Origin of the sequence: uncultured Negativibacillus sp., assembly GCF_944388365.1 — a bacterium.
Classification (GTDB): Bacteria; Bacillota; Clostridia; order Oscillospirales; family Ruminococcaceae; genus Negativibacillus.
The window spans coordinates 1-49641 of sequence record NZ_CALXIN010000008.1 but is presented as its reverse complement, the minus strand read 5'-3'; the positions used below and the strand labels follow the sequence as shown (position 1 = coordinate 49641).

Genomic DNA, 49641 nt, shown 5'->3' with positions numbered 1-49641 from the left:
AGACCGATGCTCGGCTCATCGAGGATATACAGCACGCCCATCAGCGAGGAACCGATCTGGGTCGCCAGACGGATGCGCTGGCTCTCACCGCCCGACAGCGTTGCCGATGCACGGGAGAGGGTGAGGTATTCTAATCCTACGTTGCGCAGAAATTCCAGACGGGAGCGGATCTCCTTGATGACCTGATGGGCGATCTGCTCCTCCTTCTCGGTCAGCTGGAGGTTGTCAAAAAATTCGAGCATCGCTGTCACCGACAGTCGGCAGAGCTGGCTGATGTTCATGCCGCCCACCAGCACCGACAAACTCTCCTTTTTCAGACGGTCGCCGTGGCACTGCGGACAATCGACCGAGCTCATCCAGGTGGCAATCTCCTCGCGCATCCAGTTGGAGGAGGTTTCGCGGAAGCGCCGCTCCAGATTGTTGACGACTCCTTCAAAATCGGTGTTGTAGGTGGACTTGACGTCCTCGGTGTCGTACTTGAGCTGAATCTTCTCCCCTTTGGTGCCGTACAGCAGGATATCGACGACCTCCTTGGGCAGGTCCTTGACCGGTGTGTCCAGCGAGAAGTGGTAGTGTTCTGCAAGGCCCTGATAATAGCGCTGGGACATGCTGCCATCGGCATAGTACCAGCCGCTGGCGCGGATGGCGCCCTCCCGAATCGACTTCGACTTGTCCGGTATCACCAGATCAGGGTCGATGCTCATGAAGGTGCCCAGACCGGTACATTTTTCACAGGCGCCGAACGGATTGTTAAACGAGAACATGCGTGGATTTAACTCCTCGATGCTGATGTTGTGCTCCGGACAGGCATAGTTTTGCGAGAACATCATCTCCTCGCCGTCGATGACATCGACGATGACCAGCCCACCGGTCAGACCGATGGCAGTTTCCAGCGAGTCGGTCAGACGCGACTGCATATCCGGACGAACCACCAGACGGTCGACCACAATCTCGATGTTGTGCTTTTTGTTTTTGTCCAGCTTGATTTCCTCGCTCAGCTCATACAGGCTGCCATCCACCCGAACACGCACATAGCCCGATTTTTTGGCGCGTTCAAACTCCTTCTGGTGCATTCCCTTTTTGCCGCGGACAATCGGCGCCAGAATCTGAATTTTGGTGCGCTCCGGCAGCTCCAGCACCTTATCGACCATCTGGTCAACCGTCTGCTGACGGATCTCCCGTCCGCAGATCGGACAGTGCGGAATACCGATGCGGGCGTACAGCAGACGCAGATAGTCATAGATTTCGGTGACGGTGCCGACGGTGGAACGCGGGTTTTTGGAGGTGGTTTTCTGGTCGATCGAGATGGCCGGCGACAGGCCGGTGATCTCGTCGACATCCGGTTTTTCCATCATTCCCAAAAACTGGCGCGCATAGGAGGAAAGGCTTTCCATATAGCGGCGCTGACCGTCGGCATAGATGGTATCGAAGGCAAGGGAGGATTTGCCCGAGCCGGACAGTCCGGTCAGGACAATCAGTTTGTCCCTCGGAATCTCCAGGTCGATGTTTTTCAGGTTGTGCTCCCTTGCACCGTGAATCACAATTTTATCGTTCATTCTGTCCTCCTCTGTTCTATTTGTCCTCTATCATTGAATATGAATCTTCTTCCCCAAACAGCTGCTGACACCAGTCAAACAGCGTCTGATAGATTTTTTCTGTATCCAGTTTTTTGCCCTGCCGCAGCTGCATCCCTGTCCAAAGCACCTCACGGTCGAGACCGGTCAGCTGATCCAGCAATTCCTGACGGTTTAAAATATAAGCTCCCGTCCGCAGCCAACAGTGGTTCTGCAAAAGATAAAACGACGCTTTATATAAAAATGGCAGGGCCTGTTCCAACTCCTCACGGGAGCCGTGCAGATAGCGATGACATAATTCATGGTAGAGATTTCCCACGCCCATTCGAATATAATCCTGCACATCCTGTTTCGTGTAATCCGGTACAAAGTCTGTCAGCCTGCCGACATAATCTGTGGTTTCCTGTACCAACTGACAAATCTCAAATCGGTTCCAGTGCTGCATCTCTCTGCGTCCGCAGATAAAGCCGCAGCTTCTTTCCCAATTTCCCACTCTATGCAAAATCTGACGGTATTGTTCCATCGCATCCAGTGTCAGCTCTTCCAAGATCACCACGATATCAATGTCGCTCTGGTCGGTCGCCTCACCTCGTCCAAAGCTGCCCTGTAAACCGATGTACAGCAGCTTTTGACCAAAGGTACGGCGAAGTTCTTCGCTAATTTTCTGCAAGTAAGTTTCGATATCAAAGGGAGCCATCTCTCCACCTCTTTTCCTCTTCCAAAAGCCTACATTTTCTTTTTGCGGCTCTTGTTCTTTTCGTCAGCGTCCTTCATGATCTTCAGGTTTGGATTTGCACTGTACTGCTCCTTGAGCTTTTTGATCTTATCGCGCAGGTAAGCCGCGTGCTCAAATTCCAGAATCTGGGCGGCGTTCTTCATCTCAGCGGTCAGCTTCTCGATGGTCACCCGCAGCTCGGTCTGGGTCATGCGCTTTTTGCCCTTGCCCAGTTTGTCGGTATGTTCGCGGGTGGAAATCTCCAGAATCTCGCGCACATCCTTCTTGATGGTCTTTGGTACGATGCCGTGTTCTTCGTTGTATTTGATCTGCACCTCGCGGCGGCGCAGTGTTTCGCTGATGGCGCGCTCCATTGAGTCGGTAACCTCGTCGGCATACATGATGACCTTGCCGTTTGCATTTCGTGCAGCACGTCCGATGGTCTGAATCAGCGAAGTTTCACTTCGCAGGAAACCTTCCTTGTCCGCGTCGAGGATCGCCACCAGCGACACCTCTGGGATGTCCAGACCTTCACGCAAAAGGTTAATGCCGACCAGCACGTCAAACTCACCCAGACGCAGGTCACGGATGATTTCCATACGCTCGATGGTGTCGATGTCGTGGTGCATGTACCGCACCTTCACGCCCATATTTTCAAAGTAACCGGTCAAATCCTCCGCCATCTTTTTGGTCAGGGTGGTAACCAGCACACGCTCGCCCTTTTCGGTGCGGGCGTTGATCTCGGAGAGCAGATCGTCGATCTGTCCGTTGACCGGACGCACCTCGATCTCAGGGTCGAGCAGTCCGGTCGGACGGATGACCTGCTCGACGATGCGCTTGCTCTTCTCCCGTTCAAAGGCGCCTGGTGTCGCACTGACAAAGATGACCTGATTGAGTTTGCCGTAAAACTCATCGAAGGTCAGCGGACGGTTGTCAAAGGCGGACGGCAGACGGAAACCAAAGTCAACCAGGCTCTTTTTGCGCGCCTGGTCGCCGGCGTGCATTCCGCGCACCTGCGGCAGAGTGACGTGCGACTCATCGACAAACAGCAGAAAATCCTCCGGGAAATAGTCGAGCAGCGTATAAGGACAGCTGCCTGGCGCACGACCGGACAGCACGCGGGAATAGTTTTCGATGCCCTTGCAGAAGCCAATCTCGGTGAGCATCTCCATGTCGTAGTTAGTGCGCTCCATGATGCGCTGTGCTTCGATCAGTTTGTCGTGCGCTTTAAAGTAGGCCACCCGTTCCTCCATCTCGTCGCGGATTTCCTCCAATGCCTTCTGCATCTTATCCCTTGGCACGATGTAGTGGGATGCCGGATAGATCGCCACATGGGATACCACATTTTTGACCTCGCCGGTGACCACGTTGATTTCGGAGATGCGGTCGATCTCGTCGCCGAAGAATTCGACACGGATTGCCGTTTCACTTCCATAGGAAGGGAAGATTTCCACCACATCGCCGCGGACACGGAACTTGTTGCGGATAAAGTTGATGTCGTTGCGCTCGTACTGCAATTCCACCAGCTTTTTGGTCAGCTCGTCGCGCTCCTTCTGCATACCGGTGCGCAGCGAGATAACCATGTTGCGGTAGTCGATTGGGTCGCCCAGCGAATAGATACAGGATACACTGGCCACGATGATGACATCGCGCCGCTCGGACAGTGCCGAGGTCGCCGAGTGCCGCAGCTTTTCGATCTCATCGTTGATGGCGCTGTCCTTCTCAATATAGGTATCGGTGTTGGCGATGTATGCCTCCGGCTGATAGTAGTCGTAGTAGCTGACAAAGTATTCCACCGCATTGTTCGGGAAAAACGCCTTGAACTCCGAACACAGCTGCGCTGCCAACGTCTTGTTGTGCGCCAGCACCAGCGTCGGACGGTTGACCTCCTTGATGATGTTTGCCATGGTGAAGGTCTTGCCCGAACCGGTAACGCCCAGCAGCGTCTGTTCCCGATCGCCGTCGAGCACTCCCTGTGCAAGTTTTGCGATGGCCTGCGGCTGGTCTCCGGTCGGCTGATAGTCCGACACCAGCTCAAACTTTCTTTCCTCCTGCATCCTGTCTCCCCCTTCTTTCGTCCACATGGACCGGTAATGATGTTAATGATCGAATATTCGATTATGATTTTAGCACTACGCAATTTAAATGTCAATTTGCTTTGAATCGCTTGTGAAAATTCGGCAGAAATTCTGCAATCTTTCCCGATTTTTCTCCATTTTTTGCATTTTTTGCAGAAACACCGCATTTCTTCTTCCAAAGTCTGGACAGCACAGATCACTTTATGCTTCCTGTTTCAAGCAAAAACGGCGCCCTGTCAGGACAGGGCGCCGTTTTAAATTGATCTGTCACATATTGCCGAACCGCTCCACCGCTTTGATAAAACGCTCGATGGTTTTGTCGGCGTCACCGTCTGGAACTGCATCGCGCACACAGCGCGCAAGGTGCTCCTCCAGCAGGAGCTGTCCTACCTTGTGCAGAGCGGCTTTGGCGGCGTTGATCTGCAGCAGCACATCCTCACACGGAACATCCTCCTCCACCATGCGGTCGATGGCCTGCACCTGACCGGCGATCTTCCTGAGTCTGTGATGCAGATGTTCGGTATCCGCGTTTTGTTTCATCGAAGATCCTCCCTGTCGTTTGGATGGGCGCCTTTTTGTCCTGTCAGACCGACTGGCTTAATAGACTCTGCGATAACGGACTCCATCCACATAGTAGTAGTAACCATCATAGTAAAAATGATCCAGATAGATATTCTCGCTCCAGTAGCCATCCTTTTCGATGGTCAGTTTGTCGTCCCAGAAGCGGTAGGAATCCACGTCAAAGGTGTTGGTTCCACGCACTGTGGTACCGATCTTTTTGCCGTTGAGACGGACGGTTGCACCGGAAACGCTGCAGTAGAAGCTGACGCGGTCTCCGCGGTCAACGATGTTGGAGATGCCCAGGTCATATTTTGCGTTGCTGGAATTGTCAGTGCTGGTAGTCGCTACCGACTCCACCGCCATATTGTCCACATACTGTGCGATATGGTGAGGCAGCAGTCCGCGGACACTGTTTTTATTGTTGGCATAGACCATGTCCACCTCGCCATCGTCATTTACAGTAAAGTGGACTGCCTTGGAAACCAGATATGCCTTGGTGATCTCACCGTCCACCTCAATGGAAGCATCGGACGACGAGAACAGCTGCTTGATCTTTGCATCTTTTGCAATGGTGATCTCGCAGTCTTTGTCCAGCGATTTGTTGATGTTCAGCTCATCGAGCTTTCCTGCAACACTCAGCTTCTGCTGTTTGCCCAGAGAAACCTCGGTTCTTCCCTTGTCGGTTGTCCAGAACAGCAGGGTGATGCCGTCATCCTCGTTTGGAAGCAGCGACATCTTGGAAGCGTCCAGATCATAGACGGTCACTTCCTTCCCTTTGGTCAGGTGCAGCTGGTCATCATCAATACGGACACTGTACTGCGCAGGCGCTGCAAACGCTGCCACGCTCAGGGACAGGACCATCACTACGGTCATCAGCATTGTCATCATTTTTTTCATCTGCGTTCTCCTCCTTTTGTGCGGCGATCGGCCGCCTGATTGCAGATATCTGCATATTTCCGAAAGCTCAAAAGAGCTTATGGTCGCGCATCGAATAAAATTCATTTTCGGTCACGATAAAGTGATCGTGGAGCTTGACATTGATCTCCTTCAGCAGATCCTTCATCTTTCGGGTGACAACGATATCCTCCTTGGAAGGATAGACCAAACCGCTGGGATGGTTGTGCGCCAGAATCATGTTGTTGATATTCAGCCGCATGCACAGCTGAGCAATCTCCCGAAAACTGGCTGTTGTGCTGTCGCTGATTCCGCTGCCCAGTTCCTCCAGGCACACCAGCCTCATTTGATTGTCCAGACACAAAACCACCATCGTTTCCCGCTGACGTCCGTGCAGGTGTTCCCGCACAAACTCTCCTGTCTTGGAGGAGCTATCCAGCACAACCTTCTCCTTTGTTTTGGAGCGGGCACAAACCTCCCAGATACCTTCCACCAGACGCAGCAGCGTCGCTGTGTTTTCTCCCACGCCGGAAACCTGCATCAGTTCTTCCTTGGAGGCGTTGAGCACACCTTCCAGACTTCCAAAGCGCTGGATCAGATCATGAGCGAGCGGATTCGTGTCCTTTTGCGGGATGGCATAAAACAGCAGCAATTCCAGAATGGTATGTTCTTCAAATCCGCTGCTTCCCGCCGTATCAAACCGTTCACGCAGTCGCTGCCGGTGTCCGGCATGCACATTTTTCTCTTGTGAGGCTCCTATCGCTGATCTTCCCTTCTCGTCCTTCCCCTGCACACAATCGCGCCTGGGGAATGATTGCAAATTCTGTTTTCTATGTTATAATAAATCGTAAATCTATCGACCCCATCCAGAGAGGTGTTTTTTCCCATGAAATCCTTTATCATCAACGCCAATGATGCCGGACAGCGCATCAGCAAATTTGTCGAAAAAACGGTGCCTGCCCTTCCCTCGGGACTGCTGTATAAATCCTTCCGGCTCAAGCGCATCAAGCTCAATAAAAAGCGCTGCCAGCCGCAGGACCGGCTGCAGGAGGGCGATCTGGTCGAGCTGTACATCAACGACGAATTCTTCGGCGAGGGACGTCAGGAACTGACCTTTTTGAAGGTGCCCGACCGCATCAGCGTGGTCTATGAGGATGAAAACATCCTGCTGGTGGACAAAAAGCCAGGACTGGTGGTCCACGAGGACGATGACAACACCCCTGACACCCTGATTAACCGCATCCTGCACTACCTCTATAACAAAGGAGAATACGACCCTGAAAACGAGCACAGCTTTGTGCCTGCCCTGTGCAACCGCATCGACCGCAACACCGGCGGCATCGTCATCGCCGCCAAAAATGCAGCCTCACTGCGCATCCTCAACCAGAAGGTCAAGGACAGGGAACTTGTCAAACTCTACCTCTGTCTGGTGCACGGCGTCCCGCAGCCTAAAAGTGCCACTCTGCGCGACTATCTGCGCAAGGACAGCCAGAACAATCAGGTCAGGGTCTTTTCCAAGCCGGTGGAAGGCGGAAAAACCATCATCACCCGCTACCGCACCCTCAAGACCAACGGCAAGCTCAGCCTGCTGGAGGTCGACCTCAAGACCGGACGCACCCATCAAATCCGCGCACATCTGGCCTACTACGGTCATCCTCTTGTCGGCGATACCAAGTACGGCACCAACGCCCAAAACAAAGGCAGCGGTCACAGCTATCAGGCGCTGTACGCCTACAAGCTGCGCTTTGCCTTCCAGACCGACGCCGGCATCCTGTCCTATCTGGACGGACGGGAATTTTGTGTGGAACATGTTCCCTTTACCGACGAGATTTAAGCCCTGATTTTATTTGCTTTTACTCTTATAAAGTAACGGGAATCCAAAGGAAATGCAATAGTTTTTTTACAACTTAGGTGTGAACAACAGTTTTTTCCAAAATTTTTTGTTCATTTAACCAATATTACAGGATTAAAACAAAGGTTCCTGCGGTAATCAGGATGCCGCCGACCACCGTCTGCCAGGTCACCTGTTCTTTGAGCACCACAAACGCCAGAATCATACTGATGACGACACTGGACTTGTCGATCGGAACGACGCGGCTGGCATCTCCCATCTGCAAAGCGCGGTAGTAAAACAGCCACGAAAGTCCGGTTGCCAGGCCGGACAGCACCAGAAAGACCCAGGAGCGGGTTCCGATGTTGGTAATCTGCTTCTGCACGCCGGTCATAAAGACGATGCCCCATGCCATGACCAGCACCACAGCGGTACGGATGGCGGTAGCAAGGTTGGAGTCGATGCCGGTGATGCCGATCTTGGCAAGGATGGAGGTCAGTGCTGCAAACACAGCCGACAGCAGCGCATAGATTGCCCACAGTGAATTGGATGTTTCATTCATTACAAATTCCTTCTTCCAAAATGGATTTATCAAAAAACTGTCTGCTCTGTTTGGAGCCGGCAGTTTTTTCTATGCTAGCAGATTGGATAACAGATACAGCGCCCAGATGTGCAGCGGATAGAACAGGTAGAACACCCGTCCGTTCTGTCTGCCGCGCTGGCCGTTGTAGCACAGCATCAGCGGCAGCGAGCCAATCATCATCCACTGATAAAAATAGAGAACGACATAACTCATCCTGCCATACTCCACCGCCATGATCACCGAGGACAAAAACTGTGCTGCGCAGTAAATTCCATAACCCAGGCACAGTTTTCTGCGGCTCTTTCCAAGGTAGAAAAAGATAAGTCCCAGGATGATGACCTCGATGCTTCCCTCGCAGTAAACAAGGTTTGGCACCAGTCCATTGATGAGCCGCACCCATGATTTTCCCCATTGCTCTGCAAAGGCACAGGCAAGACCAGAAAGTGTCTGCACCGCTGCAAAAATCCCCAGCGCCATATCCGGTTTGGGAAGATTGTCTTTGCGCGCTGAGGACTGCCCATAGCTTTCAAAAATCCACACCATCGCGGCGATAACTGCCATGGTGGAAAAAATGTTGTTGCTGACCGGCACCGGTGCCATCGGGAAAAGCAGCGACAACACAAAGCTGCTGCATCCCATGACCGCCGACCCGATCCAGAGCCGCCGCAGATAGCGCGGACGGCTCCTTGTTTTTTCCAGTCCCTTTGCCAGACAGAACAGAAACAACGGCGCTGACAGTCTGCCGAGCCACCGAAACCATACCGGTGTTATCCCTCCAAAAAACTCCCCGATATGATCCACCAACATCAGCACCAGCGCAATCCATTTGAGTGCCGCTGCGCTCATTCTCTTTCCCCCTCTTTTTTCCAATAAAAAGCAGCCTTTTCACATTGTCTGTGAAAAAGCTGCTTCTCTTTTCATTTTGGCAGATTAGTCCTCTTTTGGAATCTGAATCTGTTTGGATTTGCCGGTCGCATTGCGCAGAGCCTGACGGGTATCGCGCACATTCTTCAGCGAAGCAGCCAGATTTTCCTCGGTCTGACGAAGAATCGAATCGGAAAATTCGTGCGATGCACGGCGAATTTCCTTGGCAGCCACCTGCGCCTGTGCAATGATGTCGGCAGCCTTTTCCTGCGCCTGTTTGACGATCTCCTCCTGTGCGATGAGCATTCTTGCGCGCTCCTCCGCCTTTCTCAGGGTCGCCTCCGCCTGATGTTCTGCCTGTTTGATGATATCATTGCGGTCCGCCACAATCATCTTTGCCTGTTTGATCTCGCCTGGAAGGTTCAGACGAATGTCCTCAATACACTCTCTTACCTTCTGCGCATCGACCACACAGCGTCCGCTGGAAAACGGCAGGCTCCATGCTTCTTCCAGCATATCATCAATCATGTTTAAGATCTCATCAATATTCATCTTTCCATTCCTCCTGCGCAGTTGTTTGTCTCGATGTTCAGCGTATTTTGCTCAACCGTTCCACAATCCTGTCGTGTACCTGTTCCGGTACAAACAGATGGATATCTCCCCCAAAGGAAGCAATCTGTTTGACGACGCTGGAGCTGAGATACTGGTTCTCGGCACTGGTGGTCAGAAATACCGTTTCCACCTGATGATAAAGCTCCTTGTTGATCAGCGCCATCTGAAATTCATATTCAAAGTCGGATACCGCGCGCAGTCCCTTGACAATCGCACCGGCGCCAACCTGTTTGACGTAGTCCACCAGCAATCCATCATAGCTGTCCACCTCGACGCCTGGGATTCCCTGCACCGACGCTTTAATCAGCTCGACGCGCTCCTCCAGCGAGAAGCATGGATTTTTCTGTGCGTTGACCACCACCAGCACGATGACGCGGTCAAACAGTGTCTGGGCACGTCGAATGATGTCCATGTGTCCTTTGGTGATCGGGTCAAAGCTGCCCGGGACCACTGCAATTCGTTCCTTGAGTTCCATCGGCTTATTCGTCCTCCTGCTCATTGGATTGACGGTATACTGTCACCTTTGCTTTGCCGTAAAGATAGGTCTTGATCTCGGTATAGCTTCCGGTTCCCTCCGGCAGTTCCTCATTGCGCTCGGTCTCGCAGACGATGATACCGCCTGGAGCCATACATGCGACCACCTGCTCGAACAGCTGGTGGATAATCTGCTTCTGATACGGCGGATCCAGGAACACAATATCAAATTTCTGTCCGCTGCCCTGTAAAAAGGACTGTGCGTCCATCTGGGCAACCCTTGCCTGCTCCATCAGGCCGCAGTGTTTGAGGTTTGCTTTGATGACCTCGATGGCCTTGGGAGAATTGTCGATAAAAACAGCGGTTTTGGCGCCGCGGCTGAGCGCCTCGATGCCCATCTGTCCCGAACCTGCAAACAGGTCGAGAAAAACAGCGCCCTCTACATAATTCTGGATAATATTAAAAACTGCCTGCTTGGTCATATCGGACGAAGGTCTGGTGTCCAGCCCCTGAGGAGCCTCCAGATTTCTTCCGCGTGCAAGGCCGGTTGTAACTCTCATATCAAATTCCTTTCTCTTTTGACATCATCTTTCTTTTTACTTTGCTTTTTATCCTTCTTATTATGTTCATTTTTCCTCTGTTTGTCAATGCTGTGGACTGTTTTTGCAGTATTTTTACAAATTCTCCCCGTTTTTCTGTCCTTCCTCGTTTCCGTGCAGATAACGATACAGATTGAGTGCCGTCAGATGGGTCATGCCAGGTGTTTCCTCCAGCTGTTCGACGGTGGCTGCCTCCATCGCCTTGAGGGTGCGGAAGCGCAGAAACAGATTTTTTGCCCGCTTTTCGCCGATGCCTTCCACCGAGCGCAGCACCGAATCCATGGCGCGGCTCTGGTGTTTGGCGCGCGAATAGGTGATGGAAAAGCGGTGGACCTCGTCCTGAATACTGGTCAACAGATCAAAGGCGGACCGGAAGGAGGACACCGACAGCTCGCCGTCCTCGGTGGCGATGGTACGGGTGCGGTGACGGTCATCCTTTGCCATACCAAAGACAGGGATAGCAAAGCCCATCTGTTGTACAATCGGCTTGACTGCCGCCACATGACCGCGGCCGCCGTCGAGCAGAATCAGGTCGGGCAGCCGTCCAAAACCGACGCCCTCCGACTTGTGCTGCTCATACCGCTCCAACCGGCGAGTGATGACCTCCCTCATTGAAGCATAGTCGTCCGGTTTGCCCTGCACGGTGCGCACCGAGAATTTTCGGTAAGCACCCTTGAGCGGACGTCCTTCCTCGAACACCACCATGCCCGCTACAATGGTCTCGCTGCCAATGTTGGAAATATCGTACGCTTCGATATAGTTTGGCACCTGATGCAGTCCCAGCAGCCTTGCCAGCTCGTCGAGAGCGGAGATTTCGCGGCTGGTGCGGCGGGTCTGTTCGGCGATCTGCTGGCTGGCATTCTCCTTTGCCATGGTCAGCAGCTTCATCTGATCACCCTTCTGCGGAATCAGCAGCTGGACGCTGCGTCCCGCCTTTTCAGACAGATAGCTCTGAAGCTGGTCGCGGCAGCCGATTTCTCCATCCAATACCACCGACTTTGGCACGCTGTCCTTCATGCTGTAATAGCGCAGCACAAACTGAGCGCGCAGCTCCTGCAGCACCTTGTCCAGTGCAAGCTCCTGCGTATTTTGTTCACGGGCAGCCATGGCGGCCTCGGAAAACTCGCTCATCTCATCGAGCATGAAGTACTCCTTGTCCACCAGTTTATAATCCCTGAACTTGAGCACCACTGCACAGCATTTGACCGACGACTGCACCAGCGCGATGACGTCCTCCTCCTCATAGCGGATAGACACCACCTTCTGGTTCTCCTGCAAGCCCTGGATGGCACGGATGCGGTCGCGGTAGCGCGCCGCCTTTTCGTACTGCATCTGTTCGGCAGCCTGCATCATCTTTTCGGTCAGCACCTTCTGGATCTGCGACGAGGAGCCCTTCAAGAAGCTGACCGCCTCCTCCAGCGCCTCGGCATACTCCTCAGGGCTGATCTTTCCGCTGCACGGCGCCATGCACTGCTTGATGTGGTAATTTAAGCAAGGACGCTGTTTGCCGATCTCCTGCGGAAAATTGCGGTTGCAGGTGGGCAGCAAAAACGCCTTGTTGACCTCATCGACCGTCTGCTTGACCACATAGCCGGACAGATAGGGTCCCAGATAGCGCGCACCATCCTTGAGCGGCTGATGGCTGGCGGTGATCTTTCCATAGTCTCCGCCGCCGATGCGGATATAATGGTAACCTTTATCGTCCTTCAAAAGGATGTTGTATTTCGGGGTATACTGTTTGATAAAGCTGCATTCCAGCACCAGCGCCTCAAACTCGCTGCCGGTGACGATATATTCAAAGTCCCATACATTCTCCACCATGCGGTAGACCTTGGGGGTATGCTTGTCAACGCTGCGGAAGTAACTGCTGACGCGGTTTTTCAGGGCTTTTGCCTTGCCGATGTAGATGATCTTCCCCTTTTTGTCCTTCATGATGTAGATGCCAGGCTGCAGCGGCAGTTTTTTTACCTTGTCCCGCAGATATTCCAGTCTGGGATTATCCATCCGCGTCTCTCCTTTCGATGCTGAAAACTAAAAAAGGTGCATCAGCCAAAGCGGCCGATACACCTTTCGGGTTTCTATGCGACTGAACCGTAGCCGAAGCTTTTGGCAGCGATGCTGATTATTCAGCAAAACCGGACTCAACCAGCTCTACCAGACTCTCAACAGCTTCTTTTTCATCTGCACCGTCAGCGATGATGCGGATGGTTGTACCGCCAACAATACCCAGGGACAATACGCCCAGAAGGCTCTTTGCGTTTACTCTGCGGTCCTCTTTTTCAACCCAGATGGAAGCTTTGTATTCATTTGCTTTCTGGATGAAAAATGTTGCTGGACGAGCATGAAGACCAACCTGGTTCTGTACAACTACTTCTTTTACAAACATTTCAGTTACTCCCCTATTCTAAGATGTTTCATGTTTCACTCAACCAAAGACGACCCAAACTTTGCCGTAGTTTCCCGACCGGTCCCGTTTTAGGGTTCGTCCGCTTGACACAAATTTATTATATCACAAAGCAATGGTTCGTCAACGCATATTTTGCCATTCTTTTACATACAGCTTCGATTTTCTGCTTCTTTTCCAGATGGAAGGTTTTAAATGGCTTTTCCTTTGTGTGTATTCACTATAAAGTTTTCAACATGGCTGTCATTATATACATCTTTTTTCAGAAGCTGTCCTGCCAGCACCCGCCATTTTTTCTACATTTTAACTAAAAACATCCACCGAAAATTTTCATTCATTTACTTCTCTATCAACAGAATATGCTTTATGGAGCAAAATCGTGCGTTCCTTTGTCATTCTTCCCAAATATTGCCGTCGTTATCCATCTGTGCCAAAAGTTCTTCCGCTTTGCGCCGCTCCTTCAGGTCCAGCTTGCCTTCCTCAATCGCTTTGTACAAAAGGTCAGGACGTTTTTTAGCAGTTTCGGCAATCGACTGTTCCCGCTGCCACTTCAGGATGTTGGCATGATGGCCGCTGATGAGCACCGGCGGCACCTCACGGTCGTGCCAGATCGGCGGACGGGTATACTGCGGATACTCCAGCAGTCCGTCGTAGTGGCTCTCCTCGGTAAAGCAGATCTCCTCGGACAGCACTCCTGGACAGAGTCTGCCCACAGCATCGGTCACGACCAGCGCACCCAGCTCTCCACCGGTGAGCACATAATCGCCCAGCGAGATTTCCTCGTCGACAATCTCGTCAAGCACCCGCTGGTCCACTCCTTCATAGTGCCCGCACAGAATAAAAATATGCTCCAGCTCGCGAAGTTGTACCGCCCGCTGCTGGCAGAAAGGCGCACCTTTTGGGGACATATAGATGACATGCGGCTTTGTTCCGGTCATCTCACACACCGCCTGATAGCAGCGATAGATCGGTTCGGTCTGCATCAGCATCCCTTTTCCGCCGCCATAGGGAGTATCATCGACGCGGCGGTGCTTGTCCAGCGTATAGTCGCGGATGTTGTGGCAGTAGATTTCCAGCTTTCCTGCCCGTCTGGCGCGTCCGATGATGCTCTCGTTGAGCACCGATTCGCACATCTCAGGAAAGAGGGTCGCAATATCAATTCTCATCGTCAAACAATCCTTCCAACGGGCGAATTTTCATCACGCCGCCCTCGATGTCCACCTCGATGACCACCTGCGGGATGGCTGGAATCAGCCGTTCCTTTCCATCGGCAAAACGGACATGGTAGACATCGTTTGCACCGGTGGGACTGACCTGGGTCAGCTCTCCATAGACATGACCGTCGTCGGCATCCACCACCTGAATGCCCAGCAGGTCCTGGATGAGATACTCGCCTTCCTCCATCGGGATGTCGTCGCGATGGATATATACAATCTTGTCGCGCAGCTTGGCAGCATCGTCGATCGACTCGACGCCCTCCAGCTTGAGCAGTGGCATATCCTTTGAAAAGCGCACGCCCAGCAGTTTGACAGGCTTGGTGCCTTTGGCATCCAGATAGACCGTTTCAATATCATAAAACATTTCGGGATCGTCGCACCACGGATAGAGCTTGACCTCTCCGCGCACGCCATGGGTTGTAACGATTTTTCCAGCCTCGATGTACTCTTTTCGCATACGCTTCCCCTTTCATCTATAAAAAAATAGAATTATTTTCCGTTCTTAAATATTAACCTTTTTTCTGATAATACGCCTTTGCAAAATCCACACAATCCCGCATCCGAAAGCAATGTGCTTCTCCATTCGGCAGCGGACGGTGCTGCACCTGCGCAGCATATTCCTTGAAGAACTCCTTCTGGACATCCAGAAAGTCGTCATAAATATCAAGGTCGATATTCTTAAAAGAAACCCATTGTTTCTTTCCATCCACCATCATCGGAGCGGATTCCTCAATGTCCGGACGATTTGCAAAATATTCCGCCAGATGGAGCGAGGTGTTTGTTTCAAAGGTGGTGCCCAGCATCAAAATCTTTGCATCCGCGTCATACAGCTTTTGCAGCGGCGACGCCGTTCCAAGTCCATAATCCAGCGGATGATCTTCCAGAAGTTTCTGTGCATCCTTGCCGCACGCACAGAAGGAATACAGCGGATGCGCACTTCGGTACACATTCGGATAGCGGTAAAAGTAAGCTACAACCGCTCCCAGGGCATCATCCACCGGTGTTCGCTGCGGGTCATACGGCAGCATGGTTTCCCGTATATCGTCGTGCCATTCCTCCGGAGCCGGTGGATACTGCCAGAACTTCGGGTTCATATTGTACACCGACTGAGACGGCATCACCAGCGTTCCCTGCGGACCAATACAACCGAGCACTGTGTCGATCACCATTGCTGCTCCGCCGATGAGATAGCCAAAGAATTTGAGCGAGGCATGAAGAACCAGTGTATCTCCGGCGGCAACGCCCAGATCGTTCAGCAGATGTTCCAAATTCGGCCGATAATAGGGCTTTTGTCCGTTCTGTATGATTTTTTCCACAGCTGTTCCCTCCTTGCCATTGCAAAACACACCAACAAAAAAGGACGCACGGGACCAAAACTGCCCCTGCGCCCTTTTGATGATCCATTTCAGAATGAAAGCTGCCGATACAGAAATCGTTAGTCGATCTCCACTGCAACCTTCTGTTCAACCTTACCGGCAGCGGATCTTACGATTGTACGAATCGCTTTCGCAATTCTGCCCTGTTTGCCGATGACACGTCCCATGTCGTCAGCTGCAACATGGAGGTGATAAACAACAGTGCCGTCCTCCTTGGGTTCATCCACGGTGACCGAAACTGCGTCCTTGTCGTCCACAAGGCCTTTCACAATAGTAATAATCAGTTCCTGCATTTGCGATTACCTCCTACAGGATATTGTTCGCTTTAAGCAGGGATCGAACTGTGTCGGTTGGCTGAGCGCCGTTGGACATCCATTTTTTTGCTTTTTCAGCATCAACCTTAACGGTAGCTGGAGTCTGTGCCGGATCATAGTAACCGATCTCTTCAATAAATCTGCCGTTGCGCGGATAACGGGAATCAGCTACAACGATACGATAGAAAGGAGCTTTCTTAGCACCCATTCTGCGAAGTCTAATTTTAACAGCCATTTCTGTCACCTCCTGAACCTTTCAAATACTCTATATATCAATTCCGGAGGAATTGATATTGCAATCTTTCCGGAATTTGATAAACCTTAGTTTACATTGGCGGCATGTTTTTAAGCATCGCCGGATTAAACGGCATTCTTCTGCGGCGCTTGCCGTTCTTGCCCTTGCCGCCAAGCATTTTCATCATTTCCTTCATCTGCTTGTACTGCTTGAGCACACGGTTGACACGCGGTACGTCGGTGCCGCTGCCCGCTGCAATTCTGCGCTTTCTTGCCGGATTGATGATATCTGGATTTGCGCGTTCTTCCTTGGTCATCGAATTGATGATCGCTTCCAGATACATGATCTCCTTCTCGCCCGCCTGCGCGGTTTCATCGGAGATCTTGCCGGACATACCCGGGAACATCTCGAGGATCTTTCCGAGCGGTCCCATATTTCTGACCTGCTTGATCTGTTCGAGCAGATCCTCCATATCAAAGGAATTTTCCTTGAGCTTCTTGGCAACTTCCATTGCCTTCTGCTCATCGACCTCGTCCTGTGCCTTCTCGATCAGGGTGAGCACGTCGCCCATGCCCAGGATTCTCGAAGCCATACGGTCTGGGTGGAATACTTCCAGGTCATCGAGCTTTTCGCCCATACCTGCAAACTTGATCGGCTTGCCGGTAACTGCTCTGACCGACAGCGCTGCACCGCCGCGGGTGTCGCCGTCGAGTTTGGTGAGGATGACGCCGTCGATGCCCAGTGTTTCGTTGAAGCTCTGTGCCACATTGACTGCATCCTGACCGGTCATTGCGTCGATCACAAGCAGAATCTCGTTTGGATGAACCTCTGCCTTGATGTTCTGCAGCTCCTGCATCAGCTCTTCGTCGATATGCAGTCGGCCGGCGGTATCCAGGATGACGATGTCGTTGCCGTAATCCTTGGCGTGCTTGATCGCATTCTTTGCAATCTCCACCGGATTTGTGGTTCCCATCTCAAAGACAGGAGTGTTGACCTGCTCACCGACCACCTTCAACTGTTCGATCGCCGCCGGACGGTAGATGTCACAGGCGACCAGCAACGGGCGTTTGCCCTGCTTGCGGAACATCTTGGCAAGCTTTGCCGAGTGGGTGGTTTTACCGGAACCCTGCAGACCGCACATCATGATGACGGTTGGGATTCTGGGAGAAAAATTGATGCGGCTGTCGGTGGAACCCATCAGCTCGGTCAGCTCGTCGCGAACGATCTTGATGACCTGCTGTGCCGGTGTCAGGCTGGAGAGAACCTCCTCGCCGACCGCCTTTTCGGTGACGTTCTTGACAAAGTCCTTGGCGACCTTGTAGTTGACGTCCGCTTCCAACAGCGCCAGGCGCACTTCGCGCATTGCTTCCTTTACGTCATTCTCAGAGAGCTTTCCCTTCGATCTGAGCTTTTTAAAGGCTTGATTGAGTTTTTCGGCCAGTCCCTCGAATGCCATCGGCTTTCCCCCATTCGCTGTCAGAATTGTTTAATCGTTGATCTTCTGGGCAAGTTCCACAATCTTTTCGGCCTCGCGCCGAATCTTGCGTGCCGTGGGATATTTGTCCGCCTCAAAGGCGATATCCCTTGCACAGGCGGTGATCTCCTCGATCATCCCCTGATACTCCCGAAACTTTCGAACCAGTCCCAGCCGTTCCTCCAGCTCCAGCAGCGTCGTTTCTGCGCGCTTGATGCTGTCGCGGACTCCCTGACGGGTGATGTTTGCAAACTGGGCAATCTCCGCAAGTGAGAGATCCTCGTTGTAGTAAAGCTGTACGACCTCCCGCTGCTTGTCGGTCAGCATCTGACCGTAGTAGTCGAGCAAAACCGATATTTCCAGGTTTTTGGCCATCGTGCAGCTCCCCTTTTTGGTTTCGGGCGGATGTTGGTGTAAAGGCAGAAACCTTTACTGAACTTACCTTTGCTATTATACCGGAGCTTTCCCATTCTGTCAAGGTGTTTTGCTTTACACTTTCCCAAAAAGTTTTCGGTGGAAAAACCGGCCCTTTCGGTGTTTTTCACTAAATTTCCACCGACTGCCAAACCCAGCCGCCTCCTGATACCAAAAAAGCACGGGTTTCCCCGTGCTTTTTGTCGATTTGATTTACAGCGCTGCAATGGCGTCAACCAGTGTCTGTACATTTTCATCCTTGGTTGCCCAGCTGGTGCAGAAGCGGATGACGGTGTGGTCGGCATCATATTTCTCCCAGGTTTCAAAGGCAAAGTTTTCAGCCAGTTTCTCCATCTGATGATCCTCAATGATGACAAACTGCTGATTGGTGTAGGAATCGGTGTACATTTCCACACCCTTTGCTTCAAATGCCCGACGGATCTGCATTGCCTGCTCTACCGCATGCTTGCAGATGTCAAAATACAGATTGTCGGTAAACAGCGTTTCAAACTGCAGACCCAGCAGACGTCCCTTTGCCAGCAGACCGCCGTGCTGCTTAATGATATAACGGAAGCCATCCTTGAGCTTGTCGTTGAGGATGACCAGCGCTTCGCCCATCAAAGCACCACACTTGGTGCCGCCGATGTAGAACATATCGCACAGGCTGACAATGTCCTGAAGGGTGACGTCGTTCTTCGGGCTGGTCAGTCCGTAGCCCAGACGTGCGCCGTCGATGTACAGCGGAATACCGCACTCATGGCAGGCATTGCTCAGATCGGTCAGCTCTTCCTTGGTGTACAGAGTACCCATCTCGGTTGGGAAGGATACATATACCATTCCTGGCTGGACCGTGTGCTCGCGCATGCTGTCGGTAAAGTGGCTTTGGTAATAGTCACGAACCTGCTCACCGGTGATGATGCCCTCATGACATGGAATCGGCAGAACCTTGTGACCTGTTGCCTCGATCGCACCGGTCTCATGGCAGGCGATATGTCCGTCATACGCTGCAATGACGCCCTGATACGGACGCAAGATGGAAGAAATCGCAATCAGGTTGGTCTGTGTTCCGCCAACCAGAAAGTGTACATCCGCATCCTCACGACCGCATGCCTGACGAATCAGCTCGCGCGCACTGTCACAGTAGTGGTCGGTGCTGTATCCAGGCAACTGCTCCATGTTTGTTTCCAGCATTCTCTCCAAAATCTTTGGATGTCCGCCCTCTACATAGTCGCAGCTAAAGTAAATCATTTGTATTATCCCCTTTTATCCTCTATTTTTTATTTTATAAACAAAGTTTTATAAAATTCATGCCGCAATTCCAATCATTATCAGCGGTTCACTACCTGCACCTGAATGCCCTGCAGGACATCCAGCGCCTTTTCGGTCATACTGTCGTCGCCTCCGGCGGTTGCACGGGCATCCACCACAATCTGTGCCTCCGGCAGTGCCGCTTTCAGCAGAGCTGCATTGGAAAGCACACAGATGTTGGACACAAGACCACACAGCTCGATGTGGGTATAGCCCTGCTGCCTTGCATACTCGGCAAGCTCCCACGAACCAAAGCAGGGTTTGTAGAAGCACTTGTCTGTGTCGGCGCGCAGCTTTGCAACCTCGCCGTACAGCTGCCAGCCTTCGGAGCCCTTGATGCAGTGCGGAATGGGCAGATTTCTGCCCTCCTGTGTCTGCAAGTAATCCTCTCCGTGGGTGTCGAAGGTGAAGATGATCTCCTCACCCGCCTGACGATAACGATTGATTTTATGACAGATTTCCTCCTCCAGCTGCACCGCTTTTTCAAAGCCCAGTGCGCCGGATACAAAGTCGTTCTGGTAATCGACAACGATCAAAGCCTGTTTCATAACGTTTCCTCCTGATTGAGAGTTTCGCGTGATAAAATGGGCAGCGTTTCGCAGTAAGCCGGCTTAACAGTAAGCCAAACGTCCCATGCTTGCAATGCCATGGATGGCGTTGAACAGTTCGGTATAATCGCCAAGAGTCATCTCCAGACTGCGTCCGCCTACCCGCTGGATGCCAGGCATCTGCTGGATGACGTCGCACTTGGAGGAAGTTGCCAGGTCGATGTGGCAGCGGTATGGCGCCTCAAAGGTATACAGCGGCAGCTTGGTATAATCGCTGTCCAGCACCTTTTTAACCGCAGCAATGGTCTCCTCGCGGATCATCTTCTTTGGCTTGTACATCGCAGAAAATCTTGCCAGCGACTGCTTGGTGCAGACATATTCGACCCATGGCATCATGCCGTCGTCCAGCAGCTGTTTTTGCAGTGCCGAATCGCCGATGACCAGTCCAACTGGTGCTTTGTTGACGATGCCGGCATAGGCTGCATTGATGGTCGCTTCGTTCATCAGCTTGTCATTGATAAAGACATTCTGTACCGATGCGCCCGAATAGGTGTGGTCCATCGAGCTTGCCAGCTCGCCTGCGCCGCCGTGGTAGCCCACAAAGAACACCAGGTCAAAGCTGTCGTCCATCGCCGGCATCATATACTGCGGACGCGGACTGCCGCTGACCAGCCATACGCGGTCATCTTTTTCGCTGAGCAGATCATAGGAGAGATTTTCTCCGCCGCCGTGGGAATCAGCGATCACGATGTGGGTGATCTCCTTGTTGCGCTTGGATTTGGCCACGCCGTCCAACACCCATTCCACCTGCTGATTCATCGCTTTGCGGAAGCGTTCCCGTTCCTCGCTTTCATCTTTCCAATGGGTGATTCCTGCCAGACCTTCCATATCTACCGAGATATACAGTTTCATTCGTCATTCTCCTTCTTCATCCATCTGGAGCTGTTGCAAAATGCTCCGATCTTTTTCATTGTATCACTGCTTCCCTGGTTGTGAAAGCGTTTTTCCACACAATTCTCTTGGCTTTTTCAGACAAATATTTTAGATACTTTTCATAAATTTAACAGTGTTCACTTTTATTTTTCTCCTCTCTTTTCAAATTTTGCCAAAGGTTTAACCCTCCTCTTCTTGACAGCTTTGCAAAAATCCTTTATCGTTTGATAGGATTATCTTTATTTTGTCTTTTTGTTTGGAGGGTTTTTATGTCATCTTTATCAAAACCGGAAAAAAGCTGGATTTTGTACGACGTTGCAAACTCCGCTTTTACCATGCTGATTTCCACCACCATTCCCATCTTTTTCCGCTCGCTGGCAGAGCAGGATGTTTCTTCTTCCACCGCCTCAGGCATCTGGGCGCTGACCACCTCGGCAGCGGTGCTCATTCTGGCGGTACTTTCTCCTTTCCTTGGAGCGCTGGCCGATTACAAGGGCATGAAGAAAAAGATGTTCTCCCTGTTTTTGGTCATCGGTATCATCGGACTACTGCTGCTGTCCTTCTCGGGCAGCTGGGTTTCCTACATGCTGCTGTTTGTCGTGACCCGCATCGGTTACAGCGCCTGCAACATCTTCTATGATTCGATGCTGGTCGATGTCACCAGCGATGATCGCATGGACCGCATCTCTTCCTATGGATATGCGCTCGGCTACATCGGCAGCTGCATCCCCTTCACCATCGGTATCGTGCTGATTCTGGTGCGTCCGTTCGGACTGTCCACCCAGACTGCCACCCAGATCTCGTTTGTCATCACTGCACTGTGGTGGGCCGGACTGACTATGCCGCTGTTAAAGAATGTGCATCAGACCCACTATCTGGAAAACCGTCAGAACCAGGTCAGCCACGCTCTCTCCCGCATCGGTACCACCCTCAAAAAGATCCGCAAAACTCCGCAGGTGCTCTACTTCATCATCGCCTACTTCTGCTACATTGACGGCGTGTACACCATCATCTCGATGGCGACCACCTACGGCGGAGAGGTTGGTATCAGCGATTCCAGCATGATTCTTGCGCTGCTGCTGACTCAGTTCATCGCCTTCCCTTGCGCCATCTTTGCCGGCAATCTTGCCGAAAAGATCGGCACCCTCAAGGTCATCCGCATCTCCATCCTGATCTACTGCGGCATCTGCATCTTTGGCTACCAGCTGGACAAGAGCTGGGAGTTCTGGGTGCTGGCAGTGGTCGTCGGTATGGCACAGGGCGGCATCCAGTCGCTGTCCCGTTCCTACTTCGGACGCATCATCCCCAAGAATGAATCGAACGAGTACTTCGGCTTCTTTGATATCTTCGGCAAGTTTGCCGACTTCTTCGGTCCGCTGATTATGTCCTTCTGTGCACTGGTGCTGGGTTCCTCTACCTACGGCATCCTCGGTCTGCTGGTACTGTTTATTGTCGGTTATCTGCTGCTGAGAAAAATTCCTGAAACAAAATAGAAAAACCTTGACAGGAGCTTTTGCCATCTGGCAAAAGCTCCCGTTTTTTTTGCAAACCTACCTGTAAATTCTTTCATGTATTTTCTTGATCTTTTCCTTTGAGCTAGCATCCTTCCTGCGGTTAATCGAAATAGGCAGAATAAAATTCAAGGGAAAGCGCCCGACTTTTTTCTATTTATTTTGCACAATAAATTGACCTTTCGACCAAAAAAGATTATAATAAAGTTGTAATTTGATACGACATACTAAAGGAGGGTGCCTATGCCCAAACAAACTTTTTTCAATCTCCCTGATAAAAAGCGCAACCACATTATCGAAACATCTATTCAGGAATTTTCCAAAGCGCCCTATCAAAATATCAGTATCAATCATCTGATCAAGAGCATGGGCATCCCCACCGGCAGCTTCTATCAATATTTTGAAGATAAAAAGGATCTGTATTTCTATATTCTTTCCTTCTACATTGATGCCCTGCTGGAGGAATCGGTCAGCGAAAACAAAAAGATCGACCTGCTGGATAACAAGAAAAATCTTCATGTCAACGAGATGTTCTCCAAGGCACCGCAGTCCGTTCCATATTATCAGGAGATATTTGTGGACAACTTTATCAAGGCGCCGGCAGAAATCAAACGTGACTGGACCTTTGATCGACTCATCGGCGGCAATTATATGACACTGTACGATGACAGCTTTTTTGAGAATGAGCAGCTCGACCCCAAAATCAAAGAGCATAAAAATTTGTTGATTGGTGTTGCGCTGGCACTGCCCAATATCATCCACTGCTTCTGTGACCCGACTCAGAATGCCCAGGAGGAAGCAAACCTTTTTCAGTTCTGCATTGATGTTCTCAAGGAAGGGCTGGTCCACTATCATTCCAGTCCTGTCAAATAACCCCCTAAAGTTTCAGAAAGGCCCCACGCCAATAAGGCGTGGGGCCTTTCTGAAACTTATGAAAAAACAGAAACTAGATCTCTTGTTTGAGCGGAAAATGGCAGGCGCACATGCCGCCTGGACATGGCTGCAGTGTCGGTTCCTCCTTGCTGCAAATCTCCTTTGCATAAGGACAGCGTGGATGGAAGCGGCAGCCGGACGGTGGATTGATCGGGCTTGGGATCTCGCCCATCAACAGCTCCTTATCCTCTTTTCTCTTTTCTGGATCAGGCTGCGGCGTGGACTCCAGCAAAAATCTGGTGTACGGATGACACGGGCTGCTGTACAGCGATTCGGTGTCTCTGATCTCGCAAACCTTTCCCAAAAACATAACACAGACGCGGTTGGAAATATAGCGCACGACGCTTAGGTCGTGGCTGATAAACAGATAGGTCAGATTCAGTTCCTTCTGCAGATCGTGCAGCAGATTGAGAATCTGGGCCTGAATCGAAACGTCCAGCGCCGATACCGGCTCGTCACAGACAATCAGCTTTGGATTGAGCGCCAATGCCCGCGCAATGCCGACACGCTGACGCTGACCGCCCGAGAACTGATGCGGATACCGCCGGTAAAACTCCGAGCGGATGCCGACCTTGTCCATCAGCGCACGCACCCGTTCTTCTTCGTCCTTTTCGTTTTTATAGATCTTATAGGCGCGCAGCGGTTCTGCGATAATCTGCCCCACATTCATTCTGGGGTCGAGCGAAGCATACGGGTCCTGGAAGATCAGCTGCATCTTCTGACGCGCCTGGCGCAGCTGCTTGTTGTTCATCGCTGTCAGGTCCTCTCCATCAAACTGGATGCTTCCTGCAGTCGGTGGGATCAGTCGCAGCAGGACCTTGCCCAAGGTGGATTTTCCACAGCCCGACTCACCTACCAGCGCCAGCGTTTCACCGGCATAGATGTCCAGATCCACGCCGCTGACAGCGTGGACAATGCCGCCGGTCGCCTTAAATTCCTTGGTAATCCCTCTGGCCTGCATCAAAATCTCTTTTTCCATCAGTTCTCCTCCTTTGCACCGGCCAGAAAACACCGAACCTGATGTTCTGCGCCTACCGATACCAGCGGTGGCTGCTGTTTGCTGCACTGTTCGGTCGCATGCGGACAGCGAGGCGCAAAGCGGCAGCCTGCCGGCATATCCTTCAGGGTCGGAACCATGCCCTCGATGCTGTCCAGACGCTGGTTGGAATCCATCTTTGGAAGTGCACCCAGCAGTCCGATGGTGTATGGATGCTGTGGATTTTTAAACAGCTCATACACATCGGCAGTTTCCACTACCTTGCCGGCATACATGACGTATACCTTGTCGCACAGCTCTGCCACAACTCCCAGATTGTGGGTAATCATCATGATGGAGGTGCCCTTCTGTTTCTGCAGCTGGCGCATCAGGTGCAGAATCTGCGCCTCGATGGTTACATCCAGTGCAGTGGTAGGCTCGTCGGCAATCAGCAGATCCGGATTGCAGACCATCGCCATGCCGATCATCACGCGCTGACGCAGTCCGCCCGACAGCTGGTGCGGATATGCACGGTAGCGACGCTCCGGCTCTGGAATGCCTACCTGTTTAAAAATTTCGATGACGCGCTGTTTTGCCTCCTCCTTGCTGATCTTTTCATGCAGAAGGATCGCTTCGCGCACCTGTTTTCCTACCTGAATGACCGGATTTAAGCTGGTCATCGGCTCCTGAAAGATGATGGAAATCTTATCGCCGGTAATTTTGCGCAGTTCCTTTGGCGAGAGTTTGGTCAGATCGGTCTCTCCCAGCAGAATTTTGCCTTCCTCCACGCGGGTATTGCTCGGCAGCAGGCCCATGATCGACATGGCGGTCATGCTCTTTCCACAGCCGGACTCACCAACAACGCCGACCGTCTTTCCTTTCGGAATTTCGATGTCCACTCCGTCTACCGGTACCAGCTTTCCATCCTTGCTGGAAATCACTGTTTTCAGATTTTCCAGACGAAGCAGGATCTCATCTTTCTCCTTGTGTTCCATCCATCCTTCAGCTCCTTTCTGGTGCGGTGTATACCACCGAACCTTCGATAATGGTGTAGCACAGCTTTGCCGCTACATCCCGCGTCGGCATTGCACTGAACAGTACAACGTCGCCGTCCTTGCCCACTTCCAGGCTTCCCACACGTTCCGAAACACCCAGTGCCTTTGCAGGATTGATGGTAATCATGCGCAGTGCACGTTCAGGGCTGACGCCGCAGCGGACTGCCTCGCCCGCCTGAATCAGCAGCACTTCCTCCGAAAGGATCGGCGAATCGGAGATGATCGACACATTGACGCCGCGCTCATCCAGCAGCTTCACGTCGATCAGATCGGCGCCTGTCAGCTCTCCATAGCCGGTCGGCACACCGACCGGTCCATAGTTGATATCCGCGCCGCTCTCAGAAAGCTCCTCCAAAAATTCCTTTGCCAGCCAGGCGTGTTCGATGGTCAGCCGGCAATGATACTTTTTGGCAAGCTCGATGGCTGTCAGCATATCAAACTGCTCACAGTGAATTTTTAACGGGATCTGCCCTTCGAGTGCGGGCAGCATCGCCTCGTATTTTTCGTCATATTTTGGCGGCTGGGTTCCTTCCAGCTGCGCCTTCTGTTTTTCCTTACGGTACTGGTCTGCCTTGGCAAAGGTCTCCATCAGCACCGAAGCGATACCCATGCGGGTCATTGGTTTTCTTCCTTTAGGGCCGTATGCTCCCTTTGGATTCATGCCCAGCGCAATCTTTAATGCACTGGGATTTTTAATGGTCATCTTGTGGATGTCGTTTCCGACACTCTTTGCCACAAAGGCCTGTCCGCAGATGACATTGCCGCTGCCTGGAGTGATGCACAGTGTGGTAACTCCAGCCGCCGGCACACTGCGGAAGTTTTTGTCCAGCGGATTGCAGCCGTCGATGGCGCATACCTGCGGAGTGACCGGATCGGTCATCTCGTTTAAGTCCATGCCGTTCTGGTCGATCATATCAAATCCGCCCTGATGGGTGTGGGCGTCCACAAATCCTGGCAGCGCCCACAGGCCGCTTGCATCCAGAACCTGCTGGTCCTGTGCCGGAAGGTCACAGCCAATGGCAGCGATCTTTCCGTCCCTGATAAGAATGTCGCCGGTATAGGGGGCGGCACCTGTCATGTCCAATATTGTTGCATTGCGAATCAGCATACAGCTCCACCTTCCTTGCGATAAACAATCTTTCCTGCAACCACTGTGGTATCTACACAGGCGCTCCAGCTTTCCAGCGGATTGCCCTGATAGATCACCAGGTCTGCAAACAGTCCTTCCCGAATCGAGCCGATGAGGTGGTCGACTCCCAGAACTTTTGCCGTTTTTACCGTCATGAGGTCCAGAACATCCGCCGGCTGGTATCCTTCCTGAACCAGACGGCAGGCGTTCCAGAGCAGGTTTTCCTTGCCGACGCCGCCGGACGAGCAGCCGATGCAGACGTTGGTTTGCTGCTGCATCGACAGCAGGCTGTCCACATCGGTGCCGTACCAGATGCGTGCTCCCGCATCAAACTGGTCGCCCAGAATGACCGAGGCTCCCGACTCTACAATCAACTCTTTGACCAAATGTCCCTCATAAACGCCGTTGAGAATCAGACGAAGATCAAATTCTTTTGCAATGGCGATCACATCGGCGATGTCCGCCACAGTATGTACGTTCATCAACAGCGGAATCTCCTTTGTCAGCACCTTCTCCAGTGCAGCAAAGTCCTCATTGTCCTCCCGATTTTCCTGCTGCATCCATTCCTTTGCTTCACGCAGCTGTTTGCGCAGCAGCGACGCCATGCCCATGCGGGTCATCGGTGCAGCATCCTTTGCCTTGAAGGTGGCTTTTACATCCGAGAGAAAATTTCCCTTGACTGCCACCGTATCACAGACACACATCTGTCCGGCAGTTGCTCCGTCCACATGATAGACGCCCATCTGTCCTGCCAGCAGTGCCCCATCGGCTGGAGCAGCACCAAAGCTGGTGATGCCGCCCAACCAATAGCGCTGAAGTGCCACTTCTCGGCCGTCTAGCGCATAACGCACATGCAGTCCTGGGTGACAGGGAGAGGAAGTCTCATTGGAATCGCCCTGGCGCAGGTTTGCATAGTCGGTCAGTCCCACCGAGGTCACCGGCAGGATAAAGCCTGGAAATACATCCTTGCCCTGCGCGTCCAGAATCTCCGCACCAGGTGCGGACAGACCGGTTCCAATCTGTAAGATCTTCCCATTTTGGATCAGAACATCCCCTGTCAGAACCTGCTGGTCTGGGAGATGCAGGTTCCCGTTTTTTATCAGCATCATACGTTTCTACGCTCCTTTGACGGCCTCAAAAGCGGCTCGTTAAATTTTAATTTATGCGTTTGCAGGTGTTACTTTGCCAAGGTAGTAAACATAGTTTGCACCGCTGACTGGGTTAAAACCGGTCAGATCGGAGCGATGAACAAAGTTGAAGTAGCTTTCGTACATTGGTACCATGTTGTAGAAGCTGTACTGCATATCCAGAGCCTGTTTTACCAGTTCACGGCGGGCATCTGCATCGTACTCATTGTCGATCTGCTCCATCAGTGCATCATATTCTGGAGTTTTGTAAACACAATTTCCATAGTAACCGTCCGATACATAGAAGTTGAGCATATCCTCGGTGCTTACCTGGTCGGTACCGAAGTCCAGAATGGTCATCTGGCAGGTGCCGTCGCTGATCTTTGCATAGTAGGCGTTGGTATCCAGCTGAACGATTTCAACATTGATGCCGATTGCCTGAAGGTCTGCCTGTACCGACTGTGCGATCGAAGCCTCGTTTGCACTGATGTACAGCTTGAGAGTTTCGCCGTTGTAGTTGGACTGTGCCAGATATTCCTGTGCCTTTGCTACATCGTAGCCGTCAATGGTCTGAAGGTCTGCATAGTCGCCCATGACACGCAGCGGATAAAGAGTGGTTGCCGGAATGGTTTCAGGCTCGTTGTTGAACATCGCTGCATTTTCACGGTTGATTGCATAGTAAACTGCTTTTCTCAGGTTTTCATCGCTGGTGAATGGCTCTGCATAGAAGTTGAGGTATTTGATCGACCATCCGGTGTTAACCTCTGCGGTCAGGTTCGGGTCCTCCTCAACAAGGGCCAGCTGGTTCGGAGTAACGTTGATGGCAATATCTGCCTCGTTGTTCTGAAGTGCAACAATCGCGGTGCTGCTGTCTACAGGGGTGCGGATGATGACCTTTTTGAAGTATGGTGCACCATCGAAGTAATCCTCATTTGCAACCAGATGAATGTACTGGTCTGCTCCCTGGGACTCAAACTTGTAAGCGCCGGTGCCGACAGGATTCTTTGCAAATTCCTCTGCGCCCTTCTCATAAGCGGTTGGAGAAACGATGAACGGACCTTCCGCCATCATCGGCAGCAGTGCAACGTGTGGAGTTGCTTTGGTGATTTTAACGGTGTAATCGTCTACCTTTTCGCAGGCAGTATAGTAGGTGGTGATATAAGCGGTCAGTGGGTTTTCGAACTGTTTGTCGAAGGCATAAACAACAGCATCAGCATTGAATGGAGTGCCGTCGTGGAAGGTGACATCCTGACGCAGGTGGAACAGTACTGCTTTGCCGTCGTCGGTGTCTTCCCAGCTTTCAGCCAGACATGGAACTGGGTTTCCGTCGTTGTCAAACTGCAACAGGCAGTCAAAAATCTGGTGCATTGCGTTCTTGTCAACGCCGCTGGAAGAAGCGGTGGTCAGCGGGTCCAGTGTCTCACTGGTCATGTGCGAGATGAACACCAGTGTGTCCTTGTCAGCCGCTGTGGTCTGCGCGCTCTCCTGTTCGGTGGTCTGTTCTGTCGTGGTTTCGCCTGTGCTTTGCTGGCTGCCGGTGGTCTCCTGTCCGCAGGCTGCCATGCCAAAAGCCATCGCCATTGCACACAATAAAGCAATGATTTTCTTCATGGATCTCTCTCCTTTTAACTTAATAAATTTATCTTTCCGCCTGACGCGGGTCTAACGCTTCGGTCAATCCATCTCCCAGCAGGTTAAAGCACAGTGCTGTCAGCACGATGGCAAGACCTGGGAAGATAATCATGTGCGGACTCTGCCGCATCCAGCTGGTAGCCTCGCTGAGCATATTGCCCCATTCCGGTGTCGGCGGCTGGATGCCCATGCCGATAAAGCTCAGTCCGGCTGCGGACATGATCAAACCTGCCACGTTCATCATCGCATTGACGATGATAGGTCCGATCGCATTGGGCAGAACGTGGTGGAAGATGATGTCGCGGTCCTTGACACCACAGCTGCGGGCCGCTTCGATGTAGTCCTGCCGTACTACGGTCAGCACTACCGAACGAATCATACGGGTGAAGCTTGGCACACTTGCCACAACGATGGCGATGGTCATGCTCTCCATGCCGCTGCCCATCGCTGCAACCAGGCTCAGTGCCAGCAGCATGTAAGGAATACACATCAGCGCGTCGATGATTCGCATGATCCATGCGTCCACCTTGCCGCCAAAGTAGGCAGCGGTTGCACCCAGCACACAGCCTCCGAACAAGCTCAGTGAGGTGCAGACTACGCCGAACATCAGCGAGTAGCGTGCACCGTGGATCACTCTGCCGAACAGGTCGCGGCCCATGTGGTCGGTGCCGAACAGGTGCTGCAAACTCGGTCCCAGCATTCTTTCCTGTGGATTCGGTGTGATGATCGTTTGGTAGTCCACAATGAAGTCGGCAAACAGTGCAAAGAACAGGATGATACACAAAAAGATCAATGCAACCACCGAAACCTTGTTCTTACAGAACAGTCTCCAAACCTCTTTCCACTGGCTTGGCTCGACGTTGGTGACGATTTTTTTCTTTTTTCCAAACATTCTTCACACCTCCTTTATTCGTACTGTGCCTTGATTCTTGGATCAATAAAGGCATAGATCAGGTCGACCACCAGCATAATCAGCATAAAGGTGGTGGACAGAAAGATAACTGCAAACATGGTCAGCGGCACATCCTTGGCTTTGATAGCAGCGACGATGGCGTTGCCAAATCCTGGCAGACCAAAGACGATTTCGGTGATCATTGCGCCGCCCAGAAGTCCTGCAAAGTTCATGCCCAGCTGGGTAATGACCGGAATCAGTGCATTGCGCAGCGCATGTCCAAAGATGACGCGGCGGTCGCGGGCGCCCTTTCCTTTGGCGGTACGGATGTAGTCCTGGTTCATGCTGTCGAGCATGGTCGTTCTGGTCAGACGGCTGATAAATGCCGCACTGGGCAGTGCCAGCGTCATGACCGGCATGATGTAATGCTGCCAGGTTCCGACACCGCTGCTTGGCAGCAGGCCCCATGAGAGCGACAGCCACAGCATCAGCATCAGGCCCAGCCAGAATCCTGGAACCGAGGCCAGAAACAGTGCCAGTACGGTCAAGGCGTTATCTATCAGCGAGTGCTTTTTGACTGCGGACAGGATGCCCAGCGGAATACCCAACAGTGCCGAACAGCAGACTGACAGGATTGCCAGACGCAGCGCGGTCGGCAACTTTGGCATCACCACCCGGGCCACCGGCACGTTAAAGGTATAGGAGGTGCCAAAGTCACCGTGAAGTGCATCCCAGATATAATCGACATAGCGCACCAGCAGCGGACGGTTGACGCCCAGCGATTCGTTGAGCATATCCACCTGCTCCTGTGTGGCCGTCGTTCCCAGCATGATCCTTCCAGGATCGCCAGGCGTGATATTTAAGATAAAAAATACAACAAACACAATAAACAACAGTGTCGGTATAACTACCAGCAACCGTTTGAGAATGTACTTGCCCATGCTTCTCCCCCTACCTTACTTTTGAACTTGCCCTGTCATCCCCAGTGCATACTCGATAAACAGGTGCATCTCTGCACAGGTTTTGTAAAAATACTCGCCTGCTCCTCTGTCGTGGCTTCCATACGGCAGCACACGCAGCAGAACGGTTTCACCGGCAGTTGCCTGCTGCAATGCAGCGGCAAACTTTTTGCCGTGATACGGCGGCACGTTGTTGTCCTGTTCTCCGGTCTGGACATAGACAAACGGATAGGCAACTCCCTGATGAATATTGTGATACGGAGAGTAGCTCTTCATGTATTCGAAGAATTCTTCCTCTCTCGGATCGCCGTACTCGGTGACATACATCGGACCGCGGTCATCGCAGCAGAAATGCAGCATATCGGTGTGCGGCACGCTAGCGATGACACATCTCCACAGCGAAGGTTCCATGGTCAACAGCGCGGTCGTGAGCAGTCCGCCGTTGCTGCCTCCGCAGATGGCGATGTGTTCCGAGGTTGTCCAGCCATCTGCAATGACTGCCTTTGCAATATCAATAAAATCATAAAAGACGTTCTTTTTGTTCAATCCGCAGCCGGCCTCATGCCATTTGGCGCCGTACTCCTCGCCGCCGCGCAGGATGCAGTGGACATACAGTCCGCCTTTTTTCAGCCAATCAGGGATGTCCATTCCGACGAAAGGATTGTTGTACCATGGCAGCTGGCTTGCGGAGTAGCCGCCGTAGCCGTACATCAGTGTTGGTGTCTGCTGATCGGGCTGCTTGCCCTTTGGATAAACCAGAAACGCAAGGATGCGCTGTCCATCGCGGGCGGTAACAAACCGGCGCTGCACCTCCACCTCGACGGAGGGCTTGTCCTGTACGCTGTACACCGGTGTGATCTGCTCGCTCTCCACATCGTAGCGAAGGATGGACGGTGGGCAGCCAAAGCTCTGAAATTCCAGGTAACGCACCTTGCTGTCCCATGCTGCCGACTGGAAAGCGACACTGCCGATCTTATCCGGCAGCTCGATAGTGCGGACAAAGGTTCCGTCCTTCTCAAACAGCTGCAATGCACAGGCAGCATCCTGAAGCTCGATCACCAGCAGACGGTCACCTGCGACACCTGCACCTTCCAGCGGGAAGGAACCTTCTGGAACAACCTCTTTCATCGGAGAAAACTCCATGCCGTTTTGCTCAACCCCGATGACTCTGCCCAGCGGTGCCTGATAATCGGTCAAAAAGTAATGGCAGTTTCCGATGGTGCCCAGATAGTCCAGCTTGGAGTTTTCCTCCTGCATCACACGGGCAGCCTGTCCCTGCGCATTCAGATAAATCATCACTACATCGTGGTAGTCCTTGCAGACATGAACAAATATGCTTCCCTCCGGTCCTGCTGCCAACCGCAGAAATACCGAATGGCCTGGCCAGGTATAGACAATCTCCTGCTGTCCGGTGCAGCGGTTCCAGCGAACAACGCTGTTCTCGGTGGTTCCGTCCGCGCGCTGCTCGGACTGGTTGGAGTAGATATATGCTCCGTCCGACGACCAGGTGTAGGAGAAGGTTCCGTCCAGCTCTGCCAGTGTCTGATTTTGTTCGAGGTCGCGGATAACGACTGACATTCTGGCAGCTTTGTCCTTCAGCGCAAAAAAGGCAGCGATCTTTGGATCAGCCGGACATGGGGATACTCCATAGACGTTCATGGTTCCGCCCATCATCTCACGGTTAAGCAGTACCTTCTGCTCGGAAAAATCGAACTTCACTTCCACTGCCGCCGAGCTTCCGTCGGTTCCGCTGCAGACTGCGTACAGTTTTTCTCCCACCTGACACAAATTGTGATAAGTCGGTTTTTTCTGCTGGGACTTCAGCTGCTGGATGCGCTGACCCAGGTTTTTGTCCTCAAACCAGTGGTCTGTATAGGCATTTTCCTCCGCTACCCAGGACAGGACCTGTTGGTCCTTCGCATTCTGCATATATAGATACGGGTCCTGCACCAGATGATTGCCGCACTTCCAACTTTCCAAATGCTCCACAGCCTTTGGATACTTTTGTCCTTCCATGAAAAAACCTCCCTCATTTTTTCGATTTTCGCAGGCAAAAGCGCATTTTCCCTGCACGATATGAATATATTCATATCCTCTTGATTTGCTTTATACCATAGCACCAGCTTAACAAATTGTCAATATTATTCTTGTATAATTATAATATATGTGTAAAAATAGCTGTGCTTTTGCCATATTTTGCATAATAAGACTATCATTTTTTCCATGAGCCACCAAAATATGAACATAATGTGAAAACGCACCATTTTTCGATTCGCTCTCATTTTTGTCTGTATCGCTTTCTCTTTTTGATTGCAAAATGAAATTAAACTTGCTTTATTCCGATTCGTATTTTTCTAACATGAAATTATTTTCTTTATTTTAAAAACAATTTTTCAGCATCAAAATATAAAAAACCGCTTTATTTTGGACTTTCTCCCTCTTTGGCAGGGCTAAAATGTTTTTTTATACAAAAATATCCGTATTTCTATTCTAACAAGAATAGAAATACGGATAAAATGGAGGTCATTTGTCTTTATATGAAGGACAGTTTTTATCGCTTACAGGATGATACAGATCAGTCCGTTGCAGCCTTCGTTGATGATTCGCTCGATGGTTTCCTGCATCCGGATGCGGGCATCGGCTGGCATCCGGTAAAGTTTGTTGTGCAATCCCTCATTGACCAGCTCATGCAGCGACTTGCCAAAGATGTTGCTGCTCCAGATCTTCTGCGGGTCGTCCTCGAACTCCTGCAGCAGGCTCATCACCAGCTCCTCGGACTGTTTTTCGCTGCCGACGATCGGGCTGACCTCGGTGGTGATGTCGGCGCGCATCATGTGGATGGATGGAGCCGACGCCTTCAGGCGCACTCCATAGCGTCCGCCCTGTTTGACAATCTGCGGTTCCTCCAGGCTCAGCTCTTCCAGCGACGGCATCACAATGCCATAGCCGGTGGCCGCTACCTCCTCCAGTGCGCCGCGCACCTTGTCGTACTCCTTTTTGATCTGTGCCAGCTGACACAAGCAAGGCAGCAGCCCTTCCTCGCCGCCGATTTCCAGGCCAGTAGCCTCGCCCAGAATGTCATAGAATAGATTTGGCTGTACAATGATCGACAGCATCACCTTGCCGTGACCCAAATCCATACCAGTGACCTGCACCTGTGAGATGTACTCACACTGTTCCAGCTGCTGCAGCCGTTCGGAAACATGGGTGATGCGGTGAATCTCTCCGCAGGCATCGCAGATGGCTTGATAAAGCGCATTCTTGAGCCAGTGACCCTGTTCCAGCGACAGAATCCATCGCGGGATGTTGGCTTTGATCTCCTTAATCGGGAACTCCATCAGCACGCTGGACAGAATCTTGCGGATGTCGCTCTCGCTTAAATCCAGACAGTTGACTGCCAGCACCGGTACACCATAGCGCTGCTGCATCTGTTCGGTCAGTTCCCTTGCGCCGGCACTGGCTGGCTCCTGACAGTTGAGCAGCACTGCGAACGGCTTTTCCAGCTCCTGCAGTTCGCGGATGACCCGCTCCTCTGCCTCGGCGTACTCCTCACGCGGGATGTCGCTGATCGAGCCGTCGGTGGTCACCACCAGACCGATGGTGCTGTGCTCCTGAATGACCTTCTGAGTGCCGATCTCGGCAGCCATATTGAATGGAATTTCCTCCGTAAACCAAGGCGTCATCACCATGCGCGGCTGCTCGTTTTCCACATAGCCCAGGGAACTTGGGACAATATAGCCGACGCAGTCGATCATGCGGACGTTGAGCTCGGCGTTGTTGTCCAGCGAGATGCGCACCGCTTCCTCGGGAATAAACTTTGGTTCGGTGGTCATAATGGTTTTCCCTGCCGCCGACTGAGGCAGCTCATCAATGGCGCGCTCCTTGAAAAACTCGCTCTCGATGTTGGGAATCACCAGATTTTCCATGAATTTTTTGATAAAGGTGGATTTACCTGTGCGCACCGGCCCGACAACGCCGATATAAATATCGCCGCCGGTACGCTGCGCAATGTCCTTATAGATGCTGCGGCTGTCCATCTGCTTCACTCCTTTATGTTCTGCTGCTGTATTTTTTCCGGCTCATCGCGACAAAATCGGGATGAGCAGCATCTCCCGCTTGGTGACCTGTGCATCGTCGCTCAGCTCGACCTGTTGGTTTGCCTCCATCACCGACTGCATGGCGGTGTGGTAGCGCTTTGCGATCTCCCACAGATTTTCTCCTGCATCGGCATAATAGATGGTCAGCGAACAGTCGTCCTCCCATCGCACCGGATGCTCCTGATCGACGCTGATCTCCTCCATCACGCTGCACCGATGCATCTGACAGATACATCCGCGCAAAAGCACCTCGCAGCGCACCTGCAAGCTGTCCGAGCTGCGGTTATAATCGAATCCGACCACCGACGCCTGCGGACAGAAGATCAATTTGCTGCCGGACTGTGCCGCCGGAATCGGGAAGGTACACTCCATCGGCTCGGTTTTGTCGTAAAACTGGATGCTGCCATCGCGGTCGGTCGCCAGCAGACACAGGTTCAGGTTTAACTGCACCACAGCCTGCTGCTGTCCGTCCTTCTCCTCAAAGCGGACGGTGCTTCCCGACACCTTTCCCCAGCCGCTGAGAATCGTTTCGATCTCCTCTGGCAGCTGGATCTCTCCTTTGTACATATTGCGCTCCTCCACCGCTTCGACCAGGCTGAGAAAATCCATCGGGCGGCTGTGGCCCTCGCACTCATAGCGGGTGGAATAGCAGTCATCCGCCAATGAAATCTGGCTGCGGCGGCAGATTTCGGCGTTGACCACCACCTGTGCGTGCAGCTCCAGCAGAGTATTTTCTCCCTCCAGATCGGACTTGGGAGAAAGTTCATACTCGCACACCTCATAGCCTGCCGAACAGATGCAGCTGTCGTCAGCGCCTGGTGCATCCACCACTCCGCTGATGGGCAGCACATACTCCATCTGTTCCACGGTATCAGCAGCAGTGTCTGCACTGTACAGCAGGCTGATGTGCAGCTCTCCCTTGGTGACAATCTTGCCGGAGATGAGCTTGTGATCGGTCATCACTGCGCTGATGTTGGAGGAGATGATGCTGCGCACCGGCGCCTTTCCCGCTCCCAGCTCCATCTGCTCGCTGACGCTGATGGTTTCTCTTGGCTGGGAAACAAAGCTGTTTTGTTCAAAGCTCTTCTGACGCAGCTGAACGCCCAGCGGATTTTCGGTGTCCTCGGCAGCCTCGGTGACTGCCTGCTGCTGGGAGCTGCTGACTGCACAGAGCCGGTGGCTTGCCGAAGCACGCAGCTCGATGCGCCGCTTGCTGACGGCACGGCAGTTGCAGTAGGAGGATTCCAGGCTGACAAAGCACAAAACCTCCCTGGCTTCTCCTTTCAGGTCCACCGTTTTGGTGTAAGGCAGCTTATAGTCGATACAGCGCAGACGCAGCTGCGTTCCGGCGCTGTCCTCTCCCAGATACAGACAGTGGACGCTGCACATTCCCTCCAGACTCAGCTGACGGCCCTGTACCCGACTGGAGCTGATGCAGAAATCCAGCGAACATTTTAAAATCTTGACAATATCGGGACAATAATCGGGCAGGATGATGTCCGCCTCCAACGGAACTTCCACCACGGAATCAAACACCGTTTCATTGACGCAAACTGCCTGCCTTATCGCATTGCATTCCATCATGATGACCTCTCTTTCTTTTTTGGCAGCGGTCAAAGTCTGTTTCCGTCTGCCTGTACGCCCTTGCGGATATCTTTCAGGGGTTGTTCTTCTCCACCATGGTATGAGGCAGGACGATGGAATATGCAGTTGAAGTGTCTGCAAAAATATGCTATACTGATTGGAAATACCGATTGAAAGGATGTATGTTATGAAAAACCCAAAAGCGGTGATCGACTGCTGCTTTATTACGCTGACCATCTATATTGCGATTCCGATTATCGGTCTGCTTTTCCCCAATAATCTCTATCTGTCCACCTCGTTGCTGCTGATCTTCCCTATCGCCTGCCTGTGCTGCGGCATCTACTGCGGGCTCAAATCGGGATTTCAGCTGTACTACTCGCTGTTTGCAGCGCTGCTGTTTCTGCCGTCGATGTACTTTTTCTATGACATGAGCATCTGGCCCATGCTGGTTCTGTACTTCTCTGCGGCGACCATCAGCTGTGCTGTCGGCTACTTTGTAGCGAAAAAGCGTTCGGGACGCCGTTCCAACGGACGTTTAAAATAACATAACAAAAAACTCCCTGCGCGGCTTGTGCCGCACAGGGAGTTTTTTTATGATGCCCTCCCAGCAAAGGCAGGGAGGATTTTATTTTTATTCATGTTCCTTCTGATGGAGAAGACCCATAGCAATCTTCTCTGCGGTGATCGGCAGGCTGGTAAAGGCGATGCCGGTTGCTGCGCGGATAGCGCTTGCAATCGCCGGCGATGGTGTGTTAATGACCAGCTCACCGATGGATTTTGCACCGAACGGTCCGGTTGGCTCGTAGCTGCTTTCAAACTCCACGCGGATCGGTGGAATCTCCAGACGGGTCGGGATCTTGTACTGGAGGAAGGAGTTGTTCATCATGCGGCCATCCTCGGTGTACTGAATATCCTCGTACAGAGCCATGCCGATGCCCTGTGCAATACCACCCTCGGTCTGAACACGCGCCAGGTTTTTGTTGATGACCGTTCCGCAGTCAACAACGGCAACGTAGTCCATCAGGGTGACCTTGCCGGTTTCAGGGTCGATGTCCACCTCTGCCATGCCGACCATGAACGGCGGCGGAGAAACCTTGGACGAGTGCGACTCATGGGAGGACAGCAGCTGTCTGGAACCATTACAGGTGATATAGCCGATTTCCCGCAGGCTAATGGATTTGCCTGTCTCGGTGTCGGTCACCTGTTTGCCGTCAAACTCGGCTTTTTCAGGGCTGACGCCCAGAATATCTGCACCGGTTTCCAGAATCTTTGCACGCAGCTTTTCTGCGGCCTTGACCACAGCGCCGCCGGTGACATAGGTGGTTGCCGAAGCATAGGAGCCGGTGTCGTATGGCGACTGGTCGGTATCCACGCCGCGGACAGCGATATTGTCGATGTCACAGTCGAGGATATCTGCCGCCATCTGGGACAAAATGGTGTCGCAGCCGGTACCCATATCGGTACAGCCGACCAGCAGAGTATAGAAGCCGTCGTCATTCAGACGCAGTTCCACCGCACCGATGTCCACGCCCGAGATGCCACTTCCCTGCATTGCCAACGCTACACCTAAGCCGTGCAGGTGGCCGTTTGGCAGCTTGCGGACAGGGAATTTTTCATCCCAGTGCATCATCTCTTTGGCGGTCTTGAGGCAGCGGTCGAGCGCACAGCTGTTGCATGGCTCGTTGTAGTATGCCTGCATGATCTGTCCTTCGCGCACCATGTTCTTTTCGCGCAGTACGGTCGGGTCGATGCCCAGCTTGTCCGCCAGCTCGCTGACTGCGCTTTCCACTGCATAGATGCCCTGAGTCGCACCGTAACCGCGGTAAGCACCTGCCCCCATGGTGTTGGAATAGACGACATCATAGCTGAAGCGCGCCGCTCTCAGGCTGCCGTACAGCGACAGCGACTTGTGTCCGACCAGTCCGATGGTGGTCGGCGCATGCTCGCCGTAGGCACCGGCGTTGGAGATGGCATACAGGTCGATGACGCGGATGTGACCGTCGCGGGTCGCACCGATTTTGACCTTCATCTGCATCTGGTGACGCGGAGAACCATTGGTCATACACTCCTCGCGGGTAAACACCAGATACGCCGGACGGCCGGTTTTCATGGTGACCAGCGACGGGAATACCTCGCTGACCGCGCTCTGTTTTGCGCCAAAGCCGCCGCCGATACGCGGCTTGATGACACGGATGTTGCTCTTTGGCATCTCCAGCGCATTTGCCACGATGCGGCGCACATGGAACGGCACCTGGGTGGAGCTGACGATAGTCAGCTTGCCAAAGGCGTCGATATAGCTGAAGGTGGCAAACGCTTCCATCATCGTCTGGTTGTTTGCCTTGGTGTTGTAGGTCTGCTCCAGCACCACATCGCAGGCAGCAAACTCTGCCTCTACGTCTCCAAACGAGAAACCGCCCTTGGAACAGATGTTGCGCTTTGGCTCGGCGTTGATGACCGGCACCAGCACCTTAAAGTCGTCCTCTGGATGGACGATGATCGGGTTGTCGATCGCCTGCGTATAGTCGATCAGCGCAGGCAGCACCTGATATTTGACCTTGATCAGCTTCATCGCTTTTTCTGCAGCCTGGGTGGTCTCGGCGCCGATAATCGCCACCGGATCACCTGCGCACCGGATGTGCGGATCAAGGATCAGTTTGTCATAAGGGCTTAACTCCGGATAGGTCTGTCCGGCGGTAGTGTAACGGCTGTGCGGTACATCATGATGGGTGAGCACACAGACCACGCCTGGCACCTGCATCGCACGGCTGACGTCGATCTCCTCGATCATCGCATGGGCGTGCGGGCTGCGCAAAATTTTGACCATCAGGCTGTTCTGCGGCACCATATCACCGGTATAGACCGGTTTGCCGCTGACCAGGCTGACTGCATCCTTCTTTCTTACGGCAGCATTGACGTAACTCATCTGACAGCCTCCTTCTGTTTTGCGGCAAGATATTTTTTGATGGCGCGCAGATGGCTCTGGTAGCCGGTGCAGCGGCAGAGGTTGCCTGCAAGATAGTGTTTGATCTGCTCGTCGGTCGGATCTGGCAGCTCTTTTACCATCGCCAGCACGTTCATAATAAAGCCCGGGCTGCAAAAACCGCACTGTTCGCCGCCCTCGTCGGCCAGAAACTTTCCAAATTCCAGCGCTTCCTGCTCGACGCCTTCCAGCGTGGTCACGCTGTGACCGTCGGCACGCACTGCCAGCATACTGCACGACAGCACCGGTTTGCCGTCGAAGTGGACGGTACAAAGTCCGCACGAGGAGGTCTCGCATCCGCACTTGACCGAATAGCAGCCCTTCTGGCGGAGATAGGAATAAAGCGTCATATCCGGCGCGACCTCGTCGGTGCAGCGCCGGCCGTTGAGTGTTACTGTTATCTGCATTCAGCATCCCCCTTTACCTGCTCGATTGCACGGCGGCAGAGCACACCGGCAAGCTGTCTGCGATATTCTGCGCCGGCGCGCATGTTGCTTCCAAACTCTGTTTTGTCAAGCATCTCCTGCAGCCGCTGTTCGGACGGCATCTGTCCAAACTCCTGCATCACCGCTCTTGCCGGACGTGCGCCGACAACAACGCGGGCGCTGCCATTCAGGCAGGACACTGCACAGTTGAGCACCGGCAGGTCGGTTTCGGTGTTGCGGAAGCTCTCATACCAGGCGCGGCGGCCATTCTTTTTGAGGATGACCCGTGCCAGAACGTCGCGGTCATACGGCATCTGCACATAGTCGGCAAGGCTTACCCTGCCCTTCTGCACCAGCTCAACCTCGCAGTCGAGTGCGAGCAGTCCGGTGATGATGTCCGAAAAACCAAAGCGGGACACCACACTGCCGCCCAAGGTCGCGCAGTTGCGGAACTGTACGCCGACGATGTGTTCGGTCATTCTTGCAAACAGCGGACCAAATGCCGCTGCCAGCACCGGCGAGGTCTCCAGCTGGCGCAGTGTCACCATTGCTCCCAGAACAATCTCCTCCGGTGTTTCCTCAATGGTGTCCAATCCCAGACCGGACAGGTCGATGAGGGTGGCATAGTTTTTCTTTCCAAGGCGCATCCAGCATCCGCCGCCGAGGATGGCGCTGGAACGCTTCTGATTGAGCTCCAGTGCCTGCTGGAGCGAGGTTGCCTTTACATATTGCTGTGCGCTGAACAATGCTTCACAGCCTCCTTTCTCAAGGTGAAAGTACAGAAAAAGGTTGTCCGTTTTTCCCGTTTTTCTGCACCGATACGCATATAAACCGTGTGAAAAACACACGTCCCCAATCATAGTTTACCATGGTTGCTCGTTTCCTTCCAGTTTTTTTAAAACCTGTATTAAAAAATTGCCCAAACGACAAAAAGAAAAGGGTTCTCTTGTTGAAATTGAGCAAAATGCACAGAGGGATTTTCCAACATTCTTCTTTCCTGCCATGGGGATTGACTTTTTTATACAAATACAGTATAGTACCAGTAACAGATTAGCATTCACTAACCATATAATGCTGGTAAGGAGATGATATTGATGACACAAGCGATCTCGTGGGCATTAAGCGGGACCGGTTTTACATTTTTGATGACTTCCTTGGGTGCTGCGATGGTATTCTTTTTCAAGACCAAAATCAGCGACAACATCCAGCGGATCTTTTTGGGATTTGCCGCAGGTGTGATGATAGCTGCCTCGGTGTGGAGCCTGCTGATTCCGTCGATGGAGGAAGCTGCTCAAATGGGGCTGCCTGGATGGCTGCCTGCTGCCGGAGGATTCATCCTTGGCATCGCCTTCCTGATGCTATTGGACAGCGTGCTGCCTCATCTGCATCCTGGAATGCAGCAGGCGGAGGGACTTTCCACCAGCTGGAAGCGCACCACCATGCTGATGCTGGCGGTAACACTGCACAACATTCCCGAGGGTATGGCAGTAGGTCTTGCCTTTGCGCTGGCAGCTCAGAACTCCCGCGGCGACTATGCCGCTGCGATGGCGCTGGCACTGGGAATAGGCATCCAGAACTTCCCTGAGGGCGCTGCGATCTCTCTGCCGCTGCGTCAGGAGGGCTTCAGCCGCCGCAAAAGCTTTGCCTATGGCGCACTTTCCGGCATTGTCGAGCCGCTGTTCGGCGTGCTGGTGGTACTTGCCGCCGGCAGCATCCAACCGATGATGCCATGGCTGCTTGCCTTTGCAGCAGGCGCGATGATGTACGTCGTGGTCGAGGAATTGATTCCCGAAGCACATCTGGGCGAACATTCCAACGTCGGCACGCTGGGCGTCATGGCAGGATTCCTCATCATGATGGTACTGGACGTCGCGCTGGGATAAGAAGCGGCGCACCTGCATTTTCATGTTTACAACACTCTCGCTTTATGGTATGATAAAAAAGATCACAAACGTCCTTTTTTTGACCTTCTGTTTGCTGTGGGACCGGTTTTCCGGTCCTGCAATCAGACAGAAGGTTTTTTTATTGCACAAAAAAACTGGCGCCGCAAGGCGTCAGTTTTTTGTCGATGGATTCTGTTTTGGCTGTCCGGTTTGAGATGGCTCCTGGTCGAGGATGTCCAATGCAAACCAAAAGACACTTCCTTCTCCCAGTTTGCTTTCCACACCATAGGTCGCCCCGTGCTGCTGCAGAATTGATTTTACGATGCACAACCCCAGACCGCTTCCTGTCAACGGAGCACATCGTTTGGCACGATTGCTGCGATAATAGCGGTCCCAGATTCTGGACAGACTCTCTTCATCGATTCCTTCCCCGTTGTCCATCACCCGTACGCATACTTTATGGTTGCGTATCAGTTGTTTGACTACAATCTCCTTCTCCTCACCTGTGTGCGCAATGGCATTGTTCACCAGATTGTAGATCACGCGGCTGATTTCCAGTTCATCCGCCTTCACCCAGACGCGGCAGTCTGTTTCCAGCTGGATGCTGCATCCCTGCCGCTGGGTCATCTTTTGAAAGTTTCCAACAATCGACATCAGCTGATCGGTCAGACAATACGCCTGCAGATGCAGCTCCGGATGGGTGGAATTGCGTTTGGACAGATCCAGAATATCATTGACCAACATCGAAAGCCGCTGTGCCTCATCGAGGATCACCTGCATATTTTCTTCCGTCGCTTCCCCTGGCAGATCTCGCATCATCTCCGCATATCCAATCATCATGCTCAGCGGCGAGCGCAGATCGTGCGAAAGGTTTGCAAACATCTCGTTGGAGAACTTTTTTTGCTTGGAATAATACCCCAGCAGCCGATTGAGGCTGTGGCTCAGGGGTTTTAGCTCCGCAGACAAATTGGTGTCGAAGGAAAGATCCTCTCCGCCCTGCGCCAGTTGGTCAGCAGTATCTGCAAGCAACTGAATCTTTCTTCTCCGCCGGTGCCGCAGAAAAATTAGCACTGCCGCCGTCAGCAGAAGGATGGTGATAAAAAAGGCTATCATCTGCTCACGGATCACCTGGATCGTCAGGTCGGACGGCGTCAGCTGCGCCCGTGCCAGCACCAGAATTTTTTCTCCGCTGTCCAGCGTTGCCAGATCTGCACAGGTCAAAAATCGGCAGTTGGTAACCTCATTTCCTCCGGTCGATTTCGGATAAAACGTCTGGTAGCTGGTGATCTGTTCCCACACAGCTCCCTGAAGCAACCTCTCCTGCTCATATAAGGTGCGCAGCTGCTGTTGATCATATGACAGCAAAGAATTATCGCAGCTGTTCTGTTCGATCAGATCCTGTCCATCGCGGTCAACGATGCGCAGTTCAATCTCCTCGGAGGAAACCAGCGATTCGACTGCCTGCACTCCATCTTGCTCTATCGCAGCAGAAATCTGGGTCAGAACAGATTTTATCTTCTGCGATCTCAGCTGCTGATAGAGCGATTCGATCAAACAAAACTGAAAAAGACTCAGCAGCGCCAGTCCTCCCACCAGCAACAGCATCAGGCCGGGGACCCATCCATGCGTTGCTCCTGTGTCTTTCCGTGCTGTTCTAAAAAGAAACACTCGATTTATGCTTCAAAGCGATAGCCCACTCCGCGCAGTGTGACGATATAGCGGCTGTACTCGCCCAAAGCCTTTCGTAACAGTTTGATGTGGGTGTCCAGCGTTCGGTCATCGCCGAAAAAGTCGTAACCCCAAACATCGTTGATCAGCTTTTCTCTGGTCAGTGCAATTCCCCGGTTGCGCACCAGATAAAACAGCAGTTCATATTCCTTGGGCGAAAGTGCAATCTTCTGCCCATCTATATAGACCAGTCTGCCGGTAAAGTCCACCTTCAGTCCTTCAAATTCCAAAATTTCCTTCTGCGGACGGGCAGAGGTATTGCTGCGCTTGATAATCGCCTGGATGCGCAGCATCAGCTCCTTGGGCGAAAAAGGTTTGGTGACATAGTCATCCACGCCCAGCTCAAAGCCATGGATGCGGTCATATTCCTCTCCGCGCGCCGACAGCATCAATACCGGTATCTGAGAAAACTTTCTGATCTCTCGGCAGGCCGAAAAACCATCCAGTTCCGGCATCATCACATCCAGAACAATGAGGTCAAACTTTTCCTTTCGGCACATCTCAATGGCGGACATGCCGTCTGCCGCTTCCTCCACCTCATAGCCCTCAAATTCCGCATACTTTCGTATCAGAACCCTGACTTTTTCTTCATCGTCAACCACTAAAATTCGATACATTCGATATCCTCCCACATGATTTTGCCGTTTGCAGCACGGCTATTACCTAAATCCCAAAAAGCATCAAGTTAAACACATCCTGCAAAATTTATCGTATCATGTATTTGTGACGGTAGAATGAACAGCAGGGTTTGTTTGAAAAAGATTAAGGATGTATCTGATTGTCGTAAAATGTGCAAAGGACCTCCCCTTGCCAAAATACGCCTGGAGAAGTCCTTTGATGTCTGTATTATTCCTGTTATCCTCTGTTAAACAATCCACTGACGCTGTCCCAGAAGCTGCTGCCGCTGTCCTCATCTCTGCCGGAATTGCTTTCCGGCCGTTTGAGCGAACTTCCCGAGCCGGAAGAAGAACCGGAGTCGGAATCGGACGAAGAGCTGCTGCTATCGCTGCCCTCGTTTACTGGATTATCCTCGTCCTCCTGTACCGCCGAGCTGGAAGAACCGCCGCGGTGCAGAATGCAGGTGGATGGAATATAGGTTTCCTTGTACCATCCGGTCGCGGTGGATGGACAGTTTTCGGTGGCAAGATCGCCCGATTCGGTACAATACTGCAGTGCCTGCACTTTGTCCGAATAGGTAAAGTCTTTTGCTTCCAGTCCTTCGTGAATTGGAAGCATCAGATTTTTCCAGAAGATTGGAGTCGGATAGGTCGAATAATAGATTTCTTCCTGAATATCGTAACCCATCCATACGCCGCCGATATAGTATGGTGTAAAGCCGATAAACCACAGGTCAGGGTTGTTGATATCGACCTGGACACCGTTGACATACTTGACACCGGTGGAAGAACCTGTCTTGCCTGCGGTGACGATGCCGGTGGCACCTTTCAGGTTTGCCTGTGCACCAGTACCCTGGGTAACAACGGTCTGGAGCAGACGGTTTAATACGGTTGCGGTTTCTTCCGAAACAACGCGCACCTGAGTGGTGTCCTTCTCCAGCACGATATTGCCTTCCATATCGGTTACCTTGGTGTAGGTGTACGGTTTTACATACAGTCCGCCGGTGACGAAGATCTGATAGCATCCTGTCAGCTCCTCCAGCGTCATACCGGTGGTCATACCGCCCAGTGCCATCGCCGAAAGGCTGGTCGCATCCAGTTCATGCAGCGTGCTGACCTGGAACTTGTTCTTGAGGGTATCATAGCACACCTGCGGAGTCAGAATGTTCACGATCTGTGCCGGAACGGTGTTGATCGACTGCTGGATTGCATACTGAACGGTCATCGGAGCGTGGGTGTAGGTTTCGGAATAGTTCTGTGGCCATTCAAAGGTTTCTCCGTTTTCGGTCAAGGTCAGCGGTTCATCAATGAAGGTGGTGGACCAGGTGACCAGGTCACGCTCGATGGCGTTGAGGTAGGCCGAAATCGGTTTCATGGTAGAACCTGGATGACGCTGGGACTGGGTGGCACGGTTGAACAGACGGTTGGATGTCTTTTCGTTGCCGCCGATCATGCCCTTGACGCTGCCATCCGGCGCGATAACAATGGCTGCTGTCTGCGGATATTCCGAGTTATTCAGCGCAGGGAAGGTGTCCGGATTTGCATAGGACTGTTCCAGCGATTTTTGAATATCGGGATCCATGGTCGAATAAATACGATAGCCGCCGGAGTAGACCATGTTGGTCGCATAAGCGCGGGTGTAGTTATATTCGTCCTGCAGATCGGTGATGACATCCTCGATAACCTGGTCGGTGTGCCAGTCGGTCAGAGCTGTCATACCGTCGGAGGTTGCCTCCACTTCCTCACGAGGTGCAAGCTGTACCTCGTAGTTGATCCACTGGTCATACTCGCTCTGGGTGAGCATTCCCAGGTCGAGCATCTCGCCCAGAATATAGTCGCGGCGCTCCTTGTTTTCCTCCATACCGGTGCCCCATCCATAGCTCTCATTGGGGTTTTCACGCAGAGGATTATACTTGGTCGGGGCGTTGGTGATGGCAATCAGTGTAGCTGCCTCGGCAACGTTTAATTCGCTGACATCCTTGTTAAAATAAAGCTTGGATGCACTCTGGATTCCATAACACTGGTTGGAGAAGAAGGCGACATTGAGGTAGGTCTCCATGATCTGCTCCTTGCTGTAGCTCTTTTCCAGCTTGAGCGCGGTAAAGATCTCCTGCACCTTACGTTCCGGAGTGACCTCATCGTTGCCGGTCAGGTTTTTGATCACCTGCTGGGTGATGGTGGAACCACCCTGGACACGGCTGGAACCGCCAAAATATCCCAGTGTGGACTTGACGGTACGCAGCCAGTCCACACCATGATGCTCCCGGAAGCGCTTGTCCTCGGCAGCAACGGTGACATTGACGATCATATCCGGAATCTGGTCATAGCTGACCCATTCACGGTTCTGACCGGAATACAGCTCCTTGACGACGGTCTGTTCCTGTGTTTCGGGATCGGTGACATAGATATACGATGTATTATTGAGGTTTACTTCGACGTTGGAAAGGTCGACGACCGGAGCTCCGTCCAAAGAATTAAAGACATACAGTGCCATGATGGAAACAACAATCGAGCCAGTGATCATTCCAATGAAAATCATGATGGCAAAGGCACGGCCGATCGCTCCAAAAAAGCGTCCGACTGCTCCCGGGCGTTTTTCTTCTGCCAAATAAATCATCCTCCTTCTTGCTTTTTATGCCTTGTCCGACGGATCAGTTTGCGACGGACATGAGGTGTGTTGCAGCATTTTGAACATCCCGACATTTGTGCAAATATGTACACAAGGGTTATTATACCATAATAAAAGTGAAAAATCTTAAAACTTTGCAAAAATTAGGAATTTGTCCAAAGCAAACTTTTTTTATTCCATGACTTTTGTACAGGTTCATCCCTGCTCTGCACTGAATATTCCCTGCTTTTGCGGACAAAATCAAAAAAAGAAAGTTTTTCTTCCCTCATCTGCTTCTTTCTTCTCCCATTTATCATTCCACATCAGAAAGGATGTGTCCCCTTTGAGGAAAAATCTTCTCATCACCTGCGCTGCCCTGGCATCGGTCTGTATTGTCACCGCCTTCCTGCTCAGCTTTTCCGACCTGAGTGATCCGGTCACTCCCGCACAGCCGGCCGGCGAAAATGTCGAGGCGCTGCCGCGTACCGACGCCGAAGTTCCTTCCGAACAGCAGTCCGAGCAGTATCAATACTACCTGCGGGAATATCAGGGAAAGCTCGCGGTCTACCTGCCCGACAAGGAACAACCAGAAAAGGTGTTCGACCTCTACCTGACCACCCTGCCGGCTTATGATCGCGGTCAGCTGCAGATGGGAATTGGGGTGCGCGACTACGAACAGCTGGTGCAGTTAATCGAGGATTACATCAGTTAAAACGATGTATCCGCTGTGTTTTCCTCAGCCCCTGTACAAAATCGGAGAGAGTTTTTCCATCCCTTTGGTGACAGTTACCAAATTGTAATGGAACTTTCATCAAAAAAGGGGGAAGTTTTGCTGGGAATCGTATATAATGAAACCATAGAAAGAAAACACACCCCGACCGAACAACGGTTCGGCAAAAATGATTGAGGGGCGATTCCCATGAACTTTAAGTTTGCACACAACAACATCAATGTACTCAACTTAGATGAGAGCATTGCCTTTTACCAAGAAGCACTCGGTCTGAAAGAGGTTGCCCGTAAAGTGGCAGAGGATGGCAGCTTTATCTTAGTTTACCTTGGTGATACCTCCACTAAACACCAACTGGAATTAACTTGGCTTAGAGATCGCCACGATCCTTATGACCTCGGCGATAATGAAATACACATCGCATTTTCCACCACAGATTTTGAAGCAGCACATGAAAAACACAAAGCAATGGGCTGCATCTGTTACGAAAACAAAGCGATGGGAATCTATTTCATTAGCGACCCGGACGGCTACTGGCTGGAAATCATTCCAGAAAAAATGTAAATTACTTTTTTCTCCATAAAAATTATTCTCCTAAACCTAAAACAAAAAGGAACCCGCGTCGGGGCCTTATCGATAGGTACGAAATCTGACCCATCGGCCCCGGGGCGCTAGGAGGCGGACAGCCATGGCTGTCCGCCTTTTCCGTTATGCGGGGATATCCTTCGGTTGGCCGGTATTGGACTCCGCCTGGTGAAGTTGGGATGCGGGTAAGGCGGGCTTTGTTTCACCCGGCAGCATCCCGCTGTCCACCGCGCCGATATCCCAGTAGAAGATACGCACGCTCTGCCCGCTGCTGCGAGAGTATTTCTTCCCCCGTTCCCCAATCTCGATCCGCCGGATGAACAGCCGCAGCAGGTCCGGCGTCAGTTCCTCTATGGCGGTGTACCGCTTGGCCTTCTCAATGAAGGCCTCCACATTGGCGGCGGAAGCCCGCAGTTCTTCCAGCCTGGCCTCCATCCTGGGAATGGCTTCCTCCAGCGCCTTCTGTTCGGCGTTGTAGTCAGCAGAGAGCATTCGGAACTGCTCGTTGGTCACCCGGCCCAGCACATTGTCCTCGTAGAGCCGCTTAAACAGTGCCGACAACTCCCCGCACCGCTTCTTCCCAGTGTCCAGTTCCTTTTGCAATCGGGAGATCTCCCGGCGCAGCTGGGCGCTGTTCTTCTGCTGGATGTACTCGGCAAACTGCCGCTCCTTCTTCCGGGCGAAGTGTGTGACCCTTTTCAGGTCGTCCAGCACGATTGCCTTGAGGTCCCGTTCCAGGATCTGATGGGGCGTGCAGAACGCCTTCCCCTTCTTGCCATAGGTGGAACACCGGAAGTAGTACTGATCCTCCCGCATCTTCTCGGTCCAGCAGAGCACCAAATACCCGCCGCAGTCAGCGCAGTAGACCAGCCCGGAGAACAGCCCCGGCTCCTCCATGTGCTTGGGCGCCCGGCGCTTGTGCCGGCGCACCTCCCGGACGATCTCCCAGAGCTCCTGGGAGACGAGGGGTTCGTGGGTGTTCTCCACCAGAGCCTGCTCACTCTCCGGGCGCTTCACCTCCGCCTTGTTCTTGTAGGAGACGGTGGTGGTCCGAAGCCCCAGGGTGTGGCCCCGGTAGACGATGTTGTCCAGGATGTGGGCCACCGATGCCCCCGACCAACGGCAGGGCTGGCTGGTGTCCAGTCCGCAGAGGGCCGCCCCTGTCTGGCGGAAGTAATAGTTGGA

46 protein-coding genes and 1 pseudogene are annotated in these 49641 nt (G+C 52.4%); 7 read left to right on the top strand and 40 right to left on the bottom strand.

Annotation, left to right across the window (positions count from 1 at the left end):
- The 6 genes and pseudogenes from Q0L39_RS02560 to radC all read right to left on the bottom strand — a co-directional run.
- Window positions 1-1556: pseudogene (locus Q0L39_RS02560) on the bottom strand (excinuclease ABC subunit UvrA); the annotation flags it as partial.
- Between the two features lie 16 nt (window positions 1557-1572).
- A complete protein-coding gene (locus Q0L39_RS02555) occupies window positions 1573-2271 on the bottom strand; it encodes a nucleotidyltransferase domain-containing protein (protein WP_296626766.1) in 699 nt (232 codons plus the stop codon).
- A 29-nt stretch (window positions 2272-2300) separates the two neighbouring features.
- Entirely contained in the window at window positions 2301-4346 is a 2046-nt protein-coding gene (uvrB, locus tag Q0L39_RS02550; RefSeq protein ID WP_296626765.1) for an excinuclease ABC subunit UvrB, read from the bottom strand.
- 288 nt (window positions 4347-4634) lie between these two features.
- Window positions 4635-4907 carry a metal-sensing transcriptional repressor gene (locus Q0L39_RS02545; protein ID WP_296626764.1) on the bottom strand — a complete coding sequence of 91 codons (273 nt, stop codon included), beginning with the start codon at window positions 4905-4907 and terminating at the stop codon, window positions 4635-4637.
- A 57-nt stretch (window positions 4908-4964) separates the two neighbouring features.
- A complete protein-coding gene (locus Q0L39_RS02540) occupies window positions 4965-5825 on the bottom strand; it encodes a hypothetical protein (protein ID WP_296626763.1) in 861 nt (286 codons plus the stop codon).
- A gap of 67 nt (window positions 5826-5892) precedes the next feature.
- Complete coding sequence (gene radC / locus Q0L39_RS02535; protein ID WP_296626762.1) at window positions 5893-6558, bottom strand: RadC family protein; 666 nt, start codon at window positions 6556-6558, stop codon at window positions 5893-5895.
- A 150-nt stretch (window positions 6559-6708) separates the two neighbouring features.
- Between radC and Q0L39_RS02530 the strand changes: the two genes are divergently transcribed.
- Window positions 6709-7656 carry an RluA family pseudouridine synthase gene (locus Q0L39_RS02530; RefSeq protein WP_296626761.1) on the top strand — a complete coding sequence of 316 codons (948 nt, stop codon included), beginning with the start codon at window positions 6709-6711 and terminating at the stop codon, window positions 7654-7656.
- A 124-nt stretch (window positions 7657-7780) separates the two neighbouring features.
- Here the strand turns inward: Q0L39_RS02530 and Q0L39_RS02525 are convergent, their stop codons facing one another.
- The 17 genes from Q0L39_RS02525 to Q0L39_RS02445 form a co-directional block, all read right to left on the bottom strand.
- Window positions 7781-8194 carry an EamA family transporter gene (locus Q0L39_RS02525; RefSeq protein WP_296626767.1) on the bottom strand — a complete coding sequence of 138 codons (414 nt, stop codon included), beginning with the start codon at window positions 8192-8194 and terminating at the stop codon, window positions 7781-7783.
- 90 nt (window positions 8195-8284) lie between these two features.
- The gene (locus tag Q0L39_RS02520; protein WP_296626760.1) at window positions 8285-9082 is read right to left on the bottom strand and encodes a TraX family protein; all 798 of its coding nucleotides are present in this window, start codon (window positions 9080-9082) and stop codon (window positions 8285-8287) included.
- 84 nt (window positions 9083-9166) lie between these two features.
- Window positions 9167-9652, bottom strand: coding sequence for an ATPase (locus tag Q0L39_RS02515; RefSeq protein ID WP_296626759.1), 486 nt, complete (start codon window positions 9650-9652; stop codon window positions 9167-9169).
- Between the two features lie 37 nt (window positions 9653-9689).
- Window positions 9690-10187, bottom strand: a complete 498-nt coding sequence (gene coaD, locus Q0L39_RS02510) for a pantetheine-phosphate adenylyltransferase (RefSeq protein WP_296626758.1) — start codon at window positions 10185-10187, stop codon at window positions 9690-9692.
- Window positions 10188-10191: 4 nt separating this feature from the next.
- The gene (rsmD, locus tag Q0L39_RS02505; RefSeq protein WP_296626757.1) at window positions 10192-10746 is read right to left on the bottom strand and encodes a 16S rRNA (guanine(966)-N(2))-methyltransferase RsmD; all 555 of its coding nucleotides are present in this window, start codon (window positions 10744-10746) and stop codon (window positions 10192-10194) included.
- A 114-nt stretch (window positions 10747-10860) separates the two neighbouring features.
- Window positions 10861-12789 carry an excinuclease ABC subunit UvrC gene (gene uvrC / locus Q0L39_RS02500; protein WP_296626756.1) on the bottom strand — a complete coding sequence of 643 codons (1929 nt, stop codon included), beginning with the start codon at window positions 12787-12789 and terminating at the stop codon, window positions 10861-10863.
- 118 nt (window positions 12790-12907) lie between these two features.
- Window positions 12908-13171 (bottom strand): HPr family phosphocarrier protein, encoded by a 264-nt coding sequence (locus Q0L39_RS02495; RefSeq protein WP_022133708.1) that lies wholly within the window; start codon window positions 13169-13171, stop codon window positions 12908-12910.
- A 410-nt stretch (window positions 13172-13581) separates the two neighbouring features.
- Complete coding sequence (trmD, locus tag Q0L39_RS02490) at window positions 13582-14355, bottom strand: tRNA (guanosine(37)-N1)-methyltransferase TrmD (RefSeq protein ID WP_296626755.1); 774 nt, start codon at window positions 14353-14355, stop codon at window positions 13582-13584.
- Window positions 14345-14863: a ribosome maturation factor RimM gene (gene rimM / locus Q0L39_RS02485; RefSeq protein WP_296626754.1), complete on the bottom strand. Its 519-nt coding sequence runs from the start codon at window positions 14861-14863 to the stop codon at window positions 14345-14347. Before rimM ends, trmD begins: the two co-directional genes overlap by 11 nt.
- A gap of 52 nt (window positions 14864-14915) precedes the next feature.
- Complete coding sequence (locus tag Q0L39_RS02480) at window positions 14916-15722, bottom strand: aminoglycoside N(3)-acetyltransferase (protein WP_296626753.1); 807 nt, start codon at window positions 15720-15722, stop codon at window positions 14916-14918.
- Window positions 15723-15841: 119 nt separating this feature from the next.
- Window positions 15842-16075, bottom strand: a complete 234-nt coding sequence (locus Q0L39_RS02475) for a KH domain-containing protein (RefSeq protein ID WP_296626752.1) — start codon at window positions 16073-16075, stop codon at window positions 15842-15844.
- A 13-nt stretch (window positions 16076-16088) separates the two neighbouring features.
- Window positions 16089-16331, bottom strand: a complete 243-nt coding sequence (gene rpsP, locus Q0L39_RS02470) for a 30S ribosomal protein S16 (RefSeq protein ID WP_022133703.1) — start codon at window positions 16329-16331, stop codon at window positions 16089-16091.
- 91 nt (window positions 16332-16422) lie between these two features.
- Entirely contained in the window at window positions 16423-17787 is a 1365-nt protein-coding gene (gene ffh / locus Q0L39_RS02465) for a signal recognition particle protein (RefSeq protein WP_296626751.1), read from the bottom strand.
- 30 nt (window positions 17788-17817) lie between these two features.
- Window positions 17818-18180: a YlxM family DNA-binding protein gene (gene ylxM / locus Q0L39_RS02460; RefSeq protein WP_296626750.1), complete on the bottom strand. Its 363-nt coding sequence runs from the start codon at window positions 18178-18180 to the stop codon at window positions 17818-17820.
- A 252-nt stretch (window positions 18181-18432) separates the two neighbouring features.
- Window positions 18433-19467: a low specificity L-threonine aldolase gene (locus Q0L39_RS02455; RefSeq protein ID WP_296626749.1), complete on the bottom strand. Its 1035-nt coding sequence runs from the start codon at window positions 19465-19467 to the stop codon at window positions 18433-18435.
- An 80-nt stretch (window positions 19468-19547) separates the two neighbouring features.
- The gene (locus Q0L39_RS02450) at window positions 19548-20075 is read right to left on the bottom strand and encodes an isochorismatase family cysteine hydrolase (protein ID WP_296626748.1); all 528 of its coding nucleotides are present in this window, start codon (window positions 20073-20075) and stop codon (window positions 19548-19550) included.
- Window positions 20076-20138: 63 nt separating this feature from the next.
- A complete protein-coding gene (locus Q0L39_RS02445; RefSeq protein WP_296626747.1) occupies window positions 20139-20987 on the bottom strand; it encodes a M55 family metallopeptidase in 849 nt (282 codons plus the stop codon).
- Window positions 20988-21277: 290 nt separating this feature from the next.
- Here Q0L39_RS02445 and Q0L39_RS02440 point away from each other — a divergent pair, with 290 nt between their 5' ends.
- Window positions 21278-22501, top strand: coding sequence for an MFS transporter (locus Q0L39_RS02440; protein ID WP_296626746.1), 1224 nt, complete (start codon window positions 21278-21280; stop codon window positions 22499-22501).
- A gap of 261 nt (window positions 22502-22762) precedes the next feature.
- Entirely contained in the window at window positions 22763-23392 is a 630-nt protein-coding gene (locus tag Q0L39_RS02435; protein ID WP_296626745.1) for a TetR/AcrR family transcriptional regulator, read from the top strand.
- Window positions 23393-23465: 73 nt separating this feature from the next.
- Here the strand turns inward: Q0L39_RS02435 and Q0L39_RS02430 are convergent, their stop codons facing one another.
- From Q0L39_RS02430 to Q0L39_RS02385, 10 genes are all read right to left on the bottom strand, one after another.
- On the bottom strand, window positions 23466-24431 hold the full coding sequence (locus tag Q0L39_RS02430) for an oligopeptide/dipeptide ABC transporter ATP-binding protein (RefSeq protein WP_296626744.1): 966 nt from the start codon (window positions 24429-24431) through the stop codon (window positions 23466-23468).
- Complete coding sequence (locus Q0L39_RS02425; protein WP_296626743.1) at window positions 24431-25423, bottom strand: ABC transporter ATP-binding protein; 993 nt, start codon at window positions 25421-25423, stop codon at window positions 24431-24433. The genes Q0L39_RS02430 and Q0L39_RS02425 overlap by 1 nt, the downstream gene beginning before the upstream one ends.
- Window positions 25424-25430: 7 nt before the next feature.
- A complete protein-coding gene (locus tag Q0L39_RS02420) occupies window positions 25431-26591 on the bottom strand; it encodes an amidohydrolase family protein (protein WP_296626742.1) in 1161 nt (386 codons plus the stop codon).
- Entirely contained in the window at window positions 26585-27721 is a 1137-nt protein-coding gene (locus Q0L39_RS02415; protein WP_296626741.1) for an amidohydrolase family protein, read from the bottom strand. Before Q0L39_RS02415 ends, Q0L39_RS02420 begins: the two co-directional genes overlap by 7 nt.
- 51 nt (window positions 27722-27772) lie before the next feature.
- Window positions 27773-29350 carry an ABC transporter substrate-binding protein gene (locus Q0L39_RS02410; protein WP_296626740.1) on the bottom strand — a complete coding sequence of 526 codons (1578 nt, stop codon included), beginning with the start codon at window positions 29348-29350 and terminating at the stop codon, window positions 27773-27775.
- 28 nt (window positions 29351-29378) lie between these two features.
- The gene (locus tag Q0L39_RS02405; protein WP_296626739.1) at window positions 29379-30263 is read right to left on the bottom strand and encodes an ABC transporter permease; all 885 of its coding nucleotides are present in this window, start codon (window positions 30261-30263) and stop codon (window positions 29379-29381) included.
- 14 nt (window positions 30264-30277) lie between these two features.
- Window positions 30278-31204, bottom strand: coding sequence for an ABC transporter permease (locus Q0L39_RS02400; RefSeq protein ID WP_296626738.1), 927 nt, complete (start codon window positions 31202-31204; stop codon window positions 30278-30280).
- Window positions 31205-31219: 15 nt separating this feature from the next.
- A complete protein-coding gene (locus Q0L39_RS02395; RefSeq protein WP_296626737.1) occupies window positions 31220-33238 on the bottom strand; it encodes a prolyl oligopeptidase family serine peptidase in 2019 nt (672 codons plus the stop codon).
- 542 nt (window positions 33239-33780) lie between these two features.
- On the bottom strand, window positions 33781-35259 hold the full coding sequence (spoIVA, locus tag Q0L39_RS02390; protein ID WP_296626736.1) for a stage IV sporulation protein A: 1479 nt from the start codon (window positions 35257-35259) through the stop codon (window positions 33781-33783).
- A 42-nt stretch (window positions 35260-35301) separates the two neighbouring features.
- Entirely contained in the window at window positions 35302-36903 is a 1602-nt protein-coding gene (locus Q0L39_RS02385) for an SPOCS domain-containing protein (RefSeq protein WP_296626735.1), read from the bottom strand.
- A gap of 187 nt (window positions 36904-37090) precedes the next feature.
- Between Q0L39_RS02385 and Q0L39_RS02380 the strand changes: the two genes are divergently transcribed.
- On the top strand, window positions 37091-37447 hold the full coding sequence (locus Q0L39_RS02380) for a hypothetical protein (protein ID WP_296626734.1): 357 nt from the start codon (window positions 37091-37093) through the stop codon (window positions 37445-37447).
- 87 nt (window positions 37448-37534) lie between these two features.
- On the opposite strand, the gene Q0L39_RS02375 is transcribed toward Q0L39_RS02380, so the two are convergent.
- From Q0L39_RS02375 to Q0L39_RS02365, 3 genes are read right to left on the bottom strand one after another with little or no spacing between them, the layout of a single operon-like run.
- Window positions 37535-39826 (bottom strand): molybdopterin cofactor-binding domain-containing protein, encoded by a 2292-nt coding sequence (locus Q0L39_RS02375; RefSeq protein WP_296626733.1) that lies wholly within the window; start codon window positions 39824-39826, stop codon window positions 37535-37537.
- Complete coding sequence (locus tag Q0L39_RS02370; RefSeq protein ID WP_296626732.1) at window positions 39823-40290, bottom strand: (2Fe-2S)-binding protein; 468 nt, start codon at window positions 40288-40290, stop codon at window positions 39823-39825. Before Q0L39_RS02370 ends, Q0L39_RS02375 begins: the two co-directional genes overlap by 4 nt.
- Window positions 40281-41054: an FAD binding domain-containing protein gene (locus Q0L39_RS02365; protein ID WP_296626731.1), complete on the bottom strand. Its 774-nt coding sequence runs from the start codon at window positions 41052-41054 to the stop codon at window positions 40281-40283. Before Q0L39_RS02365 ends, Q0L39_RS02370 begins: the two co-directional genes overlap by 10 nt.
- Window positions 41055-41402: 348 nt before the next feature.
- Here Q0L39_RS02365 and Q0L39_RS02360 point away from each other — a divergent pair, with 348 nt between their 5' ends.
- A complete protein-coding gene (locus Q0L39_RS02360; protein ID WP_296626730.1) occupies window positions 41403-42191 on the top strand; it encodes a ZIP family metal transporter in 789 nt (262 codons plus the stop codon).
- Window positions 42192-42362: 171 nt separating this feature from the next.
- Here the strand turns inward: Q0L39_RS02360 and Q0L39_RS02355 are convergent, their stop codons facing one another.
- The 3 genes from Q0L39_RS02355 to Q0L39_RS02345 form a co-directional block, all read right to left on the bottom strand.
- On the bottom strand, window positions 42363-43796 hold the full coding sequence (locus Q0L39_RS02355; protein WP_296626729.1) for a HAMP domain-containing sensor histidine kinase: 1434 nt from the start codon (window positions 43794-43796) through the stop codon (window positions 42363-42365).
- A 68-nt stretch (window positions 43797-43864) separates the two neighbouring features.
- Window positions 43865-44536: a response regulator transcription factor gene (locus tag Q0L39_RS02350; RefSeq protein WP_296626728.1), complete on the bottom strand. Its 672-nt coding sequence runs from the start codon at window positions 44534-44536 to the stop codon at window positions 43865-43867.
- A gap of 238 nt (window positions 44537-44774) precedes the next feature.
- Window positions 44775-47144 carry a transglycosylase domain-containing protein gene (locus Q0L39_RS02345; RefSeq protein ID WP_296626727.1) on the bottom strand — a complete coding sequence of 790 codons (2370 nt, stop codon included), beginning with the start codon at window positions 47142-47144 and terminating at the stop codon, window positions 44775-44777.
- Window positions 47145-47487: 343 nt separating this feature from the next.
- On the opposite strand from Q0L39_RS02345, the gene Q0L39_RS02340 reads away from it, so the two are divergent.
- Complete coding sequence (locus Q0L39_RS02340; protein WP_296626726.1) at window positions 47488-47856, top strand: hypothetical protein; 369 nt, start codon at window positions 47488-47490, stop codon at window positions 47854-47856.
- A 207-nt stretch (window positions 47857-48063) separates the two neighbouring features.
- On the top strand, window positions 48064-48435 hold the full coding sequence (locus Q0L39_RS02335; RefSeq protein ID WP_296626725.1) for a VOC family protein: 372 nt from the start codon (window positions 48064-48066) through the stop codon (window positions 48433-48435).
- Between the two features lie 144 nt (window positions 48436-48579).
- Here Q0L39_RS02335 and Q0L39_RS02330 read toward each other — a convergent pair.
- A partial coding sequence (locus Q0L39_RS02330; RefSeq protein WP_296626724.1) for a DUF4368 domain-containing protein occupies window positions 48580-49641 on the bottom strand: 1062 nt, incomplete at its 5' end.

Coding starts and splice junctions, on each gene's coding strand:
- Q0L39_RS02555 (WP_296626766.1), bottom strand. CDS start 2,271: ATGGCTCCCTTTGATATCGAAACTTACTTGCAGAAAATTAGCGAAGAA.
- uvrB (WP_296626765.1), bottom strand. CDS start 4,346: ATGCAGGAGGAAAGAAAGTTTGAGCTGGTGTCGGACTATCAGCCGACC.
- Q0L39_RS02545 (WP_296626764.1), bottom strand. CDS start 4,907: ATGAAACAAAACGCGGATACCGAACATCTGCATCACAGACTCAGGAAG.
- Q0L39_RS02540 (WP_296626763.1), bottom strand. CDS start 5,825: ATGAAAAAAATGATGACAATGCTGATGACCGTAGTGATGGTCCTGTCC.
- Q0L39_RS02530 (WP_296626761.1), top strand. CDS start 6,709: ATGAAATCCTTTATCATCAACGCCAATGATGCCGGACAGCGCATCAGC.
- Q0L39_RS02520 (WP_296626760.1), bottom strand. CDS start 9,082: ATGAGCGCAGCGGCACTCAAATGGATTGCGCTGGTGCTGATGTTGGTG.
- Q0L39_RS02515 (WP_296626759.1), bottom strand. CDS start 9,652: ATGAATATTGATGAGATCTTAAACATGATTGATGATATGCTGGAAGAA.
- coaD (WP_296626758.1), bottom strand. CDS start 10,187: ATGGAACTCAAGGAACGAATTGCAGTGGTCCCGGGCAGCTTTGACCCG.
- rsmD (WP_296626757.1), bottom strand. CDS start 10,746: ATGAGAGTTACAACCGGCCTTGCACGCGGAAGAAATCTGGAGGCTCCT.
- uvrC (WP_296626756.1), bottom strand. CDS start 12,789: ATGGATAATCCCAGACTGGAATATCTGCGGGACAAGGTAAAAAAACTG.
- Q0L39_RS02495 (WP_022133708.1), bottom strand. CDS start 13,171: ATGTTTGTAAAAGAAGTAGTTGTACAGAACCAGGTTGGTCTTCATGCT.
- trmD (WP_296626755.1), bottom strand. CDS start 14,355: ATGAGAATTGATATTGCGACCCTCTTTCCTGAGATGTGCGAATCGGTG.
- rimM (WP_296626754.1), bottom strand. CDS start 14,863: ATGCGAAAAGAGTACATCGAGGCTGGAAAAATCGTTACAACCCATGGC.
- Q0L39_RS02475 (WP_296626752.1), bottom strand. CDS start 16,075: ATGCAGGAACTGATTATTACTATTGTGAAAGGCCTTGTGGACGACAAG.
- rpsP (WP_022133703.1), bottom strand. CDS start 16,331: ATGGCTGTTAAAATTAGACTTCGCAGAATGGGTGCTAAGAAAGCTCCT.
- ffh (WP_296626751.1), bottom strand. CDS start 17,787: ATGGCATTCGAGGGACTGGCCGAAAAACTCAATCAAGCCTTTAAAAAG.
- ylxM (WP_296626750.1), bottom strand. CDS start 18,180: ATGGCCAAAAACCTGGAAATATCGGTTTTGCTCGACTACTACGGTCAG.
- Q0L39_RS02455 (WP_296626749.1), bottom strand. CDS start 19,467: ATGATTTACTTTAGCTGCGACTATGTAGAGGGCGGACATCCAAAGATT.
- Q0L39_RS02450 (WP_296626748.1), bottom strand. CDS start 20,075: ATGAAACAGGCTTTGATCGTTGTCGATTACCAGAACGACTTTGTATCC.
- Q0L39_RS02445 (WP_296626747.1), bottom strand. CDS start 20,987: ATGAAACTGTATATCTCGGTAGATATGGAAGGTCTGGCAGGAATCACC.
- Q0L39_RS02440 (WP_296626746.1), top strand. CDS start 21,278: ATGTCATCTTTATCAAAACCGGAAAAAAGCTGGATTTTGTACGACGTT.
- Q0L39_RS02435 (WP_296626745.1), top strand. CDS start 22,763: ATGCCCAAACAAACTTTTTTCAATCTCCCTGATAAAAAGCGCAACCAC.
- Q0L39_RS02430 (WP_296626744.1), bottom strand. CDS start 24,431: ATGGAAAAAGAGATTTTGATGCAGGCCAGAGGGATTACCAAGGAATTT.
- Q0L39_RS02425 (WP_296626743.1), bottom strand. CDS start 25,423: ATGGAACACAAGGAGAAAGATGAGATCCTGCTTCGTCTGGAAAATCTG.
- Q0L39_RS02420 (WP_296626742.1), bottom strand. CDS start 26,591: ATGCTGATTCGCAATGCAACAATATTGGACATGACAGGTGCCGCCCCC.
- Q0L39_RS02415 (WP_296626741.1), bottom strand. CDS start 27,721: ATGATGCTGATAAAAAACGGGAACCTGCATCTCCCAGACCAGCAGGTT.
- Q0L39_RS02410 (WP_296626740.1), bottom strand. CDS start 29,350: ATGAAGAAAATCATTGCTTTATTGTGTGCAATGGCGATGGCTTTTGGC.
- Q0L39_RS02405 (WP_296626739.1), bottom strand. CDS start 30,263: ATGTTTGGAAAAAAGAAAAAAATCGTCACCAACGTCGAGCCAAGCCAG.
- Q0L39_RS02400 (WP_296626738.1), bottom strand. CDS start 31,204: ATGGGCAAGTACATTCTCAAACGGTTGCTGGTAGTTATACCGACACTG.
- Q0L39_RS02395 (WP_296626737.1), bottom strand. CDS start 33,238: ATGGAAGGACAAAAGTATCCAAAGGCTGTGGAGCATTTGGAAAGTTGG.
- spoIVA (WP_296626736.1), bottom strand. CDS start 35,259: ATGGACAGCCGCAGCATCTATAAGGACATTGCGCAGCGTACCGGCGGC.
- Q0L39_RS02385 (WP_296626735.1), bottom strand. CDS start 36,903: ATGATGGAATGCAATGCGATAAGGCAGGCAGTTTGCGTCAATGAAACG.
- Q0L39_RS02380 (WP_296626734.1), top strand. CDS start 37,091: ATGAAAAACCCAAAAGCGGTGATCGACTGCTGCTTTATTACGCTGACC.
- Q0L39_RS02375 (WP_296626733.1), bottom strand. CDS start 39,826: ATGAGTTACGTCAATGCTGCCGTAAGAAAGAAGGATGCAGTCAGCCTG.
- Q0L39_RS02370 (WP_296626732.1), bottom strand. CDS start 40,290: ATGCAGATAACAGTAACACTCAACGGCCGGCGCTGCACCGACGAGGTC.
- Q0L39_RS02360 (WP_296626730.1), top strand. CDS start 41,403: ATGACACAAGCGATCTCGTGGGCATTAAGCGGGACCGGTTTTACATTT.
- Q0L39_RS02355 (WP_296626729.1), bottom strand. CDS start 43,796: ATGCTGTTGCTGGTGGGAGGACTGGCGCTGCTGAGTCTTTTTCAGTTT.
- Q0L39_RS02350 (WP_296626728.1), bottom strand. CDS start 44,536: ATGTATCGAATTTTAGTGGTTGACGATGAAGAAAAAGTCAGGGTTCTG.
- Q0L39_RS02335 (WP_296626725.1), top strand. CDS start 48,064: ATGAACTTTAAGTTTGCACACAACAACATCAATGTACTCAACTTAGAT.